The sequence below is a fragment of the Sedimentibacter sp. genome (assembly GCF_032080165.1).
Classification (GTDB): Bacteria; Bacillota; Clostridia; order Tissierellales; family Sedimentibacteraceae; genus Sedimentibacter.
Genome location: NZ_DAMASY010000014.1, coordinates 1 through 57671, shown reverse-complemented (window position 1 = coordinate 57671; position 57671 = coordinate 1). Strand labels below are relative to the sequence as shown.

The 57671-nt window shown below is 33.9% G+C and carries 58 protein-coding genes (1 of these 58 running past the window's edge); 13 read left to right on the top strand and 45 right to left on the bottom strand.

The window, feature by feature from the left end:
• The 5 genes from recJ to RT412_RS15785 form a co-directional block, all read right to left on the bottom strand.
• A protein-coding gene (gene recJ, locus RT412_RS15805; protein WP_313413323.1) for a single-stranded-DNA-specific exonuclease RecJ crosses the window boundary here: on the bottom strand, positions 1-702 show its 5' end (the start). 1197 nt of this gene lie to the left of the window's left edge; only the first 702 of its 1899 coding nucleotides appear in the window; the start codon lies at positions 700-702; the stop codon falls past the left edge of the window.
• Complete coding sequence (locus RT412_RS15800; protein ID WP_313340796.1) at positions 695-1174, bottom strand: lipopolysaccharide assembly protein LapA domain-containing protein; 480 nt, start codon at positions 1172-1174, stop codon at positions 695-697. Before RT412_RS15800 ends, recJ begins: the two co-directional genes overlap by 8 nt.
• A 118-nt stretch (positions 1175-1292) precedes the next feature.
• Complete coding sequence (gene scfB, locus RT412_RS15795) at positions 1293-2627, bottom strand: thioether cross-link-forming SCIFF peptide maturase (protein WP_313340798.1); 1335 nt, start codon at positions 2625-2627, stop codon at positions 1293-1295.
• Between the two features lie 65 nt (positions 2628-2692).
• Positions 2693-2833 (bottom strand): six-cysteine ranthipeptide SCIFF, encoded by a 141-nt coding sequence (gene scfA, locus RT412_RS15790; RefSeq protein ID WP_313340800.1) that lies wholly within the window; start codon positions 2831-2833, stop codon positions 2693-2695.
• Between the two features lie 92 nt (positions 2834-2925).
• Entirely contained in the window at positions 2926-3291 is a 366-nt protein-coding gene (locus RT412_RS15785) for a TIGR04086 family membrane protein (protein ID WP_313340802.1), read from the bottom strand.
• Between the two features lie 374 nt (positions 3292-3665).
• Here RT412_RS15785 and RT412_RS15780 point away from each other — a divergent pair, with 374 nt between their 5' ends.
• Positions 3666-6347 (top strand): cation-translocating P-type ATPase, encoded by a 2682-nt coding sequence (locus RT412_RS15780; protein WP_313340804.1) that lies wholly within the window; start codon positions 3666-3668, stop codon positions 6345-6347.
• A 200-nt stretch (positions 6348-6547) separates the two neighbouring features.
• On the opposite strand, the gene yajC is transcribed toward RT412_RS15780, so the two are convergent.
• From yajC to ruvC, 7 genes are read right to left on the bottom strand one after another with little or no spacing between them, the layout of a single operon-like run.
• Complete coding sequence (gene yajC, locus RT412_RS15775; RefSeq protein ID WP_313340806.1) at positions 6548-6889, bottom strand: preprotein translocase subunit YajC; 342 nt, start codon at positions 6887-6889, stop codon at positions 6548-6550.
• A 20-nt stretch (positions 6890-6909) separates the two neighbouring features.
• Positions 6910-8019: a tRNA guanosine(34) transglycosylase Tgt gene (gene tgt, locus RT412_RS15770; RefSeq protein ID WP_313340807.1), complete on the bottom strand. Its 1110-nt coding sequence runs from the start codon at positions 8017-8019 to the stop codon at positions 6910-6912.
• Positions 8020-8045: 26 nt separating this feature from the next.
• A complete protein-coding gene (gene queA / locus RT412_RS15765; protein ID WP_313340809.1) occupies positions 8046-9086 on the bottom strand; it encodes a tRNA preQ1(34) S-adenosylmethionine ribosyltransferase-isomerase QueA in 1041 nt (346 codons plus the stop codon).
• Entirely contained in the window at positions 9083-10729 is a 1647-nt protein-coding gene (locus RT412_RS15760) for a SpoIID/LytB domain-containing protein (protein ID WP_313370447.1), read from the bottom strand. Before RT412_RS15760 ends, queA begins: the two co-directional genes overlap by 4 nt.
• Complete coding sequence (gene ruvB / locus RT412_RS15755; protein ID WP_313340811.1) at positions 10729-11772, bottom strand: Holliday junction branch migration DNA helicase RuvB; 1044 nt, start codon at positions 11770-11772, stop codon at positions 10729-10731. Before ruvB ends, RT412_RS15760 begins: the two co-directional genes overlap by 1 nt.
• A gap of 1 nt (position 11773) precedes the next feature.
• Complete coding sequence (gene ruvA, locus RT412_RS15750; protein ID WP_313340814.1) at positions 11774-12373, bottom strand: Holliday junction branch migration protein RuvA; 600 nt, start codon at positions 12371-12373, stop codon at positions 11774-11776.
• A gap of 20 nt (positions 12374-12393) precedes the next feature.
• Positions 12394-12894, bottom strand: coding sequence for a crossover junction endodeoxyribonuclease RuvC (gene ruvC / locus RT412_RS15745; protein WP_313340817.1), 501 nt, complete (start codon positions 12892-12894; stop codon positions 12394-12396).
• A 256-nt stretch (positions 12895-13150) separates the two neighbouring features.
• Here ruvC and rodA point away from each other — a divergent pair, with 256 nt between their 5' ends.
• On the top strand, positions 13151-14302 hold the full coding sequence (gene rodA, locus RT412_RS15740) for a rod shape-determining protein RodA (RefSeq protein ID WP_313340819.1): 1152 nt from the start codon (positions 13151-13153) through the stop codon (positions 14300-14302).
• A gap of 7 nt (positions 14303-14309) precedes the next feature.
• Here the strand turns inward: rodA and RT412_RS15735 are convergent, their stop codons facing one another.
• The gene (locus tag RT412_RS15735; protein ID WP_313340822.1) at positions 14310-15962 is read right to left on the bottom strand and encodes a nucleoside kinase; all 1653 of its coding nucleotides are present in this window, start codon (positions 15960-15962) and stop codon (positions 14310-14312) included.
• Positions 15963-15973: 11 nt separating this feature from the next.
• Positions 15974-16882, bottom strand: a complete 909-nt coding sequence (locus RT412_RS15730) for an RluA family pseudouridine synthase (protein ID WP_313340825.1) — start codon at positions 16880-16882, stop codon at positions 15974-15976.
• 278 nt (positions 16883-17160) lie between these two features.
• On the opposite strand from RT412_RS15730, the gene RT412_RS15725 reads away from it, so the two are divergent.
• A complete protein-coding gene (locus RT412_RS15725) occupies positions 17161-17667 on the top strand; it encodes a hypothetical protein (RefSeq protein WP_313340827.1) in 507 nt (168 codons plus the stop codon).
• 145 nt (positions 17668-17812) lie between these two features.
• On the opposite strand, the gene RT412_RS15720 is transcribed toward RT412_RS15725, so the two are convergent.
• The 3 genes from RT412_RS15720 to RT412_RS15710 form a co-directional block, all read right to left on the bottom strand.
• Positions 17813-18367 (bottom strand): DUF6648 family protein, encoded by a 555-nt coding sequence (locus tag RT412_RS15720; protein WP_313340829.1) that lies wholly within the window; start codon positions 18365-18367, stop codon positions 17813-17815.
• A 253-nt stretch (positions 18368-18620) separates the two neighbouring features.
• On the bottom strand, positions 18621-19049 hold the full coding sequence (locus RT412_RS15715) for a hypothetical protein (protein ID WP_313340831.1): 429 nt from the start codon (positions 19047-19049) through the stop codon (positions 18621-18623).
• A 105-nt stretch (positions 19050-19154) separates the two neighbouring features.
• Positions 19155-20084 carry a TIGR01212 family radical SAM protein gene (locus RT412_RS15710; RefSeq protein WP_313340834.1) on the bottom strand — a complete coding sequence of 310 codons (930 nt, stop codon included), beginning with the start codon at positions 20082-20084 and terminating at the stop codon, positions 19155-19157.
• A gap of 232 nt (positions 20085-20316) precedes the next feature.
• On the opposite strand from RT412_RS15710, the gene RT412_RS15705 reads away from it, so the two are divergent.
• A complete protein-coding gene (locus RT412_RS15705; protein ID WP_313340836.1) occupies positions 20317-20523 on the top strand; it encodes an asparagine synthase in 207 nt (68 codons plus the stop codon).
• A gap of 138 nt (positions 20524-20661) precedes the next feature.
• On the opposite strand, the gene RT412_RS15700 is transcribed toward RT412_RS15705, so the two are convergent.
• The 16 genes from RT412_RS15700 to RT412_RS15625 all read right to left on the bottom strand — a co-directional run bounded on the left by RT412_RS15700 (position 20662) and on the right by RT412_RS15625 (position 35831).
• Positions 20662-20853 (bottom strand): DUF378 domain-containing protein, encoded by a 192-nt coding sequence (locus tag RT412_RS15700; protein WP_313340839.1) that lies wholly within the window; start codon positions 20851-20853, stop codon positions 20662-20664.
• Between the two features lie 75 nt (positions 20854-20928).
• Entirely contained in the window at positions 20929-21759 is an 831-nt protein-coding gene (locus RT412_RS15695) for an HAD family hydrolase (RefSeq protein ID WP_313340841.1), read from the bottom strand.
• Between the two features lie 59 nt (positions 21760-21818).
• On the bottom strand, positions 21819-23642 hold the full coding sequence (locus RT412_RS15690) for a peptide ABC transporter substrate-binding protein (protein WP_313340844.1): 1824 nt from the start codon (positions 23640-23642) through the stop codon (positions 21819-21821).
• 180 nt (positions 23643-23822) lie between these two features.
• Positions 23823-24794 carry an oligopeptide/dipeptide ABC transporter ATP-binding protein gene (locus RT412_RS15685; RefSeq protein ID WP_313340846.1) on the bottom strand — a complete coding sequence of 324 codons (972 nt, stop codon included), beginning with the start codon at positions 24792-24794 and terminating at the stop codon, positions 23823-23825.
• Positions 24787-25806, bottom strand: a complete 1020-nt coding sequence (locus RT412_RS15680; RefSeq protein WP_313340848.1) for an ABC transporter ATP-binding protein — start codon at positions 25804-25806, stop codon at positions 24787-24789. Before RT412_RS15680 ends, RT412_RS15685 begins: the two co-directional genes overlap by 8 nt.
• Positions 25807-25818: 12 nt before the next feature.
• A complete protein-coding gene (locus RT412_RS15675) occupies positions 25819-26898 on the bottom strand; it encodes an ABC transporter permease (RefSeq protein ID WP_313340850.1) in 1080 nt (359 codons plus the stop codon).
• A 19-nt stretch (positions 26899-26917) separates the two neighbouring features.
• Complete coding sequence (locus RT412_RS15670; RefSeq protein WP_313340958.1) at positions 26918-27832, bottom strand: ABC transporter permease; 915 nt, start codon at positions 27830-27832, stop codon at positions 26918-26920.
• A gap of 368 nt (positions 27833-28200) precedes the next feature.
• Positions 28201-29637, bottom strand: coding sequence for an aminoacyl-histidine dipeptidase (locus RT412_RS15665; protein WP_313340852.1), 1437 nt, complete (start codon positions 29635-29637; stop codon positions 28201-28203).
• A 10-nt stretch (positions 29638-29647) separates the two neighbouring features.
• On the bottom strand, positions 29648-30157 hold the full coding sequence (lepB, locus tag RT412_RS15660; RefSeq protein WP_313340854.1) for a signal peptidase I: 510 nt from the start codon (positions 30155-30157) through the stop codon (positions 29648-29650).
• Between the two features lie 22 nt (positions 30158-30179).
• Complete coding sequence (locus RT412_RS15655) at positions 30180-31208, bottom strand: membrane dipeptidase (RefSeq protein ID WP_313340856.1); 1029 nt, start codon at positions 31206-31208, stop codon at positions 30180-30182.
• A 136-nt stretch (positions 31209-31344) separates the two neighbouring features.
• Entirely contained in the window at positions 31345-32442 is a 1098-nt protein-coding gene (locus tag RT412_RS15650; RefSeq protein ID WP_313340859.1) for a Xaa-Pro peptidase family protein, read from the bottom strand.
• Positions 32443-32523: 81 nt separating this feature from the next.
• Positions 32524-33672, bottom strand: a complete 1149-nt coding sequence (locus RT412_RS15645) for an FAD-binding oxidoreductase (protein ID WP_313340861.1) — start codon at positions 33670-33672, stop codon at positions 32524-32526.
• Positions 33662-33943 (bottom strand): (2Fe-2S)-binding protein, encoded by a 282-nt coding sequence (locus RT412_RS15640; protein WP_313340864.1) that lies wholly within the window; start codon positions 33941-33943, stop codon positions 33662-33664. Before RT412_RS15640 ends, RT412_RS15645 begins: the two co-directional genes overlap by 11 nt.
• The gene (locus tag RT412_RS15635) at positions 33943-34434 is read right to left on the bottom strand and encodes a 4Fe-4S ferredoxin (RefSeq protein WP_313340867.1); all 492 of its coding nucleotides are present in this window, start codon (positions 34432-34434) and stop codon (positions 33943-33945) included. Before RT412_RS15635 ends, RT412_RS15640 begins: the two co-directional genes overlap by 1 nt.
• Before the next feature lie 12 nt (positions 34435-34446).
• Complete coding sequence (locus RT412_RS15630) at positions 34447-35529, bottom strand: NAD(P)/FAD-dependent oxidoreductase (RefSeq protein WP_313340870.1); 1083 nt, start codon at positions 35527-35529, stop codon at positions 34447-34449.
• The gene (locus RT412_RS15625; RefSeq protein WP_313340872.1) at positions 35526-35831 is read right to left on the bottom strand and encodes a (2Fe-2S)-binding protein; all 306 of its coding nucleotides are present in this window, start codon (positions 35829-35831) and stop codon (positions 35526-35528) included. The genes RT412_RS15630 and RT412_RS15625 overlap by 4 nt, the downstream gene beginning before the upstream one ends.
• Before the next feature lie 328 nt (positions 35832-36159).
• On the opposite strand from RT412_RS15625, the gene trkA reads away from it, so the two are divergent.
• On the top strand, positions 36160-37527 hold the full coding sequence (trkA, locus tag RT412_RS15620; RefSeq protein ID WP_313340874.1) for a Trk system potassium transporter TrkA: 1368 nt from the start codon (positions 36160-36162) through the stop codon (positions 37525-37527).
• Between the two features lie 37 nt (positions 37528-37564).
• A complete protein-coding gene (locus RT412_RS15615; RefSeq protein WP_313340877.1) occupies positions 37565-39010 on the top strand; it encodes a TrkH family potassium uptake protein in 1446 nt (481 codons plus the stop codon).
• A gap of 45 nt (positions 39011-39055) precedes the next feature.
• Here RT412_RS15615 and RT412_RS15610 read toward each other — a convergent pair whose 3' ends face one another.
• From RT412_RS15610 to cbiB, 4 genes are all read right to left on the bottom strand, one after another.
• On the bottom strand, positions 39056-40537 hold the full coding sequence (locus RT412_RS15610; RefSeq protein WP_313340879.1) for a cobyric acid synthase: 1482 nt from the start codon (positions 40535-40537) through the stop codon (positions 39056-39058).
• Positions 40500-41582 (bottom strand): phosphoglycerate mutase, encoded by a 1083-nt coding sequence (locus RT412_RS15605; RefSeq protein WP_313340885.1) that lies wholly within the window; start codon positions 41580-41582, stop codon positions 40500-40502. The genes RT412_RS15610 and RT412_RS15605 overlap by 38 nt, the downstream gene beginning before the upstream one ends.
• Positions 41579-42652 (bottom strand): threonine-phosphate decarboxylase CobD, encoded by a 1074-nt coding sequence (gene cobD, locus RT412_RS15600; RefSeq protein WP_313340888.1) that lies wholly within the window; start codon positions 42650-42652, stop codon positions 41579-41581. Before cobD ends, RT412_RS15605 begins: the two co-directional genes overlap by 4 nt.
• 90 nt (positions 42653-42742) lie before the next feature.
• Positions 42743-43678, bottom strand: a complete 936-nt coding sequence (gene cbiB / locus RT412_RS15595; protein ID WP_313340898.1) for an adenosylcobinamide-phosphate synthase CbiB — start codon at positions 43676-43678, stop codon at positions 42743-42745.
• Positions 43679-43816: 138 nt separating this feature from the next.
• Between cbiB and RT412_RS15590 the strand changes: the two genes are divergently transcribed.
• From RT412_RS15590 to RT412_RS15575, 4 genes are all read left to right on the top strand, one after another.
• Positions 43817-44536 (top strand): N-acetylmuramoyl-L-alanine amidase, encoded by a 720-nt coding sequence (locus tag RT412_RS15590; RefSeq protein ID WP_313340908.1) that lies wholly within the window; start codon positions 43817-43819, stop codon positions 44534-44536.
• Positions 44537-44759: 223 nt separating this feature from the next.
• Positions 44760-45383, top strand: coding sequence for a hypothetical protein (locus RT412_RS15585; RefSeq protein WP_313340910.1), 624 nt, complete (start codon positions 44760-44762; stop codon positions 45381-45383).
• Positions 45384-45611: 228 nt separating this feature from the next.
• The gene (locus RT412_RS15580) at positions 45612-46901 is read left to right on the top strand and encodes an HD-GYP domain-containing protein (protein ID WP_313340913.1); all 1290 of its coding nucleotides are present in this window, start codon (positions 45612-45614) and stop codon (positions 46899-46901) included.
• Between the two features lie 7 nt (positions 46902-46908).
• Complete coding sequence (locus tag RT412_RS15575) at positions 46909-47472, top strand: DUF5317 family protein (protein ID WP_313340916.1); 564 nt, start codon at positions 46909-46911, stop codon at positions 47470-47472.
• 13 nt (positions 47473-47485) lie between these two features.
• On the opposite strand, the gene RT412_RS15570 is transcribed toward RT412_RS15575, so the two are convergent.
• From RT412_RS15570 to RT412_RS15560, 3 genes are all read right to left on the bottom strand, one after another.
• Positions 47486-48001 carry a nucleoside recognition domain-containing protein gene (locus RT412_RS15570; protein ID WP_313340919.1) on the bottom strand — a complete coding sequence of 172 codons (516 nt, stop codon included), beginning with the start codon at positions 47999-48001 and terminating at the stop codon, positions 47486-47488.
• A complete protein-coding gene (locus RT412_RS15565; protein ID WP_313340924.1) occupies positions 47998-48576 on the bottom strand; it encodes a nucleoside recognition domain-containing protein in 579 nt (192 codons plus the stop codon). Before RT412_RS15565 ends, RT412_RS15570 begins: the two co-directional genes overlap by 4 nt.
• Before the next feature lie 71 nt (positions 48577-48647).
• On the bottom strand, positions 48648-49895 hold the full coding sequence (locus RT412_RS15560) for a hemolysin family protein (RefSeq protein ID WP_313340929.1): 1248 nt from the start codon (positions 49893-49895) through the stop codon (positions 48648-48650).
• 286 nt (positions 49896-50181) lie between these two features.
• Here RT412_RS15560 and RT412_RS15555 point away from each other — a divergent pair, with 286 nt between their 5' ends.
• On the top strand, positions 50182-51438 hold the full coding sequence (locus RT412_RS15555) for a glycosyltransferase family 2 protein (protein ID WP_313340932.1): 1257 nt from the start codon (positions 50182-50184) through the stop codon (positions 51436-51438).
• A 139-nt stretch (positions 51439-51577) separates the two neighbouring features.
• Here RT412_RS15555 and RT412_RS15550 read toward each other — a convergent pair whose 3' ends face one another.
• Positions 51578-51868 (bottom strand): hypothetical protein, encoded by a 291-nt coding sequence (locus RT412_RS15550; RefSeq protein WP_313340935.1) that lies wholly within the window; start codon positions 51866-51868, stop codon positions 51578-51580.
• Between the two features lie 105 nt (positions 51869-51973).
• Here RT412_RS15550 and RT412_RS15545 point away from each other — a divergent pair, with 105 nt between their 5' ends.
• Positions 51974-52204, top strand: coding sequence for a hypothetical protein (locus tag RT412_RS15545; protein WP_313340937.1), 231 nt, complete (start codon positions 51974-51976; stop codon positions 52202-52204).
• A gap of 4 nt (positions 52205-52208) precedes the next feature.
• Positions 52209-52421, top strand: a complete 213-nt coding sequence (locus tag RT412_RS15540) for a hypothetical protein (RefSeq protein ID WP_313340940.1) — start codon at positions 52209-52211, stop codon at positions 52419-52421.
• A gap of 146 nt (positions 52422-52567) precedes the next feature.
• On the opposite strand, the gene orr is transcribed toward RT412_RS15540, so the two are convergent.
• Genes orr through RT412_RS15520 form a run of 4 tightly spaced genes read right to left on the bottom strand, consistent with a single transcriptional unit; the run spans position 52568 to position 57555 of the window.
• Positions 52568-53635: an ornithine racemase Orr gene (orr, locus tag RT412_RS15535; RefSeq protein ID WP_313340942.1), complete on the bottom strand. Its 1068-nt coding sequence runs from the start codon at positions 53633-53635 to the stop codon at positions 52568-52570.
• Position 53636: 1 nt separating this feature from the next.
• On the bottom strand, positions 53637-54995 hold the full coding sequence (locus tag RT412_RS15530; protein WP_313340945.1) for a GlmL-related ornithine degradation protein: 1359 nt from the start codon (positions 54993-54995) through the stop codon (positions 53637-53639).
• A complete protein-coding gene (oraE, locus tag RT412_RS15525) occupies positions 54995-57190 on the bottom strand; it encodes a D-ornithine 4,5-aminomutase subunit OraE (protein ID WP_313340947.1) in 2196 nt (731 codons plus the stop codon). Before oraE ends, RT412_RS15530 begins: the two co-directional genes overlap by 1 nt.
• 14 nt (positions 57191-57204) lie before the next feature.
• Positions 57205-57555 carry an ornithine aminomutase subunit alpha gene (locus RT412_RS15520; protein WP_313340949.1) on the bottom strand — a complete coding sequence of 117 codons (351 nt, stop codon included), beginning with the start codon at positions 57553-57555 and terminating at the stop codon, positions 57205-57207.
• Positions 57556-57671 lie beyond the last annotated feature (116 nt).

The following is a 57671-nucleotide window of genomic DNA, read 5'->3' as shown; positions in this document are numbered from 1 at the left end:
GTCGCCTATTAAGTCAACAATATCTGCAATTGTTCCTAAGCAGGCAAGCTCCAATAAAACATCTTCTATATTTTGTACCTTTAAATGTTTATTTAAAGCAGTCAAAAATTTAAAAGATAGTCCGGAAGCACATAGGTGCTTATTTTTTGACGGACAATCTTTTTGTTTTGGATTGATTATAGCATATGCTTCAGGCAACTCTTCCTTGCATTGATGGTGATCTAAAATGATAACATCCTTATTTAAACTGCTTATTTCACGCATCTTCTCTATTTCAGCTATACCGCAATCAACTGTTATAATTAAATCTGCTTTTATAGAATCATTTTTTAACAGCTCTATGAAATCGGAGCTTATGCCATAGCCTTCTGTTTCTCTTTCAGGAACATAATATTCTATGCTTGCACCTGCTTTTTTAAGCAAAATTATGAATTGGCAAATGGAAGTAACTCCATCAACATCATAATCTCCATAAACTACCATATGTTCGCTGTTTTTGACGGCTTCTAAAATTCTATCCGCGCCTTTTTGCAGGTCTTTATAATTTTCTGCGCTTTCAAAGTATTTATAATCCGGATCAAGAAATTCTTCTATCTCATCAAATGTTCTTAAATTTCTGTTTAACAGTATCCTTGAGGATATGTCGGAAAGATTGAATTTTTTACTTATATCATCAATATCTTTCTGATTATATTCATTCACTTTCAACTTCACTTTTTTCATCGCTTAATTCAGTACCGACGCTTTCGTTTATAGTATTAGAATCATTTTTTAATTCTAATTCATTATTTAATGATTCTATTGTTTCTTTTTGTATTTTACTGTTTTCCTCAAGCTCAGAAATTTTTAATAAAAGTTCATTGTTTTTTTCTGTTATACCCTGTATTTCCTGCTGTAAATCCTTAACGGTTTTGTCGGCAAGCATCTTGTCGCCTTCAAGAGTTTTGAGTTTATTTTTCATTTCTTTTGATTCGGATCTTTTCTTAAATTGTCTTGTTGTGCCTAATGCCAACACTAAAACAGCTCCAATAATGATACATACCATTATTATTACGGCCAAAGGCATGTCGACTCTTGCTAAAAATAAATCCAAGCTGACAATATCTCCGTTCTGAATAGAAAAGATCGCAACAAATATTGCTATTATTAATACTACTATAAAACCAATTTGCATACTTACACTCCTCTCTTGTTGTTTAAATAAATTTTCATTGAATTATGATATTTACATTATACTATATAATAGTATATATTTACCACATTTTTTTATTATCAAACGGCATTTAGAGCTATTATGCTAATTTAGCCTTAATATATATTGAACATTCTATACGTTTTTTCTCTAATTCACATCCCACACTGTATGGTATGTTAAAGTCCTTGTTGAAATTATATGCATTGGCATGACATCCGCCGCTGCAATAATACTTAGCCCAGCAATCCTTACACACAGGTTTTTCATTGACAGATACATTTTTGAATTTATCTGTTATTTCTTCATTGAAAATACCTTCATCAACATTTCCTATAACAAACTCGTCTTGTCCTACAAACTGATGACATGGATATATATCTCCGTTTGGAGTTATAGCAACATATTCTGTTCCTGCTCCGCAACCAATTGATCTTTTATAGATGCACGGACCTCCGTCAAGCTCAATATTGAAATGAAAGAAGTTGAATTTTTTATTTTCTTCTTTATTACTTTCAAGATAAAGCTCCGCCAGCTTTTCATATTCTTCCTTGAGAATTTCCAAATGCTCTTCCTTCAAAGCATATTTTTCTTCAGGATTTGCTACAACCGGCTCAACGGATATTTTATCGAACCCTAAACCACGAATATGTTTAACATCCTCTGAAAAATCTAAATTGTATGCAGTAAATGTTCCTCTTGCAAAGTAATCCTTATCCATTCTTTTAGAAACAAAATTTTGAAAATTCTTTACGATTGTCTCATAGCTGCCTTTTTCATTGATTGTTTTGCGCATACGGTCATTTGTAGATTTTCTGCCGTCAATGCTTAAAACAACATTATCCATATTTTCATTTATATAATCAATTTTTTCATCATCTAAAAGAACACCGTTTGTAGTAATGGTAAATCTAAAATGCTTATTATGTTTTTCCTCTAATGACCTGCCGTAATCCACAAGTTTTTTGATAGTTTCGAAATTCATCAATGGTTCACCGCCAAAGAAATCTACTTCTAAATTTCTTCTGAATCCCGAATTATTAACTAAAAAATCAAAGGCCTTTTTACCGGTTTCATAGCTTAAAAATTCTCTTTCACCCTTGTAGCTTCCTTGTGAAGCGAAGCAATATTCACATCTTAAGTTGCAGTCATGAGTCATATTTAAGCACATTGCTTTAATGGCAGGTTTGATTTTATTTACTGCATTTGTTTCCTCGGTATAAAGCATGTTATTAACTATGAGATAATTTATTTCCGATATTGCTTCACTGATCATATCTCTTCCATGCTTTTTTTCTAATTCTTTAACTTTATGATCACATTTGAAACTGTCATTGTTTAATAAATCGTAAATTATTTCATCAACAACATGTACCAAGCCGCTGTTTGTATCAATTGCAAAATACATGTCGTTCATTTTAAATAAATGTATCATTTTTCCTCCAAAATTTCTCATGCTGTAGGTGCAAAAAAATTAGTAGTGGCTCAGCCACTACAGATTTATTTATTCTCGCACTTTTGATTTCCTACCGTACAAGAAGTTTTACATGCAGATTGACATGAAGTCTGGCATTCTCCGCATCCTTTTACACTCATATTATCTGTAAGCTTTTTTTGGTTAAGTGTTTTAATATGTACCATAATAACCCTCCTAATGAACTTCCTAAATTATAGCACTTATTTATAGTATTTAAAAGTATTTTTTTAATATTTGCAAATAGTTTTAATTATATTTATCTTCTGGGGATTTTCAACTTAGTATTAACACCTAAAATTCCCCCCAAGACAGATACGGGAAGATATAACAATTGTCTTACAATACTGATTTGGCCGGGATAACTGAAAATTACCTTCATTAAAAGAACTAATGCAAAATAAACAATCCAAAGTTCAATTCCTCTTATTAAACCTCTTTCATGTACACTTTTAGCATACAGTAATGAAACAATAAATATACAAATGGGTACTGATATGCTGTAACTGATTTCTGCCGCCGGCTGTTTTGAAAAAAAGTACATATATATTGTTATAACAAAGAATACCGCAAGTATCATTATAAACAGATACAGTGAATATTTAAGCAATTTAACTATATTCATAATTATCCTCCATTTTTTGTTTTCATTAAATCTTATTCAAAATCAAGTAAAAAAGAACTTTTAAAGACAAAACTTCCGATTTAGTTATAAAATTTCTTGACATTTCAATTTAGGTTTGCTAAAGTAAAAATACTAAGAGGGAGTAGTTTTAAATTTTCAGTCAACAACACGGGATCATTGATTCTGGCTGAAAATCTGATCGTGAAATTTAGGTAACAAGACTTTTAGTGTATCTTTATTTTTTTATAAAAAGAGATATACAAAAGTCTTTTTTTTATAAAAATTTGGCATACTAAGCAGACGACCCAAATTTTAATTTGGTGTCGGCCGCTTATACTGTAAGTGCAATTAAAACTATAAAAAAGGAGAGAATTATGTATTATCAAAAAAGCTCTGAAGATACATTGTTGAGTTTAAATGTTCAAAGCAGCAATGGTCTGACTCAGGAGGAAGTGAAAAAACGGTTAGGGGAAAATGGGCCGAATACTTTAGTTGAGAAGCAAAGAAAGACAATCTTGCAGATGTTTTTGGCTCAGCTTAAGGATACAATGATTTATATACTTTTTGCGGCAGCAGCTATATCAGCTATTCTGCATGAGGTAACTGATGCTGTCATAATTTTAATAGTTGTTTTGATTAATGCAGTAATAGGAGTTGTCCAGGAGTCAAAAGCTGAAGCTGCTTTAGAAGCTTTAAAAAATCTATCCAGCCCCACGGCTATGGTTCGACGGAACGGTAAAGTTGTAGAAATACCCGCAAGTGAATTGGTAGCAGGCGATATAGTTATACTTGAAGCCGGTCGTATAATTCCTGCAGACTTAAGATTATTACAATCAGTAAATTTAAAGATAGAAGAATCTGCACTTACAGGTGAATCTGTTCCCGTATATAAAGATGCAAACTTCATAGCTACCGGAGAAATGAGTATCGGGGACAGAATAAATATGGTCTATTCTTCAACAAGTGTAGCGTATGGAAGAGGAGAAGGTGTAGTTGTATATACAGGCATGGATACGGAAATAGGTAAAATTGCATCCATGCTTAATGAAAGTGTAGAAGAATTAACTCCGCTACAGAGACGATTAAATGATTTAGGCAAGCTTCTTGGAATTGTAGCAATAGTTATAGTAGCTGCTATGTTCGGTATGGCATTATTGCAGGGAAGAGATATAATTGAAATGCTTATTACCGCAATTGCCTTGGCTGTTGCAGCAATACCGGAGGGCTTAACCGCAGTCGTAACAATTGTCTTGGCTCTTGGAGTTCAAAGAATGGTTAAGGTTAACACTATAGTTCGAAAGCTTCCGGCAGTTGAAACCCTTGGTGCGGTCAGCGTTGTCTGTTCAGATAAAACAGGTACTCTTACACAAAACAAAATGACTGTCACAAAGATTTATTTAGATAATCAAATAAAGGATGTTACAGAGCTTTCATATGATAAAAATACTATTTTTACTAAAGGGTTCGTACTTTGTAACGATGCTTCAACGGCTAATAATGAAAGAATCGGTGACCCTACAGAGCTTGCTTTATTAGATATGGGTAAATTGGTCAATGTTACGAGAGAAGGTCTCGAACAAACTAATCCGAGAATTAATGAACAGTCATTTGACTCGGCTCGTAAGTTAATGACGACAGTTCATAAGGAAGACAATAAAGTAATGAGTTATACAAAGGGAGCTATGGACATACTCCTTGAAAGATGCACAAAAATATACTTAAACGGTGAAGTTGCCGAAATTACGGAACAGCATAAAACAGATATAAATACGGCAGCTTCTGAAATGGCAAGAGGAGCACTCAGAGTTTTAGCTTTAGGATATAAAGAAGATGATGACACAGCAAATGAAGAAAATCTTACATTTGTTGGCCTAATAGGTATGATTGACCCTCCAAGACCGGAGGCGAAAGATTCTGTACAGGTATTAAAGCAAGCGGGAATCACAACCATAATGATTACCGGGGACCATAAGGATACTGCTTTAGCCATAGCTAAGGACTTAGGAATTGCCGAAAATGAAAATCAATGTATAACAGGCAGTGATTTAAATGAATTAACGCAAGAGCAATTAAATAACAAGGTAAGAGATTTGCGGGTATTCGCAAGAGTTTCTCCCGAACACAAGGTTATGATTGTTAAGGCATTTAAATCTAACGGCAGCATAGTTTCTATGACAGGAGACGGTGTAAACGACGCTCCTTCTCTAAAATCAGCAGATATAGGAGTAGCAATGGGTATAACAGGTACAGACGTTGCTAAGGGTGCTGCTGACATGGTGCTTACAGACGATAACTTTGCTACCATTGAAAAAGCAGTTGCTGAGGGAAGAGGAATTTACCAGAATATTAAAAAAACAGTTTTGTTCCTTCTTTCATCCAACTTTGGAGAAGTTATTTCAATGTTCTCCGCTATAGCAGCAGGGCTTGCATCTCCGCTTCAATCAATACACATTCTTTGGATTAACTTGATAACAGACTCATTGCCGGGATTAGCCTTGGGAGTTGACCCTAAAGACAACGACATAATGAAGGCTAAGCCAAGAGATCCAAATGAAAGCCTGTTTGCTCACGGTGGATTGATATTTACAGTATATAATGGTTTCATGATAGCCGGCTTAACATTGGGAGCATTCCTGTGGTCACCTGTTATGCACTTAAATGCGGAAGGTATGGCAATAACTCTCGAAAATATAAAATGGATGCTTGGTCAAACCCTTATAGTTAACGGAGCGGATTACAGCATCATAGAACATGCTCAGACATATGCATTTACTACATTGGGAGTATCACAGTTATTCCATGCCATAGGTATGAGAAACTACGATAAATCTTTGTTTAAAATGAAGATGTTTGACAATAAGTCAATGATTGCAGCATTTATAATAGGATTGGCGCTTCAGATAGCGGTTACGGAAATTCCAATTCTTACAGAAGTATTTGAAACAAGCCGATTAACCTTAAAAGAATGGGGTAATTTAATTCTGATATCTATGATTCCGTTATTGTCACATGAGATCATTGTTGCCGGTAAAAATCTGTTTGGAAAAAATGCATAATCAGGCGAATATATCAAATGGGTTAGGTCATAAGCAGGTTAAGTCATAAGCAGGGGAATGCATCAAATTTATTTGTTCGCTTCACTCACATAAATTTGGCATTCTGTGCATTTGACCTACCAGCCATTTTTCAGAAAAAAGACTCTGAAAAATGGGGTTAGGTCATAAAAAAAACAAGGAGCGAAAGCTCCTTTAATTTTCTAATTGTCTTTATCTTCATCTGCTGATGTTTCTTCTTCAACATCTATAATTTCTGCCTTTTCTTTTCCTTTTTTAGCAACCGATCCGATTGCCCATTTAGAAAACTCTACTCTTTGTTTTGCATGAGACATTTCCAACGTTACTATTTCATCGTTAACTTTAACAATTTTGCCGTGAATTCCGCCTATTGTTATAACTTCATCACCAAGGGTTAAACTGTCTCTCATTTCTTTAATTTGTTTGTCTTTTTTCTTCTGTGGTCTTATCATCATGAAATACATTAATCCAAACAATGCGACCATCATTATAAGTCCGCTAAATTGTGAACCTTGCTCGAGCATATTTCCTCCTATGTAATCAATTAATATCCATAATTCTCATAAAATTCTTTTTTGAAATTCATGAAATTATCTTCCATTATACTTATTCTAATACTTTTCATTAAATTAATCAAGAAAAATAAATTATGTATTGAAGCTAACCTTGCTCCAAGTATTTCATTTTCGCCAAATAAATGTCTCACATAAGCTCTTGAATAATTTCTGCATGTATAACAGCCGCAGTTTTCATCAATTGGCTTAAAATCACGTTTGTACTTTGCATTCTTAATCGCAAGCTGACCCTTGCTCGTCATAAAAGCGCCGTGTCTCGCCATCCTCGTAGGTAAGACACAGTCAGCCATGTCTATACCCCTCTCCACAGCTTCAAAGAGATAATCGGGACTTCCCACACCCATCAAGTATCTTGGCTTATCCTTCGGTAAATAATCAACCGTGTAATCCATTATCTCACACATCAAATCTCTTGGTTCACCGACACTTAATCCTCCAATAGCATAACCGGGAAAATCAATATCAGTAATTTGCTTGGCACTTTCTATTCGTAAGTCCTTGTACATACCCCCTTGAACTATTCCAAACAGTGCCTGATTATCTGTATTCTTATGAAATTCCTTGCATCTTTTAGCCCATCTTGTTGTACGCTGCATTGATTTTTCTACATAATCATGAGAGGAGGGATATGGGGCACATTCATCAAATGCCATCATTATATCAGAACCTAAATAATTTTGTATCTCCATGGATTTTTCAGGACTTATAAAGTGTTTGGAGCCATCTATGTGAGAACGGAACTCAACACCTTCTTCAGTTATTTTTCTTAAGGGTCCCAAGCTGAAAACCTGAAATCCACCACTGTCTGTTAAAATCGGTCCGTCCCAGTTCATAAATTTATGCAGTCCTCCTGCTTCCTTTATAAGGTCGTGACCGGGTCTTAAATATAGATGATATGTGTTTCCTAAAATTATTTGTGCCTCTAAATCTTTTAATTCCTCCGGGGTCATTGATTTCACCGTCGCCTTTGTTCCAACCGGCATAAATATCGGAGTTTCTATAGCTCCATGATTAGTATAAATTTTGCCTAAACGTGCCTTACATTTCTTCGATTCTTTTATTAACTCATATTTAAACATTTTTCACCCTACTTAATTTATTTGAATTATTTTATGAACATTGCATCACCAAAGCTGAAGAATCTGTATTTATTATCTACTGCCGTTTTATATGCTCTCATAATGTTATTTTTACCGGCCAATGCACTTATTAGCATGATTAACGTGGATTCAGGCAAATGGAAATTAGTTATCAATGCATCCACCACTCTGTATTTGTAGCCGGGGAATATAAAAATATCGGTCCAACCCTTTTCCGGCTTTACCAAACCATTTTCGTCTCCTATGGTTTCCAATGTCCTTGTGCTTGTAGTTCCGACAGAAATCACTCTCTTACCATTTTGTTTTGCATTGTTTATTTTGTTTGCCTCGCATTCGGATAATTCATAATATTCCGAGTGCATCTTATGCTCAGATATAAATTCGGCCTTTACCGGTCTAAATGTTCCGAGACCTACATGGAGTGTTAACCTTGCTATATCGACACCTTTGTTTTCTAAGCTTTTTAATACCTCATCGTTGAAATGAAGACCTGCGGTCGGAGCCGCTGCGGAACCGGGATTTTTAGCATAAATTGTTTGATACCTGTTTTTATCCTCCAATTTTTCATGTATATACGGCGGCAAGGGCATTTCACCAAGCTGATCTAATATTTCTTCAAATATACCCTTGTAATCAAATTCGATTATTCTGTTTCCATCCTCTAATACTTCAACTATTTTTCCTGATAACAGATTCTCTTTAAAAGTTATTTCTGTTCCCGTTCTTGCTTTTTTCCCCGGCTTTACTAAGGTTTCCCATCTTTTGTCACCGGTTCTTTTAAGTAAAAGGATTTCAATTAAGCTTCCCGTATCCTTTTTAGTACCGAACAATCTTGCAGGCAATACCTTTGTATCATTAATTACGAGGCAATCTCCTTCATTAAAGTAATCAACAATGTCATAAAAATGCTTATGCTCAATTTCTCCTGTTTTTTTATCAAGAATTAACAACCTTGAATGGTCTCTTTCCTTTATAGGTGTTTGCGCTATTAATTCTTCCGGCAACTCATAATAAAAATCGCTGGTTTTAAAATTTATTTCTGTCATCTGATAGTTACTCCGGTAAAGTAGTGTTTTAATATTTCTTCGTAGCTAAAGCCCTCTTCTGCCATTTGCTTAGCACCATACTGGCTCATACCAATTCCATGTCCCCATCCTCTGCCTTCAAAATTATATGAGGATGAGTCTGTTTTAAGAGTGGAGATTCCGTTTGAGGATATAACAGAAAGTGTGTCTTTAGTTATTTTGCTCGTTCCGTCACTTGATATTACATTCTTACCTATAATGCCTCCCGAGTTTAAGCTTTTAAAGCTTTCATTTGCTTCCTCTTCGTCTTCTGCATCCACAATATTGTCTAATATGCCCCCTCCTCTTGAAGGAACTGTCTTATTTTCATTTAAATATGTAAATTCGTTAGTAAAATAATATACGTTGCCGTTTATTATATCAAACCAAGAACTCATAAGTCCTAATAACAACCTTGCATTTTCTTTCTTATATGAAATTTCTCCAATATCAGTGGAAAATATACATTCCACAACTCTGTTGTTTTCAGTTACTTTGGTTATTTCCACTGAATAAAGCTCTCTGACATTATTGCCGTCATCTCTTAACTTTTTGATTATTTCTTCCTTACTGTAGCTTTTCTGCCATTCATTATATGGTGAGCCGGATCTGTCACTGTATGCATCATCTACCCCTACAGCATAGGGTAAGTTCTCAAACCACACATTTTCAGTACTTTCGGTGCTTCCGCCGCTGGTTGAATGATAAAATGCCTGAATCAGCTTATCATCATAATAAATTGCTTCACCCCTTGTTTCATCAACTGCTTTATCCGTTGATTCTTTTTCCGAATTGTATCCTCTGTACACCTGAGAATTCTGATTATCATCCATATCGTACAGGGCTCTTGGATTTTTATTATAGATAGCATATGTTCTCGCCGCCACGGCTTGTGCTTTCAAGCTTTCCATTCCCCATGAAGCCGATATTTCATTAGGTACAACACCGTATAAATAGCTTTCCAAATCAACATAGTTAATTGATATAAGCTTTGAATCTTCAATTATTTTAAAGCCCATATATCCCCGGTACGGTCTGTTTTCAATCATTATCATATCAATGGACTCTTTATCATAATAGGATGTAAAATACAGATTAGAGTTATTATCATACATTAAAACCGGCTTATTCTTTTCATTATATACAACTATACTTCTGAATTCCGTGTTTACAGCTTCACCGTCATATCCGTTGTTGCTTAATTTATTTAAAAGAGATTTTGCATCGTTTTTGCTTGAATAAAATCCGGCGTATATTTTGAAACCATCACTATCAAAATAAGGATAAAAATCATCACCAAAATTATTTTCGAACTCTTTTGCATAGCTTAACGCCTCTTCATACGAGTCATAAGTATCATCTAATTCAATATGATAGGATTTATTAGAATCCAAATGTACACTTATATGATTACTGTCAAGATTAAAAATCTCATTTGGATTTTCATTTATTTCATAAACAGTTATATCTTCATACCCCTTTAAAGAAGCTTGTTCATTATAAACCCTTGGGAATCTTATTCTGACTTTCACATATTCTGTACCAGTTGCAGCATAGCATACAGCTGTGAACAAAAATATTATTAAAATTGAAAATACGATTATTCTATTGCGTAATTTTGCCATTAAAATTCCTCCCCTAAATCAAAAGAAAGTTGTCCGTCATTTTGTCTGATTTTATTAACGTGCCTATATCCTAATTCAGTAACTACCCTGCCTCTCGGTGTTCTGTTCAAATAGCCGATTTGCAGCAAATAAGGTTCATAAACATCCTCTATGGTTCCCTTTTCTTCACCTATGGAAGCTGATAATGTATCGAGTCCGACAGGTCCGCCCTTATAAAAATCAATAATTGTATTCAATATCCTTCTGTCGAGCTTATCCAGACCCATTTGGTCTATTTCAAGCATCCTGAGAGCCAAATCCGCAGTTTCGGTATCAATTATACCGTCACTTTTCACTATGGCATAATCTCTCACACGTTTCAGCAATCTGTTTGCTATTCTTGGAGTTCCTCTTGAACGCCTTGCAATTTCTTCCGCACCCTTATCATCAATTTCGATATTAATAATGCCTGCAGACCTTATAACTATTTCTTTTAAATCTTTCGCATCGTAAAAATCCAAATTGCACAATACACCAAATCTGTCCCGCAAAGGCGATGCTAACATTCCCGACCTTGTTGTTGCTCCAATTAAAGTAAATTTCGGTAAATCTAACCTTATAGACCTTGCAGAAGGACCCTTACCGATAATAATGTCAAGAGCAAAATCCTCCAATGCGGGATACAAAACTTCCTCCACATTTTTGTTTAATCTATGTATTTCATCAATGAAAAGAACATCATTTTCATTTAAATTAGTCAATATGGCTGCCAAATCACCGGGTCTTTCAATAGCAGGTCCTGAGGTTACTCTTATATTTACATTCATTTCATTAGAAATAATATTGGCAAGAGTAGTTTTTCCAAGTCCCGGAGGTCCTGATAAAAGCACATGGTCAAGAGGTTGATTTCTAAGCTTTGCTGATTCAATAAATATATTCAGAACTTCCTTTACTTTTTTTTGACCGATATATTGAGATAATCTTTGAGGTCTTAAGCTAAGCTCCAATTCCTCTTCGCCGTTATTAACAGTACCGGCTACAATTTCATTTTCTCTGTCAAACATATCATACCTGCCTATTTATATTTTTTAACGCCTCTTTGATAATTTCGTTTTCACTTTTTCCTTCAACATCTATTTTATCTAATACCTTTTTAGCTTCATAAGAATTAAATCCTAAGCTGATTAAAGCACTTAATATATCAGATGATTCACATTCAGTCCGGAAAATCCCTGTTCCCTCTATATCACCGGCTACTCCTTCTATAACTCCAATCTTGTCTCTTAATTCAAGAATAACTTTACTTGCAGTTTTTTTGCCTATACCGGGAACCTTGGACATTCGATTTACATCTTCTTTTAATATGATTTCTTTAACCATATTTGATTCGTATGTAGACAGTACAGAAAGTCCTGCCTTTGGACCGATTCCGTTAACAGATATTAATTTTTTAAACAATTCAATTTCATCTGATGTTAAAAATCCGTAAAGAGCTATAATATCTTCTCTTATGTGCATATATGTAAGAATGGTCGCTTTTTCTCCTTCACAAAGCTTGTTTAAGCTTGAAAGTGAAGTGTTAACGAAATAACCCATATTATTGTTATCTATCACTATGTAATCTAATCCCTTTTTTACAACCGTGCCTTTGATATAGCTGATCATTTTTCCTCCAAATTTAATCGTTAATATTTAATGATTTTAAAGCTGTCTGCAAATTTTAATGAATGAGCATGACATATTGCTAATGCCAAGCCGTCAGCCACATCATCCGGCTTAGGTATCTTGTCCAACTTTAATATAACCTTTACCATTTCCTGAATTTGCTTTTTTTCTGCCCTGCCGTATCCTACTATACCCTGTTTAATTTGAAGGGGAGTATACTCATAAAGAGGTATATTTTTATTTTCTGCAGCTAACAGGTGTACTCCTCTCGCTTCTGCTATTGCGATTGCAGTCTTAGAATTTTTGTTATAAAACAGCTCCTCTATTGCCACGGCCTGAGGCTTGTATACATCGAATATATTCATATAGCTGTCATAAATCTTCTTAAGACGTTTTGGAAATTCCTCGGAGCTTTCAGTAGTAACAGCACCATAATCTATAACCTCAAATTTATTGCCTGAATAATTTATTATTCCATATCCTGAAATTGCAAGCCCCGGATCTATGCCTAATATTATCATATATCTACCAACCTTAATATAATGTATTAATTATATCATAAGTGTCATACTATGTAAATCTTTGGCTTTTGCAAAAATTTGTTTTGCAAATGTTTAAAATATGTTATAATTAGCTGATTTATACTGTTCTTATTTTAGATGCGGACAAATATTTGTCTGCAACACAGGAAAACAGTATATACTAATTCGCTTCAAGGGAACTAATTTAATGCGAATCAGTATTATAGACAAATAGATTTTAAAAGGAATGTACAATATGTTTAAGAAAGATAACAAGCTTAAAAGGTTTGATTTTATTTTACTGTTCACCACAATAATTTTGTGTATTTATGGATTTATAGTTATTAACAGCGCTACTTTAAGTAAAACTTTTGGAAGTCAGCCGTTTTTAAAAACTCAAATAACGGCATTTGCTTTAGGTATGGTTGCTGTGTTTATATTGTTATTCATTGATTATGATATATATGGAGGATTTTATCTTCCCATTTACGGCATTACAATAGCATTTTTAATTTATGTATTAATAAATCCTGTAAAAGCTCCCGAATGGGGTGATGTCAGGAGCTGGATGAGCATAGGTTCTATAGTTTTTCAGCCGTCAGAATTAGCTAAATTTGGTGTCATTATTTCTGTATCAAAATTTATTGACATCCATAAGGACAATATAAATAATCCTGCAATTCTTATTAAAGTCTTAGTATTTGCATTTTTCCCTATAGCACTTATTTTAATGCAACCGGACTTAGGAACAGCATTGGTTTTTGTATTTTTCATTGCTGTAATGCTTTTTGTTGCAGGAATTGACAGAAAGTATATAATAGCAGTTCTTATAATTGCCTTAATACTTATAGTTATAGGTTTAGTGGTATTGTACAATATTATGCAGGATTATGTACCCACTGAGGATTATCGTGTAGACCGAATCGTCACATTTTTCTATCCTGAATTAGATCCCGAGGATACAGGATACCATGTTATTCAATCAAAGATTGCTATTGGTTCGGGAATGATTTATGGAAGAGGCTTGTATGAGGGTGTTCAAAATCAATTGAATTATCTTCCCACCAAGGAAACAGACTTCATATTTGCGGTAATAGGAGAAGAATTGGGGCTTATAGGCGGTTTGCTTTTATTAAGCTTATACGGTATATTGTTTTACCGACTCATAAGAATAGCAAGGAATGCGGCTAATTTATTCGGTTCACTGATAGTTACCGGAATTGCCGCAATGCAATTTTTCCACATATTCGAAAATATAGGTATGACTATGGGGCTTTTACCCGTTACGGGAATTCCTCTTCCTTTTATAAGCTACGGCGGTACATTTATGCTCGTCAATACGGTAAGTATCGGCTTGGTACTAAGCGTAGGCATGAAAAAAGGAAAAATAAGTATGAACGACTTTTAGGAAGCTGTTATTCGAAGCAGCTTCCCCCAATAAACTCTCTTACGATAGACGTATTAACAATAGCGTCTTCATTTTCAATAGTTCTAAAATAGCTTAAGAACCTCAGCAGCCTTTGTCTTTCAGCATAAAATTCACTGTCTTTTTCTATTTCCATTAGAACAGGTTCTACATATTTTTTCAAAACACAAAGCTCATAAACAAGTGCTGAATTAAAAATTGCATCTGCATTTTCCTGATATGGGAATATATATTTTTCAGTTCCCCTAACCACATTACTCCAGAGCTGCATGGTTTTAAGCGCATTATTTCCTCTGTGTGTATTGTCTCTCACGATTCGTCTTATCAATCTTAAATCTGATGTTGAAATACGATTGTGATTATCAATGTTTAATTGAGTTAATGCACTTATATATATTTTAAATTTGTTCATCTGAGGTATTTGCTTGGTTAATTCATCATTCAAGCCATGTATGCCCTCAATTATTATTATGTGATCCTGTGTCAGTGTAATCGGCTCTCTTGTATATTCCCTAATTCCTTTTACAAAATTAAAAACCGGAATATTTACTGTTTCGCCTGACATTAAGCTTATTAAGTGTTCATTGAATAAATCTAAATCTAAAGCGTCTATTGTTTCAAAATCAAAATCTCCATTTTCATCTTTAGGAGTCAGGCGCCTATCCACAAAATAATCATCAAGTGAAATAGCATATGTTTTTTTACCGTTAACTCTCAGCTGTATAGACAACCTTTGGGCAAATGTAGTTTTACCTGATGAAGAAGGTCCGGCTATTAATACAATTTTTATGTTCTTATCTGAAGTTATAGCATCTGCAATATAAGCTATTTTCTTTTCATGGAGCGCTTCGTTGATACGAATCATATCATCAATAATGTCGTTTTCAATTTTCTTGTTTAAGGCACCCACATGCCCTACATTCATTATTTCTCCCCAATCCTCTGCTTCCTTGAATACCTTAAAAAGCTTCTTTTGCTCAATATGTTCAGGCAGCTCGAAATCACTTTCAGCTGTAGGAAAATTTAATATTATTCCCGGATAAAACAACCTTAAATCAAAACTATTTATTACTTCCGTGCTTGGCGCTATATGTCCGTAAAAGGTATCATAATATCCATCTAATTCATATATTTTCACGTAATCTTCCTTGCGGTAATTCAAAAGCTCTACCTTGTCTGTCATACCTTGCTTCAGGAAAATTTCCTGCGCTTCATTTATACTGATGCAAATTCTATTAATAGGTCTTCTGTCTTCAATAATTTCATTCATTCTATTTTTAATATTAATGAGTTGATTTTTAGAAATTAAATGCTTATTCTTTAACTCTGTATACAAACCCTTATTTAAAGAATGCTTTATTTCTACCTCTATATCATTAAAAATGTCCTTGCACGCCTTTATATAAATAAGTGATAATGTTCTGACATAAATTCTGTGTCCGTCACTATCTTTAATATCCAAAAATCGAACTTTATCATTTTCATTTAATTTATCATATTCCAATGATTGAACCTTATTATTTACCTTGGCACCTAAATAGCTGATATAGTCATCCTTGTATTCTCTTTTTAATATCGAATAAAGTGATTCGTTACTCTCAACATCTATTATTTCATTTTTATTTAACAATTCAATTTTCATCAATTTCCTCCTCATATTGTGAATCTGTCCTTTATTTCTGATTTCACCTCCATTTTATTTAAATAAGCCAAATTATCTACATAGCCATCTAATATAAGCTTGTATGCATGAAGAACCTGATGCTTTTCGCTGTCCTTTCTGCCATATTTTTTATCTCCTGCAACAGGATGACCTACGGATGAAAGATGTGCTCTTATTTGATGGGCTCTGCCTGTTTCTATTTCTATTTCAAGCCATGTAAAATTATTTTCTGTCTTTATCGGATGTGCATATGTAACAACCTTTTTTGAATTTTCTGTTGTTTTCTTAACTATTTTTACCATGTTTTTTTCATCATTTTTAATTAAATAATCCCTTAGCTCTAAATCCTCTTTTATTATACCGTGAACCTTGGCAACATAAAATTTTCTTATGCTTCTTTCTCTGATTGCTCTGTTGGTTTGTTTTAATGCGTCATAATTTTTTGCGGCAATAACAAGTCCCGATGTATTTTTGTCCAATCTGTTGCAGACTGCCGGTTTAAATGTAAAGCTTATATTTTCTTCCTTTGCATCCAGATACATTTTTATTTCGTCAATTAAATTTCTGCTGCTCGTTACATCCGGCTGCGTGCTTAACCCGACAGGTTTATTTACTACGAGAATATTATCATCCTCATAAACCACTTTAAAATGAATGTCCGTCTGCTTTAAAGTTTTCTTTTCTCTGAATTTATTTATTGTGTCATCAGATAAATAAAGCTGCACCAAGTTATCCTTTTTCAAAATGGTTTCCGGCTCTGCCTTTAAGTCATTAATCTTTATATTTTTCTTTCTTATCATTTTATAAATAAACGACTGATTTGCTTTATTTAAATATTTTTTTAAAAATCTGTCTAATCTTTGACCTTCTTCATTGTTTGTTATTCTGATTTCTTTCATAATTTCTCCGATATTTACTATGTATATTACTTTATTATACCAAAATTACTCGATATGTATATAATGAATTGAAATATTTGATAAAATTAACAAGTTTTTATTGCATGTACTTATTGTATAAAAAACATTTTTGTGCTAATATATTTTAAGGGGAATAATACTAATTCGCATTAAATATGTTCCCTTAGAGCGAATTAGTATATACTGTTTTCCTATGTTGCGGACAAATATTTGTCCGCGTATTAAAATTAAAACAGTATAAGTCAAGGAGTTACCAAATGAAAAAAATTATAAACGCTATAAGAGATTTTTTATATAATATTACAGACTACGGATTAATAGTGACGGTAATATTGGTAATGGTTGTAATTTTGGGCTGGAGATTTAATATACTGATGAATAAGGGTATAGAAAAAGAGGTAATAAAGGATAATTTACCTGAGATAATAGCCGACAATGAAGATAAGGACCCAGTAAGCCCAGAAAACCCGGGACAAGTTGAAGAAGATCCGGAAGGTGAACCGGATGACGAAGAGCCCTCTCAAGAACCTACAAAACCGGTTGAAAACAGCGGATTAATTGCAACAATTAATATCCCCGAAGGTTCATTTCCTTCTAAAATAGGAGATATTCTCTTAAATTCAAATTTAATTGAAAACAAGGAAGATTTCTTGGACAGATCAGTTGAACTTGGCTTAGATACAAGATTAAGAAGCGGTACTTTCGATATAGAAGTAGGAACATCCTTAGACAACATAATAAAAATAATAGCTAATGCTCAATAATAGAAACAATGGAATGGCAATAGGCCGGCGATTGATTGGCTATAGATAAGTATTTGATAAAGAATCGAGAGTACATTTCACTCTCGATTTCTATTGTTATTCAATTGATAGTCAACTGCAAATCCATTACCTGTCCATTGATTTTTTAGTATTTAGAATTTACATAATAATCAATTACAGATTTTTTTCTTTTATCTGAAAATACATTTTCTTTCCTTAAAACCTCTAAAAGCCATATGCTTTTTGAATGCAGTACTGCATACTCATAATCTCCAAGGACTATTTCATATAATTTTCCTTCAAGAACAGATGATTCCATTTTAATAAAATATGCTTCAATATTTTCAAAATGTAAAAACCTTAATAATCGAAAAGTGGTTTTATCCTTTTCGTTGTAATAATAATCCGCTTCTCCCAAATATTTTTGGTAATAGCTTATATGCTTTCCCTTGTCCTTAATTCCCTGAGCAATCATTTTGTGGTACTTTGCCATCATATTATAGTACTGATAGTTATACATACCCTTTTCAAAGCTGTCTATGCGCTGGAAGGGCTTAATGCTTTTATCTATCATATACCTATAGTTTAACTCCAAATATTCCTTCTTGTTTATGTCGCCATTCATATGTTGAATTATCAAAGAATCCCTATGTTCAAAAAAATCATCAAAGATAGTTTTGTTTGGCTTGAAATAATTCATAAAATCACTCTTTCTAAATTGTCATACTATAAAGCACCTTAATTTTATCAGAAAACATACAATTTAGCAATAAGCAGATGATCTAAACTTTTAAGCAGATGACCCAAATTTTTAATTTGGTGTCAGTCGCTTATACTGTAAGGGCAAGCAATCGCAGAGGAACGAATCAAATTTGTTCTGCGCTGTCGCTTGTACAAATGGCGGTAGGGCATAAAAAATGCGAATGATTTTCAAACCATCCACATTATATTAATTATGACATTACTGCCTCTAATATTATTTTATTTTTCAACCCTTCCGGAATATCTTCATAGTCATGATTTACACTCATAATAAAATTAACATTGAATTTTTCAGATAAATATTCTAATCTGTTAACTACTTCATCTAAACGTTCTAAACCTGCCTGCGCTATCTTATACAGTCCGTCTATGTACACATATTCTACATCATAATCAGTTGCGATTAAGCCACATACAAACCCATGAAACTGCTCCGCGTTTGTTAGTCCAAATTCCTTTGTGTTAATATATCTGATTCTATAATCCAAATCAAATATATGTCTGTTGTTCGCTTCTAAGAAAACCATCTTTCCCTGTATACTATCGATCGCTTTGTTTGCCATATCAATCATTTTTCTTGTTTTGCCAGTGCCATTGTGTCCACAAATTAATTGAACCATAATAATCACACTCCTACGCTTTAATTTTATAAAAGTTAATTACATTTATATTGTACCACAAACAAAAAATGTTTACACTACTTATTTTTATTTTTTACAGTTTATTTACATTTCCATTTGTGTCTTAACTTTAGACCCTTGATAACGCCCGCTTTCTTTCATTTTATCTATTATCTCATCCTTAATTTTCCACCAGCTTATACCCCAGTTTACAAATAAAGAATTTTCCTCAGGAGCTCTGCCAACTAATCTTTGAACTGCTATATCCTTGTGTAAGTACTCCAAAAAAGTAATAACCCGTTCCACATATTCATCCTTTGTTATTACAGTTATTTCCTTATTTTTATATAATATTCCCATTACAGTATTTTCCATTATGTAAAGTGAATGAATTTTTACCTGATCAACCTTTAATACTGTCAGTATTTTAGCAGCTTCAATCGTATCGACTATGTTATCTCCCGGTAAATTTAAAATAACATGGGAGCAAATTTCAAAATCATATTTTTTTATTCTTAACACTGCATCAATAAACTCTGAGAGAGTGTGTCCTCTGTTTATTGAAATAAGAGTATGGTAATTTACTGTTTGAAGCCCCAGTTCTATTGAGATATTGATATTATATTCTTTCTTAACAGAATCAAGAAATATAAGATAATCTTCAGAAATACAATCCGGACGAGTAGAAATTGATATTTCAACGATATCATCAACTATGGATTCCCTAATATAGTTTTTAAATGCCTCTAATTCAAGATATGTATTTGTATAATTTTGAAAATAAGCTATGAATTTTTTCGGCTTATACTTTTTTTTAATATAATCCATATTTATTTTTATTTGTTCCTTAACATTTAATGAGCTGTCTAAGCTCTCAAAGCCTGTTCCGACGTCAGCGCAAAAAGTACAACCTCCATAGCCTATTGAACCATCCCTGTTTGGACAGGTGCATGGTATATTGATCGGAAGTTTATAAACCTTTTCACCATATTTTTCTTTTAAATAATTTGAATATTCATTGTATAATTCAGCCATATTATTCCTACAAAATAGTATTATTAGCTTATTATAAACAATTTTCAGCTAATAATCAATAACAGACGAAGATCCTTATTGAAATTTTATCTTTTATTACCAATAAATTAATCATATTATTTAAAACATTTTACAGATAATATAAGTAGATGACCCAAATCTTTGATTTGGTGTTAGTAGCTTATGCTGTAAGTGAACTAACAGATAATATTAATAAAACACGGAGGTATAAATGAGAAACGGAATGATTCCAACAGTTATAGGTACAGTTGTAACAGCAACAGGATTTGCATTAAGAAATTCAAATATTCCCGATTCATATAAAAATGGATTAATAGGATTTGGATTGGCACAAATTGCTATGGGCTCAGCAGAAATGTTAACTGAAAGCATACAAAAAAACAATATGATGGGCAGAGTAACAAGTGTATTTAAGTGAGCAGATGACCCAAATCTACGATTTGATGTCAGTCGCTCATCCTGAACATAAGCGAAGAATCTCATGTACAATCAATGAGATTCTTCACACGTTCAGGACGACACAATAATTATGTTAAGAACAAACAAATACTGACGTTTACGCAAATATTACATAAAGTAACGAATAAAGTCCGGCAATTCCTATCAATAAGTAAACTATTCTTCCAAATTTGTTTTTCCAACCGCCAAATAAACATTCTACTATATCAATTTTTGATATTCCATAAAGACCCCAGTTTAATGCACCGATAATAATAAGTATTGAAGCTATTGCAGTTATTATTTTCATATTTCCTCCTCGATAAACATAATATTAATACATTATATTTATGACAGATAGAAATATGTACAAAGCTTTTATATTTTATTTCAATTTAAATAATTCCTTCAGCTCGTGATACACTCCTGAATTGTTATTGTCAAATTTCGAAATTCTTTTTGCTGCCTTTTTAATTTCTTCGGTTCCATTGACCATGGCAATGCCCATACCCACATTTTTTAACATTTCTATATCATTATTATCATCACCTAAGGCAATAATATCTTCTGGTCGCATATTTCTTTGTTCTGCGTATTTCCTTAAAGAGTACCATTTGCAGCCCTCAAGATGCAAAAATTCTAATAATGCGTAATTTCCTAAATTTCTGTTAAAAATTGTATTGTAATATTTTTGGTTAGTCATTTCGATACCAAAATCACTGAGTTTATTATATTCATCAAAGTAACAAACCGATAAAATCTTATTGGTACTTACGGGATCAAATTTTATCAGTCTGGCTCTGTTATAGTCTTTTTTAATATAGCCTGAATATTCTGTTTCAAATTCTTCTTTTTCATATATTATATCATAGCCGTTGTCGTATTCATCTACATGTATAAAAGGATTTAAATTTCTTTTTAAACCCTCGTTATATATTTTTTCGAAAAATAATGGTTCGAGATAATTATAATTTAAAACCTTATCATTATGAGACTGTCTCACCACTGATCCGTTATTTGATAATATTACGGGATTTAATTTATTGATTGGTTCAATCAGTTTTTTAGCCATATAATAATTTCTGCCTGTGGCTATTACTATTTCGATACCTTTTTTATGTAATTCATTCAATATATATATATTCTTATCATTTATTTGTTTTTCATCATCAAGAAGTGTTCCGTCTAAATCCGAAACAATCATTTTGTATTTCATAAAACACACCTCAATACAATAACAAAAAGGGGCAATGCCCCTTTCTTGTATAAAATTAATTATTTTGCTGTATAAGCATACATGAAATATTTAAATCCTAATGGACTTGCAAATGCACCTTCAAGCTCCGGACTCATCATGAATATATCTGTGTAGTAATAAATCGGGCAAGCAGTGCCTGTTGTCATAAGAACATTTTCAGCTTCATGCATTAAAGCAAAACGTTCTTCAGGATCTTTAGTTGTTTTTACTTCATTGATTAGCTTATCATATGATTCTGCCCATGTTTTGCCTGATTCACCCTTGTAAGAGTAACCAGCATAAGTCGCATGTTCTCCTCTGCCAAGTTGTGAGTCGTTGTTTCCACTGTTTGTAATCCACATATCCAAGAATGATATAGGATCATTGTAGTCACCTAACCAGCCGTTTCTTGCAACTGAATAGTTACCATCTTTTCTTGTGTTAAGGAATGTGCTCCATTCTTGTTTATCAATAGTCATATTGATTCCGTATTGTGCAAATGTAGCCTGTAGGTTAACAGCTATAGCTTCATGGCCTGTTCCTTCATTTGTTAAATATGCAAGTGTTGGGAATCCTCCTGAAACCTTGCCATCATCACCAACCGTAAATTTACCTGAAGATTCAGCAACCTCTCTCAATAAAGCAACCGCTTCTTCTGTATTTGCTTCATAATCATCAGGATCTACACTGTAATATCCTGCTCCGTCTCCGTTAGGGCCGTTTTTTGCTACAAATTCTGTTTTTCCGTCAGGTTCTGTTAATCCGATAGGAACATAACTATTAGCCGGTTGCTGTCCTGCCTGACCAATTTCTTCAACTATATAATTTCTGTCAATCATAAGTGAAAGAGCTTTTCTTATTTGTGCTTTGTCTGCTTCATCAAAAGCTGCAAATGCTTTATCATTTACGTTAAACGCAACATAGTAAGTTCCCAATTGACCTGCTATAAAGAATTCATCCGGATAATTTGCTTGTAACGCTTTAATTTCATCATTCGGAACTTGGTCAATAAATAAGTATGATCCGTTCTGATAATTAGCTAATGTTGAACCATCATCATCATTAAAAGCAAATCTGATTTCATTAGTTTTTACAGCATCTGCATTGTGATAAAATTCATTCTTCTGCATTACCAATTCACTTTGTGAGAATTCAACAACCTTGTAAGGACCGTTTCCTATGTAAGTTCCAGCTACTGTAGCCCATGCTTCATTACCTTCAACTACAGATTCTTTAACAGGCATATAGGCCGGGAAGGCGCATAATTCATGGAAATATGGTGCATCAACAGGTAATACAACTGTCAATGATTTGCCGTCTTCAGATGCTGTTACATTTAATTTAGCCCCTTCAACTCCGTCAGCAACGTCAGCATAGCCATCGATAACATCAAACATATATCCATAGTCAGCAGCTGTTTCCGGATCAGCCGCTCTGTTCCAAGCATATACGAGATCATGAGCTGTTAAGTCTGAGCCGTCATTCCATTTAAGACCGTCTTTCAATTCAAAAGTGTATGAAACCATGCCGTCTGCAGTTTCTTCAGGTGCAGGTAATTCTTTAGCTAAATCTGCATAAAGCTCTAATCCTCCATCGGCTTTTTGTCTGAAACCTACTAATCCTGCAAAGTTATGGATTATATAAGTCGCACCATCAACTGCACTGTTAAGAGCCGGGTCAATAGTATCCGGATATGCACCAACATGTAGTGTCATGCTTTCAGCAATTTCTGCCGGTTGTTCACCTGGTTCATTTGGTTCATTTGGTTCATTTGGTTCTGCCGGTGGTGTAGTGTTATTTCCACATGCTGCTAAAGAAAATACCATCAATAGCACCAACAGAATAGATACGATTTTTTTCATTATTAAAATCCCTCCAAATTTTAAATTTATATTAATTATAAAAATTAATATCACATTGAGTAAAGCTTTGAATCTCTTTAAGCTTTTAATTACTGAATCTCGTCTATCAAATATGTAAAATTCACTCCGGTATTCCGACAATAACGGAAATACCGGGTAAATTGAATTGTCATCTGTTTCTTATACGTTTATACATGCTACATGATGACCAGGTGCAATTTCTCTTAATTCCGGCTTAACTTCCTTACACTCGGAAGTAGCTTTTTTACACCTTGTTCTGAACGGACATCCGGAAGGCATGTTAAGCGGACTCGGAACATCTCCTTCAAGAAGAATTCTCCTGTGATTCCTTGCATATTCAGGGTCAGGAACAGGAACTGCAGACAATAAGGAAATAGTATACGGATGCAGAGGATGATCGTATAATTCATCAGCCGGTGCCAATTCCATCATTCTTCCCAAATACATTACGGCTATTCTGTCTGAAATATGCTTTACAACCAACAGGTCGTGCGCTATGAATAAATAGGTTAAATCTAATTTGTTTTGTAAATCCTCAAAAGTATTAATTATCTGTGCCTGGATAGAAACGTCAAGAGCTGAAACGGGCTCGTCACAAACAATGAATTCGGGTTCAACAGCTAATGCTCTCGCAATACCGATTCTTTGTCTTTGTCCGCCTGAAAACTCATGTGCATAACGAGTTGAATGCTCACTGTTGAGTCCGACTATACTCATTAATTCATTAATTCTATCCTCTCTTTCGGCTTTTGTTTTGAAAAGCTTCAATACATCTAACGGTTCTCCTACTATGTCACCGATAGTCATCCTCGGATTAAGTGATGAATACGGATCCTGAAATACCATTTGTGCATTTCTTCTTAAATAATTTATAGATTTCGGACTCTCAATCTTTTGTCCGTTAAATATTATTTCTCCGCCTGTAGGCTTATACAATTGTAATATGGATCTTCCTACGGTAGTCTTTCCGCAGCCGGATTCGCCAACAAGACCTAAGGTTTCACCCCTTTTAATATTGAATGATATATCATCAACTGCTTTAAGCGGTTTGCTCTTTAATAAACCTGTCGGAATATCGAAATATTGCTTTAAATTTTTGACCTCAAGAAGATTGTTTTTTTCTTTATTCATGATCATACATCTCCTCTACTTCTTTTATATTTAATGTCTGGTTCTCAATTCCATCCTTAATATTCATCCAACAGCTTGAAAAATGAGTTTCGCTGATTTCGATTTCGCCGGGATTTTTGTAAAGACATACTTTCATTGCATTTTCACATCTCGGTGTAAACGGACATCCGTCAGGCATATTTAACAGGTCTACCGGATTTCCTCCAATCGGATGAAGGCGTTCCTTGCTTTGAGCATTAGGAATTGATTTTAGCAGTCCCTTTGTATATTCATGCTTAGGATTGTAGAATATGTCATCAGATGTACCTCTTTCAGAAATTCCACCCGCATACATTACTATTATTTCATCACACATGTCCGCTACTACTCCTAAATCATGTGTAATAAGAATTATAGCCATTCCTAACTGTTTCTGCAAGTCTTTCATTAAATCAAGTATTTGCGCCTGAATAGTAACATCCAAAGCTGTAGTAGGCTCGTCTGCTATTAATATATCCGGCTCACAGGCCAAAGCCATGGCAATCATAACCCTTTGTCTCATACCGCCTGAAAATTCATAGGGATACTGACTGATTCTTTTTTCTGGCTCGTTTACACCCACAAGCTTAAGCATTTCAATTGCTCTTGCTTTAGCTTGTTCTTTATTTCTTTTTGTATGAAGCATAATAGCTTCCATCAGCTGATCTCCAATAGTGAAAACAGGGTTTAAGCTTGTCATAGGATCCTGAAAAATAATACTTATTTTATTACCTCTGACGCTCTGCATAGCTTCTTTGCTTGAACCGACTAATTCCTGTCCTTTGAGTTTTATGCTTCCGCTTACAATTCTGCCTGGATTAGTTAGAATCTGAAGTATGGAGTATGCTGTTACGCTCTTTCCCGAACCTGATTCTCCAACTATTCCCAGTACCTTTCCTTCTTCTAAATCGAATGACACTCCATTAACTGCTTTAACCTCTCCTGAAGAGGTAAAAAATGAAGTATGCAAATCCTTTACTGATAATAAACTCATTCTATTCCTCCTCTACTTCTTTAATTTAGGGTCAAAGGCATCTCTTAAACCATCACCCAACAGGTTAAAAGAAAGTACTATTAACCATATACTGATTGCCGGTATTACAAGTCTATAAGAATAACTGTAAATACCTGAAAGTGCATCTGAAGCTAAAGAACCCAAGCTTGGCATCGGTATGGATACACCAAGACCAAGGAAGCTTAAAAAGCTTTCTGTGAATATAGCCGTAGGTATCTGTAAAGCGGTTGATATAATTATTACACTCATAGTATTGGGCAATAAATGCTTCTTAATTATTCTTGATGGCTTAGCTCCGATTGATTTTGCTGCCAATATATATTCCTGCTGCTTTATTGATAATATCTGTCCGCGTACAAGCCTCGCCATGCTTACCCAGTATAATATGGCAAATACTATGAAAATACTTATCATATCGGTACCTATCTTAGCCAATGCAGTACCTTCTATAGAAGGAGCTAATGTCTGCTTCAGTACTACAGAGAATAAAATTATCATAAGCATGTCCGGTAATGAGTAAATAATATCTACGATTCTCATCATAAAAAGGTCGACGCGCCCGCCGAAGTAGCCGGCTATGGAGCCGTAAACAATACCTATCATCAGTACTATTATAGCAGCAAAAAATCCAACTAACAAGGAAATTCTTCCGCCGTATATAACTCTGATTGCATAATCTCTTCCTGATGAGTCTGTTCCGAAAATATGCGGGAACACTTTTTCGCCGTTTGCAATTCTTTCAAGCTCTGTTTCACCATATTCAAACGGCTTTAAATTATTATAGGTTTTATCTATTCTTTTTCCTTGCGTTACCCCTAACTGTTGTTCATATGTGTAGGGATAAACCATAGGTACAAAGGTAACTATCAATGCAATTAATATTATTATAGACAATGAAGCCATTGCAATCTTATTTTTTCTTAATCTCCTCATCCCATCTCTAAAGAATGTGGTGCTTTCACTCATTCTGACCTGCTGCAGCTTTTCCTCATCCGTTGCTTTTTCGAAATCCTTTAAATTAAGCTGAAAGCTGAGTAAATTCTTTTTTGGCATAGTGTCTTGATTATTCATATGTCATTAACCTCCATTTCTACGACAAATCAATTCTTGGGTCAAATACCTTGTAAAGGATGTCTGTTATAAGCATCATTACTATTACAAGTGTCGCCAAAAATATTGTTGTACCCATTATCATTGTGTAGTCACGGTTTATAATGCTTGAAACGAATTCTTTTCCGAGCCCCGGTACCGCCAATATTTTTTCGACTACTAAGCTTCCTGTTACTATATAGGCAATCATAGGACCTGCATACGTGATAACAGGCGTTACCGCATTACGCAGAGCATGCTTGAATAACACCTTAACAGGCTTTACACCCTTGGCTCTGGCTGTTCTTATATAATCCTGACCAAGCACATCAAGCATGCTTGACCTCGTCAAGCGGATGATGTATGACATCGGATATAAACTGAGGGCTATTATAGGCAATACCAAGCCCCCCGGCTCATTACCGTTGGCGGGAAAAATTTTTAAATTCACACAAAATATCAAAAGTAACAACGTCGCTATAATAAACGAGGGCATAGCCACCATTGCCGTAGAAATAAACATGATAACCCTATCCAATAATTTATTATGGAAAACCGCTGCAATTGAACCGAATACTAAACCGAGAACAATAGCCGACGCCGCTGCGGTTCCTCCTAACTTTGCGCTGACCTTAAATCCGTTTAGAATAACCGTAGTTACATCCCTGCCCCTTTGCTTAAGCGATGGACCAAAATCAAACTTAACAACGCCTTTTAAATATGTTGTGTACTGTTCGCTTACCGGCTTGTCTAATCCGTATTTTGCTTCCAATGCTGCCGTAACGGCGGCACTCGGCGATTTTTCACTTAAGAAAGGACCTCCTGGAATACTGTGCATTGTAAAAAATGTAATAGTTATTATTAAGAATATAGTAATAACTGCAAGGGCTAACCTTTTACAAATATATAATGCCAATTTTGAACTCATTATAATACCTCCAAATATAATTACAGAATTACTAAGAAGATTTCCCTTTTTGACAAATCCTTTACCACATTTTGAATATCCTCTTACAATTAATGTGTAAATCATTATAACACAACAAAATTCATATTTCAATATTTTTTATTATTATGCTCTCAATGAATATTCATGTAATAGAAATCGTTTTTTTTAACACTGCAAACGCATTCAGATATTAAGCTTACCATATTTCAGAACACGTTTGCATCTGAAACAATTGTATCTATATACATATTTTCTCATTTTTCACAAAAATGCAAACATTTTTTTGCATTCAAAAAACCTGTTTTGTAAATAATACACGAACATTTTTTTACGACTTATTTAATTGTTTCAAGGATGTTTATCAATAAATTATATACATTTTCTACGGATTTTATGTCTACATGCTCATTTGGCGAATGAGCATCAAAGGCATCAGGTCCTAAGGATATTGCATCTAATCCACTGATTTTCTCCATTAAAAGTCCGCATTCAAGTCCTGCGTGTATTGCCCCTACTTTCGGTTCTTTTCCATATGTTTCTTTATAGCTTTTTACACAAATGTCTCTTATTCCCGATTTTTCTTTAAATTCCCAACCGGGATAGTATCCGGAAATAAAACATTCTATTCCCAGGCTTTCTCCTATTTGCGCCATTACAAAAGCCAAGTTCTCTGTCATCAAAGATTTTACTGAGCTTCTTGCCTGATTATGTAGTGTTATATATTTATCATCCTGAGTAATAACTCCAAGATTATTAGAGCTTATTACAAAGTTAATAACCGTACTTCTTGACAATGGTCCGTTCGGAATCAGATTTATGGCAGAGACAACCTTTTTAAATACATCTCTGTCTAATACTGCCGCTTCTTCATTCATATTTTCAAGAATAACTACAATATCAGAATCAGTCGTTATATATTCATTTTTTAAAATTTCATTCCATAAATTCACTTTATTTTTCACTTTTTCTATATTGTTTGCAGCAATATATGCATTAGCTTCTCTTGGTATTGCATTGCCTTTTGAACCGCCTGTTATATTTATCAAATCTATATAATCATATAAATCATAAAGGATTCTGCCTAATAATTTATTGGCATTTCCTTTTTCTTTATGAATATCCGTACCTGAATGACCTCCCGATAAACCTTTTACACTAAGCTTGCAGCAATTCTTCTTTACTTCCTGATATTTGACCGGAATTTTAAATTCAATTCCACATCCGCCTGCACAGCCGCATGTAAATACTCCTTCTTCCTCGCTGTCTAAATTCAAGAGATACTTAGCTTTAAAAATACTTCCATCCACCTTGTCAGCACCTGTCATACCCTTTTCTTCATCTGAAGTTATTAAAACCTCAAGTGCCGGGTGTGATAAGCCATCTGAATCCAAAATGGATAATGCATAAGCAACAGCAATACCATTATCCGCACCTAAGGTGGTTTCGGCTGCATAAATACATCCATCTTTTATTCTTAATTTTATAGGGTCTTTACTAAAATCATGCTGAACCCCTTCGTTTTTTTCGCATACCATGTCCATATGCCCCTGCAGCATAACAACAGGCGCATTTTCATAGCCTTCTGTTGCAGGTTTTTTAATAATTATATTTAAATAATCATCCTGTATAACTTCCCATCCCTTAGATACGGCTAAGTTATATAAATAGTCCGAAATCTCTTTTTCATAGCCGGAACATCTTGGTATCTTAGAAATTTCTTCAAAATAATAAAATACTTTTTCCGGTTTTAACCCTTCTAATACTCTTTCCATATTTACCCTCCTACTCTACTTTCCCTATTCTGTTAAATGGGAAAAATCTAAAAATTACATTTCCGATTATTTTGCTTTCTTCTATATACGGGTTTTTCCAATAACGGGCATCATAGGAAAGAGGTCTGTTGTCACCAAAAAATAAATAATGATTTTCAGGAATATTAAATATCTTCGATATGCCTTCAGCTTTAATTGCATATGGCTCATCTAACTTCTCTCCGTTTATATAAACACTTCCGTCATTTTTTACTTCCACAGTTTCTCCGGGTAAGCCAATCAATCTTTTAACAAGACGTTTTTCTTCTAATTCATCAGATTTGAAAACTAATATATCTCCTCTTTTAGCATCCTTTATATCAAATAATTCGTTGACATATAATCTATCTCCGGGCACTATTGCTGTTTCCATTGAACCTGTAGGAACTGTTACTAAAATAAAAATAAATTTATTTAATAACAATACAATAACCAAAGCTATAATAACAGGTATGACCCACTCCTTGACAAAATACTTCATTGCTTCACATCCATTCGTTTAATTATTGCAGTACATCATTAAAAACCCGCAAAAAGTTTCCGCCTATAATTAATTTCGCGTCATCTTCTGATATACCTCTTTTTAAAATTTCTTCAGTTAACAACACCGCATCAGCATGAGAGCTTAAGCTGTCACTGTTGAAAGGTTCAAACTTAAATTTCATTTCGCTTTCATAATAATTGTTACATAAATCAAAGCCGTATCCTACGTGAGAAGCTCCAACTAATTTAACCATGTACTCTATGTGATCAGCCAACTTCTTAATAGGATCCTCATCATCACTTACACCGGCAATATTTTTATACGCATTTATTCCTATTACACCATTTCTTCCTGCAATTGCTTTTATTTGTTCGTCCGTAAGATTACGCATTCTTCCATGTAAGGCTCTTGCATTGGAATGAGAAGCAATAAAAGGTTTATTGGTAAATTTAAGTATATCCCAAAATCCTTCATCATTTAAATGGCTTACATCTATAAGCATATTCAATTCTTCCATTCTTTTTACTGCCTTAACTCCAAATCTTGAAAGACCGCCTCTTTGTCCCTCTTCCACAGAATTAAAGCTGCAACCGTCTGCAACATAGTTTCTCCTTGACCATACTAAGCCTGCAGCCCTTACTCCTAATTCGTAAAATATTCTTAAAAGTCCTATATCATTACCTATTGGATCTAAACCTTCAAATGATAATATAATTCCAATTTTATTTTCTCTTATACAATGATTCAGCTGATTTTTTGATTTAATTAAAACAACCTCTCCGTCACATGTTTCTATATCTTCCATCAAAGCTCTGATTTGTCCTAATGCAACTCTTAATCCCATTTCCGGCAAAAATATATCATCCATAAATAAAGATGATACTATGATGTTAAAGCCGCCATTTTTGAAATTTTCAAGGTACCTGTTCTTAATTACTTCTTTTTCTCCGGCTAAATATCTGTTATATATTTCTCCGGCTAAATCTAAATGAGTATCTACAACCACATTGTTTTTATGCAAGCTTATAGCAGCATTTTTAAAGTCCATCTATTTCTCCTTACTAATTAATATATAAATTAATTATAAATAATATATGAAAAATTTACAAGCTTTATTAATTATACTGTTTTAATTATTAAAGGATTTGCAGAAACCACAAATCCTTTAATTCATTAATCATAAATTATACGTTTTTAATTATTTTAATTTCCTTAGATGCCTTATTTAAAATTTCGTTACCGTTTTCTGTTACTGCAACAATGTTTTCTATTCTCATACCAAATTTGCCTGCTATGTAGATACCCGGTTCAATACTGAATACCATTCCTTCTTCAAGATATCTTTGATTGCTTTTCTTTATGTCCGGAGCCTCATGAACTGAATATCCGATACCGTGCCCAAGACGAGTGAAGAAATACTTTTCATATCCGGCATCTTTTATAACGTCTCTTGCCGCTTTATCTACTTCAGGTATGTATGCTCCTTTAACAGCAGCCTTTTCTCCTTCTTCCTGAGATTTAAGTACTATTTCATAAACCTGTCTTTCCTCCTCAGTGATATCTCCTACGAACACAGTTCTTGACATATCCGCGCACATACCATTATACTTGCATCCCCAGTCTAAAATTATTATGTCTTTTTCCTGTATAACTCTTTGGTCCGAGTTGTAATGAGGATAGGATGAATTGGGTCCTGAGCACACCATAGTAAATCCTTCATCGGCACCTTTTTCTTTGAAAATTTCGTTCATCTTTCTTGCTATGTCAGCTTCCTTTATGCCCGGTTTTATAAATTTTAATAATTCTTCATAGGATTCATCAGTTATACGAGCTGCCATTCTTAAATCATTAAGCTCATTTTCATCTTTTATCATACGCATTTCTTCAAGAAGAGGTTTCCCGTTAACAAATTTAACATCTGTTGTCTCCATTATCTGAAGAACAATGAAGGCCCTTTCTGTTGAGTTAACTGCAATTGTTTTTCCAATAAGGTCATTTTCTTCAAAGGCTTTCTTAACCGTATCGGTAAATACATCTCCGTCAAACCAACCGTAGACTTTTATATCCGGTCCTAATACCGCCTGTACTTCATCTACAGTCAGCAAATTACAAATATAAAAATATGTTCCGTCCTTTTTAATTATTAATGCCTGGAATCTTTCACATAAATGTGTGTTATGGTCCATTATAAATTCCATTTCCTCTGATGGTGCTATAAGCATTGCATCAATATTTTTGTCATGCAAAATTTTTACTAACCTGTCAAAATACTTTTTTCTCACTTTAAACCTCCCTTAATCATTAATCATTAATTTGCGATTATTATATCAAATATTTATAAATGCCACAAGGTTAGGGCATCTTTATACCACTGATGGTTCCAAAATCAAATTACCGGTTTTAAATCTGTTTAAATTTAACATACTTACATCTATCGTAGGTTTTTCTCCTAAAATCATTTCAGACATAACAACTCCTGTTACCGGTCCAAACATAAATCCATGACCACTGTAGCCGACAGCAAGATAAAAGCCTTCAACATTTTCCGCTTTATCGTAAATCGGTTGCTTATCAGGAGTCATATTATATAGTCCTGCCCACTGTCTCACCATTCTCAGCTGCATGATAGGCGGCAGAACTTTTTCAATTGTTTTAGCCATTTCTTCGGCAAAATGCCAGCTTGAAGTAATTCTCAAATCCCTTGGTTCGTTTTCATCGCCTCTACCCATTATAAAAGAGCCCTCAGGTGATTGCTGAATATAAAAATTAAGTGCGAAAGACATAACCATTGGACCCTGCATCGGCTCAACAGGCTCTGTAACAAGAATCTGATGCCTCTCTGAATAAACAGGTATATCCAATCCAATCAAATCGCATAGTTTTTTAGAATATCCGTTTGTTGCGTTTACTACGATGTTTGTTGAAATATAACCTTTATTTGTTTCAACACCCACTACTTTATTGTTTTCAACCTTAATATCAGTGGCTTCAGTAAATGTATAAAACTCTACTCCTAATCTTTTAGCTGCTCTGTAGAATGCATCCGTAGTTTTAAAAGGATTTAAAAATCCGTCTTTTTTACAAAAAGCAGCACCCTTTAATACATCCGTATTCAGGTATGGTACAATTTCCTTGGCTTCCTGCAAGGTTAACATTTTAGAAGGAATGTCCAAGCTGTTCTGAAGTTCTATATTCTTTTTAAATTGAATTAATTCCTTTTCAGTATCTGCAACAAGTAAATATCCCTCTTGTTTAAATTCTACATCTCTTTCATATTCTAAAATTTCATTGGCGCGCTCATAGAATTCTATGCTTTTCTTTGCAATTTTGCAGTTCATTTCAGTTCCCCACTGCATTCTGACTCCTGCTCCGCATCTTCCTGTCGAACCGCTGCAAATGTAGCTTTTATCTATAACAACAATATCCTTTACACCCTTTTTAGCCAAATTATAAGCTATTGAGCAACCTGATATGCCGGCTCCTATAATAACAACTTCAGCTTTATTCTTCATGCTTTTTTCCCTCCTGTGCTATTAATCCTAATTTTACTCCCACAACCGGAGGTCTTGTAGTTTGAAATTTTATATCCTTTATATTTTGACCTGTCATATTTGCAATTTCTCTCATCACAAGCTGTCCGCACGTTTTTCCCTGACATGGTCCCATTCCAATACGGGTTATTCTTTTTATTTCATCATATGTTACATAACCGTCGTTAATTAAATCCCTTACTTGCTTTAATGTAACATCAGAGCATCTGCAGATTATTGTATTTTCATTCATCACTTTGCCTCCACTTTAATATTTCTTAAATCATATAAGTAATCTCTGTCAACTTCCACAGTAACAATCGGAGTTCTGTCAAATGATTTAGGATTTAATACACCAACAATCTTCACATCGGTTATGTGTCGCCCTTCTCTGTCTAGTCCCATAACTGTATCTCCAACCTTCGGCAACGGCAAAAATTCATATGGTATTTTTATTATGACAGTAGTTTCAGATTTAGAACCATCAACTATCATAATTGCCAGTCCCGGACATTTTGTCAAACAAATTGCACAGCCGGTACAATTATCTGAAGTAACAGCAGGTATGGTATTTATATCTTCACCTATATTTATTGCATCAAATTTACATGCGGTTTCACATGGGTTACAGGGTATTTCCTTATAGCATTCTATAACCGCAACCGGTCCCTTGTTAATTCTTTCTATAGAAGGGAATTTACCCATTATCATTTCTTTACTTGGTATTCCAGTTTTCTCGAACATCATATCCTCCTGCTATACTACTATTTGTTCAATGCCTGCTAATATATGCTTGCCTACAGGTCCCGAACGAAGCGCATCTAATTGTTTTACGAAGTCATTTTTTCTTTCATCAAAATCTTCTGTCTTATATCCTATTTTTGCAGCTGCACAAAGACCTGCCAGGTATCCTTCTACCATAGCTGCACTTGCTTCCTCAACACCTGTTGTATCTCCTGCCGCAAATACATTTTCAATTGTAGTTTCATAATTCTCATTTCTTACGGGAACAAATCCGCTCAGCTGAGGAACATATTTCATTTGACATCCCCTCATGGCAAGAAGCTCGTTAAGCGGAGTCAATCCTACCGAAATACACATAACATCAACATCGAATTCTTTTTCGGTTCCTTCTATGGGTTGGAATTTATCATCGACTTGGCATATTACCGCTTTTTCAATAAAGTCCTTGCCTATGGCTTCTTTTACCGTATGTGATGTTAAAATCGGTACGCCCATTCTTCTTATTTTTGAGGCATGAACCAGATAACCTCCTATTTTAGGAGCGGCATCTAATATTGCAACTACCTCAACACCTGCCTGCATTAATTGATAGCTTACTATTAAACCTATATTTCCTGCACCAACCATTAAAACCTTGTTCCCCGGTTTAACCCCGTGAACATTCATCAAGGTTTGAACAGCACCTGCTCCGTAAATTCCCGGAAGATCATTGTTTGGAAAAGCCAATGATTTTTCAAAAGCTCCCGTTGCTGCAACTACCGCTTTAGCTGAAATTTTGAAAAAATCATCTTCCTTATGAAGTGCAGTTATAACACCGTCTTCATACATTCCCACCACTGTGGTATCTGTTAATATCTCAACGTTTTCCTTATGCTTATCAAGTTCATTCAATAAAATCTCGGGAATATCGATTCCTCGTGTCGATGCATATTGTTTTTCAGAGCCAAAAAACATATGTGTCTGCTTTACTAATTGACCGCCTAAATATTTATTTCTTTCTATTATTAAGACCTTGGCACCGCTTTTAGCTGCACTGATTGCCGCACATAAACCGGCAGGACCTCCACCTATAATAACTAATTCTGCCTGTTTCATACTATCACTCCCTTGCCTTCTTGAGTTTCAACTATCATTCCTTCTTCAAGATCAGTTACACATGTTTTTACATTTGCGATACCGTTAACAGTCATCAGGCACGATGAACAATTTCCTATGGCACAGTAAAAACCTCTTGGTCTGTGTAAAAACAAGCTCTTGCCAAGTACTTTAACTCCTGCGGCATGAAGTGATGCAGCTATGGTTTCACCTTCATATCCTTCAATTTTTTCACCGTTAAAGGTAAAATTAATTTTCTTATCTTTTTTAAATTCCAATATAGGATGTTCTTCAATTCTCATCATATCACTCCCATTTAAAGATTTCTAAATTATTTAAGCAATTTGCATGCCAAAATAAAAAAACTAATGAAATTCCAAATTTAGCTTCATTTTCTTCATTAAAATTCGCATAATTTAAGAGTTCATTGCAAATGACATATATAAGCTTTGTTTTTGTATTGTCCATTTTTTGACATTACGTCAACAAACCGACATGTCAGTTTGTTGACACGCTTCAAGATGAATCCCGAAATTTCTTGCATTTTGTGTGTTATGTGATATAATACAATATGTTTTAGATAAGAAATATCTCCTAAGATTATTTTATAGTTTAAGAATTGGAGGATATATGAAAATCATAATTGTTGGCGGTGGAAAAGTAGGATATACATTAGCCCAGCATCTTGTAACAGAAGAGCATGATATAGTATTGATTGATGATGATACTGATGTATTAAATCATGCAGATGAAACCTTAGATATTATGTGTATTAAGGGCAACGGAGCAAGCGTTGAAATACTCAAAGAGGCAGGTATCAGTGAAACTGATTTGCTTGTAGCTGTTACTAACGGCGACGAACTTAATATGATTTGCTGCGTTATAGGAAAAAAATTAGGTGCTAAGCACACAGTTGCACGTATCAGAAATACTGATTATTCAAATGAATATAAAATGCTTAAGCAAGAGCTTGAGCTTGATATGGTTATAAATCCTGAAATGGAGGCAGCCGATGAAATAACAAGAATGCTTCAATTTCCTTCAGCTGCAAATGTTGAAACATTTGCTAAGAACATGTTGGAGATGGTAGAATTCAGAGTTTTGGATACAGATATTATACTGGATAAAAAATTGACGTCTCTCAATAAACATCTGCCTTCAAGGGTTCTGTTCTGTGCTGTACGAAGAGATGATGAAATAGTGATTCCAAAAGGGGACTTTTCATTTGAACCGGATGATTTGGTATATGTAATCGGCGAAAGAAAGGATATATCTAATTTTTTTACTTACTTGGGCAGAAGCTCTCACAAAGCTAAAAATGTGACCATAATCGGCGGCAGCAGAATTGCTATTTACTTAGCCTGGGTATTGGACGACCTTGGAATGAATGTGAAAATAATTGAAATTAATAAAGAAAGATGCTTATTGCTCAGCGAAATTTTAGATAATGCATTGATAATTTGCGGTGACGGAACCGATCAGGAAGTTTTAGATAATGAAAATATACAAACCGCTGACGCCACCGTAGCTTTAACAGATATGGATGAAGAGAATCTGATTTCTTCATTATATGCTCATCAGTGCGGTGTTCCAAATGTAATTCTGAAGGTTAATCGTCATAATTATATACCTATAATCAAAAAACTTGGATTAGACAGCATTATAAGTCCAAAGTTTTCAACATCAAACAATATTTTAAGATATGTAAGAGCATTGGTTAATTCTCAGGGAATAGCTGTAGAAAAGCTTTATAAAATTTTGGATAACGAAGCAGAGGTTGCTGAATTTACGGCTAAAAACTCACCTGATTTAATTAATATCAAATTAAAAGATTTAAATTTAAAAAGTGATGTATTAATCGCGGCATTAGTTCGCAACAAAAAAATTATAATCCCTTACGGAGATGATTGCATAAAAGAGGGAGACAAAGTAATAGTTGTAACTAAGACAGGATTTATTACGGATCTCAACGAAATATTAGAAGTACAACTACTATAACATCATAAAAAACAGCAACTTTGAACGGAGATAACTAATGAATTTTAATGTTTTGCTTAAAACAACAGGCACTGTTTTATTTTGGGAATCCATTTTAATGCTTCCCTCATTAATCATTGCAATTTGTGATGAAAGCTATGATATAAATGGATTTCTTATTTCAATTATAATTTCCGGCTCAATCGGTTTAATTTTAAAAAATATTAAAAGTGATGTTAATGATATGAGAAAAAGAGAAGGATATGCAACCGTTGCAATTTGTTGGTTAGTTATGTCAATAATGGGTGCAATGCCTTTTTATATAAGCGGTTCAATTCCATCCTATGTAGATGCACTGTTTGAAACAATATCGGGATTTACGACAACAGGTGCAAGTATATTGCGAAATATAGAAAGCATGCCAAGAGCTTTATTGTTTTGGAGAAGCTTCACTCATTGGATTGGCGGTATGGGTGTATTAGTTTTTACATTAGCGCTTATTCCTTCAATAGGAGGACGTACAGTATTCTTAATGCGTGCTGAAAGCTCAGGTCCTACTCCCGGAAAATTAGTTCCAAAGCTTTCAGAATCTTCAAAAATACTATATATAATTTATTCCGTTATGACTGCAATTCTGGTAATTCTTTTAATTATAGCCGGAATGCCTGTATTTGATTCATTTATACACGCATTTGGTACAGCCGGAACAGGCGGGTTTTCAAACAAGGCTTTAAGTATCGGTTATTATAACAATCCGTATGTAGATTGGATAATAACCATAGGAATGTTTTTGTTCGGTATAAATTTCACACTTTTTTTCTTAATCTTAAGAGGAGACTGGAAAAATATATTTAAAAATGAAGAATTTCGTCTTTATTGCTTTTATTTTTTATTAGGAATTATACTTATATTTCTGAATGTATTACCAAAATTCCAATTTAATTATTCTGAAGCAATAAGGCATTCTGCTTTTACAGTTTCATCTTTAGTGTCTACGACCGGCTATACAACTACAGATTTTAATTTATGGCCAATGTTTTCTAAATCAATTTTAATGACTTTAATGCTTTTCGGTTCATGTGCCGGCTCAACAGCAGGAGGAATGAAATCAATAAGAGTTTTGATATTATTTAAATCAATACTTTACGAAATTAAGCGTACCATTCACCCAAATTCTGTGCAAACAATAAAAATAAACAATAAATCTATAAATGATGATACATTAAAAAGCATTTTAATTTTCTTCTTTTCTTATATCATGATTATTATAATTGCCGTAATTTTAATATCGCTTGATAATTTTGACTTCACGACTACCTTTTCATCCGTATTGGCAATGGTTAGTAATATAGGTCCCGGACTTTCGTTAGTAGGACCTACGGGTAACTTTGCTGATTTTTCAAACTTTAGTAAAATTGTATTATCAGCCTGCATGATATTAGGAAGATTAGAAATAATGCCGGTTCTGATACTATTATCATCGGCAAACTGGAAAAGACACTGAAGTATCATCAGTCTAACTGAACGGCAACGATGCAGGCGGGCGTTTTCAGCAGCCTATAATGTTATATATTTCATCTATATCTATAGCTTTTCTAACACAGCCAGCCAATATATCATATTGGCTTTCTTTATATTTTTGTATATCGAAATTTTTTAATTCTTCTATTTCAACACCCTTGTGCTTGGCTAAAATATTTACCAACGTACTTGCTGCTGAAAAGCTGTCAAAAATACCATGAACATAGCTTCCGGCAACATTATTGTCAACACATCCGTCATTTTTACCATCAATGACAGTAAGCACTTCACCCGCTTTTATAACTGATTGACCCATGTGAATTTCATAACCCTTTATTTCAATACCGGACAGTTCACTGTAAAATCCTTTTATATCATTAAATTTACCTGTGGTTTGAACTGTAGTTTTCTCGGTCGAAAAATCAGTTGCTGTGTTTAAAAGCCCTAAGCCCTTAACTGACCCGCCGCCCTCAACATTTTCAGGATCATTTATTATTTCACCAAGCATCTGATAACCACCGCAAATACCAAAGACCGGATTGCCTGTCTTCGCATATCTTATAATTTTTGTTTCTAAACCGCTCTGCCTGAGCCACTTTAAATCTTCAATAGTATTTTTAGTGCCGGGTATAATTATAATATCGGGATTACCTAAATCTTTTACTCTCGATACGTATCTGACGGACACACCTTCAATCATAGAAAAAATATTGAAATCCGTAAAGTTAGATATACGCGGCAGCTTAACTACGGCTATATCTATTAAATTATAATCAGCGTTGTTTGTTAATCTTTCAGATAAGCTGTCTTCATCGTCTATATCCACATTTAAATAAGGAACAACTCCTAATACTTTTACATCAGTTATGTCCTCTAAGCTTTTCAAGCCGGGAGTCAACAAATCAACATCCCCTCTGAATTTATTTATAATAAAACCCTTTACTCTTTTCTTTTCTTCCTCATTAAACAAAAGCATGGTTCCCGCCAAGGAAGCAAACACTCCTCCCCTGTCTATATCTCCCACAATCACAACAGGGGCATCTGCCATTTCAGCCATACCCATATTTACAATATCCTGTTCTCTTAAGTTTATTTCAGCAGGGCTTCCTGCACCTTCTATAACTATGATATCATACTCTTCTGCTAACGAATCATAGGATTTCATAATATGCGGAATCATATATGCTTTGTAGCTGTAATATTCGCCTGCGGTCATATCCTTAAAAACCTTGCCGTTTAACACAATTTGCGAACCCCTTTCACCTGTCGGTTTAAGCAGTATAGGATTCATCCTTACATCCGGCTCTATGCCTGCCGCTTCCGCCTGCATAACCTGAGCCCTTCCCATTTCAAGCCCGTCCTTAGTTATATAAGAATTTAAAGCCATATTTTGTGACTTAAAGGGTGCAACCTTGTATCCGTCCTGTTTGAATATTCTGCAAAGAGCTGCTGTTATTAAGCTTTTACCTGCATTAGATGTTGTTCCTTGTACCATTATTACTTTTGCCATGATTCCCTCCATCATTTTTTATTACTGTTATTACATCCACTAAGCCACCTTCATGTCTACCGGTTACAGAGCTTGTCTGATGGTCAGATAAAACGGTTATTGCTGTGTTTTTTTCCGCATTCTCATATATCGCACTTAAAAATTCTCTGTCTATTCTTTCTATGAATTTTACTTTACTAAATATATCCTTCCTGTGGGATACTTCATCGGTTCCGTTTATGTGAACTATTACAATATCATGATTTTTAATTTCATTGAGCGCTGCTTCTGCTTTTTCATTCAAATCAGTATCCACATCAGCTGTAGAATGCTTTAATTCAGGTACTATAATGTCCATAAGCTTAGCAATCCCCTTAACAATTTCAGCCCCGCATATACATGAGCATGTCATTTTATGAAGTTCATAAAATGACGGTAGTTTTATCTTTTCAGAAGCTCCCCAAGGATAAAACATATATTCATCATCACCGGTAAAAAATCTGCTGTTCTCTATGAAATTCCTCAAAACATCAATTTTAATTATATCCTCTAAAAGAACATTCATGTTTTCGCCTATGTATTCGTGGGGAGGATAGTTATTAACAGATAATATTTCATCACATTTTTTAGCAACAATAATATTTCTGTAACTGCTTATATGGTGAAATCTGATTTTTTCGCTTATGCTCACTCTTTCAGCCGCATTTTTCATTTCATTATTATTTAAATTTCCTCCGTTAAAGGATTCTAATTTATTATTATTAACTTTAATCAAGTTGCACCTTAAAGCAATCTCATCATCATCTATGTTAATATCTGAAGCTAATGCTTCAATATAAGCTCTGTTTTGGGGAATAAATTCTTCCTTAACTCCAAGTATGGAAAGTATACAACCTAAACTGTCGGGTTTCCTGTCAGGGACACAAAATGATTTTTTCTCATATTTTCCTTGCTGTATAAACTCATCGATAGTTGGTGTGACTGCATATTGGAGTGGTGTCATAAATCCGAGGTCCTTCACCTTTTCTTCACTTAAGCCATCTAAAATAACCAATATTTGCTTCATCTGTTTATCATAATTCCTTTTAAAATTTCAATAAATAATTTATTCTCTTTTTCTGTTTTAACTGCAATTCTGTAATATTTATCGGATAAATTTTTGTAATTAGCGCAGCTTCTTATTAAAATTCCTTTTTTAATAAATTCTTCTTTTAAATCAATATCATCGTTGATTTTAAATAAAATATAATTTGCATATGACTCATAAGACGTTATATTCAGCTTTTTAATTTCATCAATTAAATACTTTCTTTGATTTCTTATAAATTCTATTGATTGTGATAAATAGTCCTTTTCATTAACTGCAGCTAAAGCCGCCTCTTGTGCAGGAACAGAAACATTCCATGGAGGGCCTGCCTTTTTTAAGTTATCTATGATTTTTTCATTTGAAGACATACAGTATCCAATACGTATGCCCGGTACTGCAAATATTTTTGTAAATGCCTTTAAAACTATTAGGTTATCATATTTTTTAAGCAAGTGACATACGCTGAATTTTTCTTTATCTTTAACGAAGTCCATGAAGCATTCATCTATCACAACAATTGTATCAGATAATTTACATTGTGCTATTATTTTTTCAAGCAAATTATTGTCGGTAATTTGACCTGTAGGATTATTTGGATTACATATGAAAACTACGTCAACTGTATTTATTTCATCAAATATACTTCTCGTTATATTAAAATTTTCGCTCTCATTTAAATAGTAATATTTTATGCTGCAATCAACAGTTTTCAATGCGGATTCATATTCACTGAACGTAGGAGCAGTTAATAAAGCGTAAGCAGGTTTTAAGCTTAGAGCAATTCTGAATATTACCTCGGCTGCACCATTAGATGGAAATATGTAACTGACCGGTACATTTTCATATACAGATATACCTTCAATTAACCTCCTGTAATGAATATCCGGATATCTGCTTGAATATTTAATGGAATTTATAATTGCTTTTTCAACACTTAACGGTATGCCAAGCGGATTGATGTTTGAAGAAAAATCTATTATACTGTTTTCATCGATGCCGGATATTTTTGCCGCTGCAAAAATATCGGCTCCATGCTTTTCACTTTTCACCTATCTTACCTCCATACAAATAACTATGGAGATCCATCGCTGCGGCGGATGACATATACTGTCATTCCGAGAGCTACTGCCCGAAGAATCTCATAAAAACATAATAATACCTAAAATCAAGCACAATATTGATGTTACATACATCAAATTATTTGCTCTTTTTATATCTTCTATTTCTACCTCTCTAATGTTATCACCGATGGTGGGTTTATGTACCAACACTCCGCCATAAAAGTTGTCACCACCAAGCATAATATTCAGGCTTCCCGCACAAACTGCTTCCGTTTGTGCCGAATTAGGGCTATTATGATTATATCTGTCTCGTTTGTAGATTTTGTACGCAGATTTATAATCCATTTTCAAAATCATAGAAGCCAATATCATTAAATATGCCGATATTCTTGATGGAATATAGTTAGCCACATCATCAGCTATCGCTGAAAATCTACCCATATTAATATACTTTTCATTTTTGTAGCCCACCATTGAGTCGAGGGTATTTATTGCTTTATACAAAAAGCCTAATGGCGCTCCGCCAAGTATGATAAACAGCATGGGTGCAATTACACCATCCGATGTGTTTTCCGCAACTGTTTCAACCGCAGCTCTTGATATTGAGGAAGTATCCAGATTTCCGGTATCTCTGCCCACTATGTATGACAAATACCTTCTTGCCTCAATTATATTATTGTTCTTCAATTGAATATAAACCTTCATACTTTCAACCTTTAAGCTCTTTGCAGCCAATATAAAGTAGATCATTACGCTTTCAACAATAATACCCAAAATATAACTAAATTTATATACAAAGAAAAGTATTATAAATGGTATCAGAAATGAAATTATCGCTACTGTTAACCAAAGTATAACACCTGCTTTTCTTTCATTATCACTATTCTTGCATTTATCCCTCAAATATCTTTCAACGCCGTAAATTATTTTACCGATTAATCTGATAGGATGAGGGGATCCGTGGGGATCACCGAAAATTAAATCCAGCAGATACCCTATAACTAATGTCAGCATGCAATGTTCACCTTTCGATTTAATCAAACGCAAAAAAATTATATCTTAATTAACAGTTACTTGTCAATTCAGTATATTTTTGTAATATTCAAAACCTGCTATCATAAGCTTTATTAAGAAAACAATTATGGGGGAAATATGGAAAAGATATTTAAAAGAACCAATATAGTATTTTCAATCGCCTTAATTATATCTTTGTTAATGTCGTTATTTACAAATTTATATATAACATCCGAAACCATAGATGCTACCGGAGCAGAACAGGTTGACAGAATAAAAATTCTGATTGATCCGGGGCATGGCGGTGTGGATCAAGGAACCAGCGGAGATACAGGAGTAACTGAAGCTCCCTTAAATTTAGTAATTTCAGAAAAGCTTATGAGTTTTTTAGAAGGATCCGGATTTGAAGTAGATATGACCAGATTCGAGGATGAAGGATTGTATTCTTTAAAATCAAAAACCATAAGAGAAAAGAAAAATGAAGATTTAACAAATCGTGTTAATATGATAAATGACTCTAATGCCGATTTAGTAGTTTCAATTCACTTGAATTCATTTCCCCAAAAACAATATTATGGTGCTCACGTATTCTATCAAAAAAACAGCCAGTTAGGCAAAATGGCTGCGGATATTTTGCAGGACTCTTTAAAAAACATATTAGATCCAAGCAACAATAGAGTTCCCCAGGTTAAAAAAGACATAAAAATTATGGATGATACAAATATTCCGGTTGTTTTAGTAGAATGCGGATTTTTGTCCAACAATGAAGAAGAGAAAAAATTAATCTCAGACGAATATCAGGAAAAAATTGCATGGTCAATATTTACGGGACTCATTAAATATTTTAATGAATTATAATAACGGGAAATAATTTTGTTGAAGTTAATATTATATCATATATAGAATAAATATAAGCGACAGGGAAATAAAAAGCAGGTTTTCTAATAAGGAAAATTCTGCTTTTTTAATACAAATATTGAAAAATGTATTAATAATTCAATTATTTGATAATTTTTGTTGAATAAATAATTATATTGTATTATAATCAAATTATATGTAGTTTAACGTTTGGAGGACTAATATGAATTTTGAAGAAGTTGAGTATTTCTTAGCCAATATTAAATCTGTTCTATCTTGTAAAATAATTACTGATTCAAATAATAATATTACCGAAATACATGTCCTATCTGACAGCAGCAGACATTCAAAACAAATTGTGAGGGATATTAGGACAGCCCTGCTTTCTCATTTTAATTTAGACATTGATTATAAAATTATAAGTGTGGCACAGGTTAACAAAAACATATCAATTAATTCTGATTTCCGCCTGTTGTATGAAGGCTATACCAATGAAACTTATGGTGAAAGAATTAAAATCATGTCTAAACTTACATGGGACGAAAAAGAATTTGTGGGTGAAGCAGAGGGTATAAGATCTGAAAAAAATACTCTTATGGTTGCAGCTTTATCAACATTAAATGCAATTAAAAAAGCTACTGAGCTTGACTGCTTTATTGTGGATGACATTCAAACTGCCAAAATATCGGGAAAAGATGTGTTGCTTTCTTCAATTACTTATTATGATAAGGGCAGAGAAATCCTACTAATAGGTTCTTCAATAATCATCAACAACAAAATTGACTCCACTATTAAAGCTACTCTTAATGCTATAAACAGAAAAATCTGTTTATTTATAAAAGAATGATGGGGCTGACTATAAAAATCATAAAACAAAAGAAAAAAAATTAGCGTAGCGAAACCTTCCTGTTCTTAATAGCGAACCGAGCAGAGACACTCTGTAGGAGGTTTCCAATGAAAAGAATAATGCCTATAATCGCTTCATTAGTAGCATTAGTTTTAGCAGCAGGTGCAAATTATAGCTGGCTATAATAACTAACAGATTGTCAGCCCTTCATTAATAAAGAGGTAAAATATGGTTAAAGTGTCAAGCAAAAAGAAAAGTAATAAAATACTATACTCATATATTTTATTTGTAGCATTACTGGCGATTTTAGTAATGCATTATTTAATTACTAATTTTGCCATAAGAGATTATACACTACTTCTACTTTTTTCAATTTTATCAGCAGTATCAGAAACCTTTTTAATACCATTACCAAAAGTAGGAGCCGTTTCAGTTAGTTTTGCTATCACTTTTTCTGCAATTTTATTAACAGATCCTTTGACCGCTGCTATTATAACTTCATTAGGTATACTATTTAGATGCCCCTATGTAGATGGCAAAGGAAGAGTACATTTATTTAATACACCTATTTATAAAACAGTATTTAATATAAGTCAATACATCATAAATGCAGGCGTTGCAGGTATTATATATGTTAATTTTCATGAAATCTTAAGATTTGGTTTTGAGTTTTATAATCCTATTGGCGGTACAATTGCATTAATGGTATATTTATTATTAAACTCATTTTTCATGGCAGCGTTAATGTCTATAATATTAGAAGAAAAATTAACTGCTGTATGGAGAAATTATTTATTAGGATTTATAAATATAATTTTAGTAAGCTTATTGGGAATTGTTCTTGCATTTTCATACGATAGTTACGATATAGGCGGAATCTTATTATTCTTCATACCATTATTGCTTGCAAGATATACCTTTAAATTGTACTTAGACATGAGGAAAAACTATTTTGAAACTATGAATGTGTTGGTACGAGCTATAGAAGCAAACGACCCGTATACAAGCGGTCATTCCTTGCGTGTAAGTATTTATTCGGAAGCAATTGCCAAGCAGTTAGGATTGCCTCAAAATAAGGTAGATATGATAAAAAGCGCAGCACTTTTACATGACATAGGAAAAATAGGAATAGATAAAAATATACTGAATAAAAACGGGAAATTAGAAAAAGAAGAATTTGATACTATAAAAGCTCATCCTCAGATTGGAGCTACGATTATATCCGATATGAGCTATTTATCAAACCTTTCAGATATAATAAAACATCACCATGAAAGAAATGACGGTAAAGGCTATCCTGACGGGTTGAGTCATAACAGTATACCGTTAGAAACATCCATACTTATAATTGCAGATTCTTTTGATGCAATGACTACGGACAGACCTTACAGGCATGCCTTGAGCTTAGAAGATGCACTTAACGAAGTAAAAGTAAATGCAGGTACGCAGTTTAATCCTGATATAGTTGATGATGCAATTATTGCCTTAAGAAAGGCATTCAATAATTTATCAGAATAGGTGCAGCATGATTCCGGAAATTATATTATTTTCTGTTTTATCAATTATTTTATTAATAATAAAAAACAAAAAAATTAAATTTAATGACTTTGAAATGGAAATTAAAGGTTATACAGTATTGATAATCATGGCAATAATTGAGATTACTGCTCAATTTTTATTTAAACGATATACCGATAATAATTTGCTTAGAATATTATCAATGCATTGGACAATCTACTTTGGATTATTCATTGTTTCAATTATTAACTTTGAAAAACAGTTTATGAAGCTTATGTTTTTGGGAATATTGATGAATTTTACAGCTATCATATTTAATGACTTTAAAATGCCTGTGTACGTTTCTGAAATATTGACAGACGTTGAAGCAAAAAAAATGTATCTTATGTCAGGACAGGATTTAATTCATTCCCTTCTTACCGAAGATACAAAATTTAAAATATTTTCTGACATTATTACTTTGCCGCCTCCTTATCCTTTTCCAAAGACAATCAGTATCGGTGATATATTCTTATTATTAGGGGGATTTGTTTTTTGGCAGAATGCATACCCTTCTATCAAACAGAAATAATACCATGAATTTACTACATAAAAAACCGGCACACCATAAGAGCGGCAAAAATCGATCCTACGTGAGCTATTAAGCCAACCTTGATTGTATGCCTTATATTTTTTATGCCAACTGCTCCGAAGTATACGGCGGTGGTGTAAAATATAGTTTCTGATGAACCCATTAACACAGATGCACTTCTTCCTATGTAAGAATCCGGTCCGTAATTGTCAAGTATTGATTGAAAAACTCCAAGGGACCCTCCCCCTGACAACGGTTTAACTATTGATAAGGATAACAATTCAGGCGGAAAACCTAAAACATTGGTTACAGGTGTTAAAATTCTTACTATAAAAGCTTCGGCTCCGGAATGAATAAACATATTTATAGCAAAAATTACAGCCAATATATAGGGAAATATTTTAAGTGCTGCTTTTGCTCCTTCCATGGCTCCGTCTATGAATGCACCATATATGTCGACCTTTTGAATTATACCGTAAAACAAAATGCCGCCTATAACAACCGGCAGTATCAAATCAGATAAACTCATTTAATTTCTTTCCTTTCATAATATTTTGCAAAAATAATCGCTACAGCAGTAGAAAATGTAGTAGCAATTAAGGTTGGAACCAAAATGTCTCCGGGTGAGCCTGCTCCCGCATCTGCTCTTAATTTTATTACGTTTAAAGGAATGAGCTGAATTGAAGATACATTAATTATTAAAAACATACACATGGCATTATTGGCTGTGGATTTATCCTTGTTTGTAAGCTGCATTTCATTCATTGCCTTTAATCCAAACGCAGTTGCCGAATTGCCTATCCCTAAAATATTGGCAGCTATAGTCATAATAATTGCATTTACAGCCTTTGTATTATTCTCTACTTCTTTAAACAAAAATTTAATTGCAGGCTTTATCACTGTGGCTAACTTATTCAATATTCCCGATTTTTCAACTATCGACATTAAACCGGTCCAAAAAGCCATGACCGGTATTAATTTAATTATTAATTCAACTGATTGCTGCAAATCGAAAAAAAGGACATTTGCAACAGTTTCCGGTTTACCGTTAGCAAACGAAAATATAAAACCGAGACCTATAAGAAATATCCATACATTTTTCATAAAATCCCCCCCAATACAAAAAAACATATTATTAAATAATATGTCTTTAATATCATAAATATATCTTTTAATTACTTTGTTAAATTTACCTCGTTATTTATTCTTTCAACCTGAATTTCCAATACTCTCTTTGCTTCGGCTTTAGTTACGGTAATATCCAGGTTCTTGTATACTATCCTGCCTCCTGCCTCCGGTATTTCTTCAAACAGCATTGTTATCCAACCGTTAACGGTTGTAACGTCAAGCTCCTCATCCGGTTCAATACCAAACAGCTCGAACATGTCATCAATATCCGCATTGCATGAAATAAGGAATTTATCTTCTCCTATTTTCTTAAACCATTCAAATACTTCGTCATGTTCATCCCAGATTTCGCCGACTAATTCTTCTATTATATCTTCCATCGTTACAAGACCTTCGGTTCCGCCATATTCGTCTATTACAACGGCCATATGCGCCTTTGACAGCTGAAGATCTTTTAACAGCTCGGAAATTTTCTTGTTAGGTGTAACGTATAGTATCTTTGAAATCAACTTTTTAATATCTTTTTCTTTCCTGTTTAATGCCTGATAGAAATCCTTTTCGTGCAGCACTCCGATTATGTTGTCCATATCTCCCTTGAATACAGGCAATCTCGAATATCCGCTTATCAGGAATTTTTCTCTTATTTCCTCTAAACTTTCATCCTCATCTATACCTACGATATCAATTCTTGGTGTATAGATATCTTCAACAACTGTTTCACTGAATTCTATTGCAGACCTTATTAAATCGCTTTCGTTTTTATTGATAACACCTTCATTTTCAACTTCATCAATCATTGTTATAAGTTCATCCTCAGTCATGGATGGCTGAACTTCGGTTTTAAAAAATTTATAAAAAACCGACTTTAATGAAGTGAGTATAAAGTTACCCGGCGTACATAAAAATACTAAAAGCTTTAAAAGAGGTGCCAAAAATACAGCATGCTTTTCCGGTGAAAATTTAGCTAATCCTTTAGCAGGAATTTCCACAAAAAATAAAATCGTTAAAACAGCTATTGCAGTTGCTAAAAAAACACTTAAATAATTTGACAGAATATATATTTCCAATGATGCAGCAGTAATTTTTAATATAGTTCCTACAATCAGAATTGTTGACATTAAATTCTCATAATTATCATCTAATTCCAAAACTAAATTTTTATTGCCATTACTGGATATATTCTTCAATCTTGTCTTGTTAAAATTAACAAATGCAGCCTCAGAAGCTGAAAGTACCGCAGAAAATAAAATCAATAAAATTAATATCGTGACTTGACTTATGACGTCATCGTCCATTTTTGTATTTCACTCCCAATTAATTATAGTATATAAACAGTATATCCTATGAAATATCAAGTGTCAACAACATTTAACACGATGACTTGTCTTTAAGATCACATATCGTGCATAAGAATAAAAATATTTTATTAAGCAATAATAATCATACCTTCTTATAAAGACAGAATGTAGAAAATCGCTTTATTACTTGAAAATTAAACGAATGTTAAGAATTTATTAATTGTTTTCTTGTATAAAAATGGTATACTGACTAATTGTAGAGTACAAAATTGGAGGTATTGATTTGTTATCGTTTATTAGTATATTTAACTTAATCATATTTATATTATTTACAGGATTTTATTTTTATCAATTTTATTATATTATAGTAGGTTTATTCAGAAAAAGTAAGGTATTAACTGCTAAGGTAAATCATAGATACGCAGTTGTCATTGCTGCAAGAAATGAAAGTGCTGTAATCAGTCAATTAATCAACAGTATAAAAAAACAAAAATATCCGTCGGAATTAATAGATATTTATGTTGTAGCAGACAATTGCACCGACAATACGGCCCAAGTGGCAAAAGATTCCGGAGCCTATGTGTTTGAAAGATTTAACAGACAATATGTAGGAAAGGGTTATGCTTTAGATTATGCTTTTAAAACTATAATTAACAGCAATGAAAAATATGAAGGATACTTTATATTTGATGCTGATAATTTATTGGACGAAAACTATATAGCTGAAATGAACAAGGTATTTGATAATGGATATAAAGTAGTTACAAGCTACAGAAATTCAAAAAATTATGATACGAATTGGCTTTCGGCAGGTTATTCATTATGGTTTTTAAGAGAAGCCAAATATTTAAACAATTCAAGAATGATATTGAATACAGGATGTGCGATATCAGGAACCGGATTTATGGTAAGTGATGAAATTATAAGAAAAAATAACGGCTGGAAACATCACTTATTAACAGAAGACATAGAATTTTCAGTTGATAATGCAATACATGGTGAAAAAATCGGTTATTGCGGTTCAGCAGTATTATATGACGAACAGCCCTACCTGTTTGAACAATCATGGCATCAAAGACTGCGCTGGGCAAAGGGATTTTATCAGGTATTTGCCAAATACGGCAAAGATTTGTTCAAATGTGCATTTTTTAAGAAAAGCTTCTATTGCTACGATATGTTGGTTACAATATCACCGGCATTATTTTTATCACTGTTGAGTGTAAGTATCAATACGGTATTTTTAACAATAGGTATAATTAACATTGAGATATATCCTGAAATTATCAGAGAAACATCATTCTCAATTTTGATGTCCTTTGTTAATTCATATTCGGTATTATTTGCAATCGGTCTGATAACAACAATTTCAGAATGGAAACAAATTAATTCAACTACGTGGAAAAGAATAAAATACATGTTTACATTCCCGATATTTATTTTTACTTATATTCCTATTTCAATTGTTGCATTGTTTAGAAAAATTGAGTGGAAGCCGATTACTCACAGCATCGTTAAATCAATAGAAGAAGTAAGACAGTAAATAACATAAGTTTTAGTTTTATACAAATTATATATTGATTCTATCCAAAATTAAAAATAAGCGCAAAGTTATCGAGTTAAGGAAGGTCACAAGTTCCTTAACTCCCTTTATATTACATAAGCTCAATTCAAGATAACATTTAGTCTTGTATTTTACTTTTCTCTATTTCCATGATATATTCTTTAAAATACAATCCAATTTCAATTAACCGTTCATCACTTAATTCGATAACTTTTTCATTATACTGAATAGAATCAGGATTAATATATTCAGGAGTAAGCTCTGCAGCCTCAGCATAGTTTGGTGCCGGTGTAAACTCTTTTTCGATAATTTTATTTGTATCAAGGTCCATTTTAAAACGAACATCAGGACCAGTAATAGATCCGGTAGCAGGAACAAGCCCTGTATGTGTAGTTATATAAAAATCCAAAATATTTTCATTCGTGCTTTCATTTGATATTATACTTACACCACCTTCATTGCGATATCCAAATTCTTCTATACCGAAAATTGATAATATGTATGGAGGATAAATATGTTAATTGCAAAGAAAAAGAAAATATCAATCCTATTTTTAGTTGTGGCAGTATGTATAACAATTTTTTCATTGACTGCCTATGCTGCAGAAAGCAGTATTGTCTATCCACAGGCAAGCGAATATATTCGTTCCACAAGTGTCGTTTTGAAATCGGAAGGCTCAAACGGCAAGCTTCTGTCTGAAAATAAAATCGGAGCAACTGGGATAGTTGACAAGCTTAGGGATTAAAACATTGGAAATACAGACTAAGGTTAACGGATATTGGATAAAATATGAAACCATAATAAATAATTCCTACAAATATGATGCAGCCACATTTATATACGATTTTTATTACTATGGTAACCCCGGAACAGAATACCGCACATATGTTGAATTTTATGTAGAGGATGATGGTGGCTCCGAAACTAAAATTGTTACCTCATTACCTGTGACTGCAAAATAATATTTCAGATACATATTCTCCGTTCTTTTTCTCCATGCATTATAAACACGAGTATAATAATTATGAGTATACTACTATGGGGACAGACTTTGCAGTGAAGATAATCATATCACTGCAAGGTCTGTCCCCATAATGCCTTTATTTATTTAAACGTATTCTTTTTCTACATAGGCGCTTGTTGTGGCTCTCAGAAGTGATGAGTAAGCTAATTTAAACTTCACAATATCGCCAACCTTGTAATCGTACTCCGTGTTGTTCACATTTAAAATTAAATGATCAGAGCTTGCGCCTAAAATTAATATGTCAGGGTCTACAGGATGCAGGTTGTCAGGATCTACATCCTGTCTTCCTACTGCTATTATGGCTCTTTTTATTACGCCTAAATCCTCATAAACCGGTTTATTGCCGAAGGCATCTACCCCTGTCTCTCCAACCGGCACAGATTGTTTTTCTTTTAATTCTATTATTTCTGCTTCCAATGTAAATGCATCATCATAAAAGCCGTCAAGCATTTGACTGTATGCGGTTTCATCGCCCAGTAAAAATGCTTCCCCAACTCTAAGGTTGTTAATTTCTTTCGGAAGTTCATTTTTGCCTATTAAATAAACAGAGCTTGAATTTCCGCCTGAAATCATTTGTAACCTTATATTGAACTTCTTCTCAATTTTATTCGCAATATCAACAAGTATCGAAAGATTTTCTTTTTTAGGTATTACCGCCCCGTAACAAGTGAGGTTAACACCTAATCCGAATAGCTCAATATTATTCAGCTTAAGTATTTCTTCAACCGCATGATGAATTTCATCTTCATTTTTAAAGAAAATACCTTCTCTTAAATCGCCTAAATCGATCATAAGAAGTATTTTATGCTTCTTATTTAATCTGCCTGCTGCATCGTCTAACTTTTTGATTGTTTCTGTTTCAGAGTTTAAGGATATATCTGAATAACGGATTACATCTTCAGCTTCTGAAATCATAGGCAGACGCAAAAGAACTCTTTCCTTTGTTGTTCCTTCATACTTCTTAAGGTTTTGTATTCTTGAGTCAGCAAGATAATCAATGTCTGATTCTTCAAGCAGATTATATATTTCCATGTCGGCACAATAACCCTTGGTAACTATCATTAAGGAGCATCCTGAACCTTTTACCATTTCAATTGTTTTATTAAGATTATTTTTTACTTTGTTTAAATCAATCACTAATTTAGGATACATTTTATTCTCCTATTCTTAAGCTTTTTTTCATTAATAATAAAGCGTCATCGTGATAGCTTTTCGATAAAACCCCCAATGAAGACAATATATAATCTTCATCTATCAGGACCATGGCCGTTTCGGACGGATATAATTCCTGTTCCTTGCCGTGGTTTTTAACCTTTTCCAAGATTTTCATTTTGTTTGGTAATCTTGTTAAAGCTCCGCCTGTACCGATGATGTATTTGACAGCGGTTAAATCCTTTCCTTCCGCTACGGTTTTTTTACCTGAAGCAGTATAGAAATATCTCAAATGACCTGCATGCCTTTCTAAGGATGTTAAAACAGCTTCTGTTGTAATTCGTTCTACAAATTCTTTTTCTCTTTCTGTAACGGGAATAGGTTTGTAATCGGATAAAATTTCATCTGTGTCAGGAAATTCCTTTCTGAGATTATCAATTCCGATTTTTTCAACAACGTGATTTACATTGACATAGACACCGAGATCCCCTTCCACAGTTCTTTTGGCTTCCGGTTCCGGACTTAAAAGAATTAAATTTATTTCTTCCGAACCATTAGTCACCGAATGAACATCAGTTGTTGCTCCGCCCACATCAAATACAATTAAATCTCCCAACTCTTCCTTTAATACCTTGGCTGCCTCCATTACCGCCCCCGGTGTGGGAATTATGGGTCCCTTTACAAGCTCTCTTACCTTAGACATACCTGCAGCATGAATTATATGCTCCTCGAAAGCATCCTGAATAATCTTACGGGTTGGCTCGACAACCAAGGTGTCTATTTTCGGATATACATTTTCTACTATATAAACCTGATTGCCGGCTTCCTCGCACATCAATCGTACTTCTTCCTGGTTTTCAATATTGCCTGCATAAATTATAGGGATATTTAAACCCATGGAAAGAATCATTTCTAAATTATGAAGTGCGGTATCTCTTTCACCGTAATCGACACCACCTGCAACAAGGATTATATTAGGCATAATTTCCTGGACTTTTTTTAAATCTGTTCTTCTCATTTTGCCTGAGGTTATCATTTTAATAATTCCTCCGGCTCCTAAAGCAGCTTCCTTAGCTGCTCTTACGGTCATATCATAAACAAGACCATGAACGGTCATTTTCAAACCGCCTGCAGCACTACTTGTAGCCAACATATCATCCCATGTTAATTCATCTGCATGCAAATTATTCTTCAAGTCATCTATGGCTCCCTTGAGTCCAACAGTAACATCGCCTTGAAGCACAGACGTAGCAGCTTGCCCCTGCCCTACAAACGCAGGACAGGAGGTGCCAATGCCATTAAAGGCATTTACTACTGTAGTGGTGCTGCCTATTTCAGCTACCAATACATTAATTTTCATTATTTATTTAATTCCCTTCTTCTTTTTACTAAGAAACTTGCCGCATCAATACCGTGGCTTCCTCTTCCGAAACCTGCATCAAGACCTGCCTCGATTGCTATTTCATTAGATACCTGAGTACCTCCGCAAATTATCATAATCTTATCTCTGATACCCTTTTCTACACATAAATCATGAATTTTCTTCATGTTTTTAACATGGACATCATCATGAGTTATAATTGTACTGACTAAAATTGCATCTGCATTAGTTTCAATAGCCGCATCAACTAACTTTTCAACAGGGCATGAAGTTCCAAGATATTCGTATTTAATACCAAAACCTTCAATACCACCATGTTTGATATCCAAGGTTTCTTTTAAACCAACCGAGTGTTCGTCTTCTCCGACAGTTGCTGCAACAACAAACATAGGTTTATTTTGTATGTCTTCTCTTATTTCTGCTTCAGACAATACTTCGATTTTTTCAGGAATTACTAATTCATTAACATCTATATCAAAGTTAACTCTTCCCTTAATTTCGCAGTAAGTACCTTCTGACGGATGCATGCATTGCTTATGAACAACAGTTACATCCTCAAGACCCATTTTTTCACCGCATTTGATAGCGGCAAATTCTGCAGTTCTTTCATCTAACGGTAAGAAGATTGATAACAATACTGTTCCGTCTGCTCTCCATTCAACCTCAGGTTTAACAAGATTAGTGTCATAGTATTTTTTAGTTTCTTCCAATCTTACGTTAACATTATCATTTTCGTCTAATTCATCAATATATTGAATCTTTGAACGATCTTCAAATGTGTCTCCGCCTATTGCATCACTTGCTTTTTCAAATTCTGCAGGAATGTTGTTGTATCCATAGTGAACTGAAACAGGAGCAAAGTAATCTTCGTCTCTTTCATATATGAATCCGTATCCGATACCGCCTTCGATTTCTCTTGCAATACCGTCTCCGTTTCTTTCAGGATATTTACCGCTGTCTACAAAGAAACCCTGTTCAACAGCTTTGAAAAAGCCGCCTACTTCAAGCATTTCTTCCATAAACAATATTGCTCTTTCCTTAAGCTCTCTGACTTCCTTACCTAAAGAACCTTCTCTGTCAAGCTTAACCATTTCTCTTAAGCCGTCCATACCTGTAAGAGATTGTTTAGCAGTCATAATACCTGCTATGTTGTTATAATGCCAAGGCACGTTTCTTCCTTCGTCAGGAGTGATTGTTGACTGAATATCGGCACTTGTCAATCTCGAAATCATCATGTTAAGCGTATGAGTAACAGCTGCTTCACGAGTATCTGATTCCATATACTTAGTATTTTGTTGTGCTCTCATTTTATACTCTCTGAACAAATCGCGAAGAGCAACTGCATAAGGTAAGTCTAACCTCATACATGGCGCCGGCGGAGCTGTAGGCGGAACCGTTGAAAGTGCTATATTTTCAGGTTTGATACCTACTTTTCTTGAGAATATGGAGTTAATGGCATGCTGAACCATTAATTCAGGCATAACCTTCCAAGCTTTCATTGCTGTAGCATTGGCATTGTGAGCTCCGTCTATCTGAAGCATTCCGGACCATGCCATTATTTTCTTTGCCTCACATGCATCAACAAAGCTTCTGACCATATTAACGTTTCTGTACAATACATTGTATTGCGGGTCTTGGTGAGCGCCGTTAACGCCCTCTTCAGCAAACATAACAGCTATATCAGGACCTGCAACTCCGGAAATATATGAGTGGAAATTAATCGGACGACCAACTTCATCTTCTATCATATCACAGGCTTTTCTGGAAGCTCTTACTTGTTTTCTTGTAACCATGATACCGCCGATACCTTGGTTTGTACCTTCTAACAGCGAGTCAATATGTGATTGACCTGCCGTTCTTATAACCATTATGTGATCTGCGCCGTGCCATGCAGCCATACGCATTCTTCTTATATCATCTTCAAATCTGCCTGAAGCAATTTCTGTTGTAATTACACAGTCAGGTTGAGGGTCTATATATCCGAATCCTCTGCTGCCCGGTAACGGAACAGAATTTGCTAATGGCTTTGATGCTTCATGATATTCGAAATCACCGACTGTTCTGTCCTCATTTCTTTCATCTCTCCAATGCCATCCGCGTCTTCTTGGTTCATATTTATCTAAATCTTTTAATAACTCTTTTATATCTATCTTCTTGTTTGGATCAAGCTTCATCTTTCATACCCTCCTTAAAATAATGTGTCAACGTCTTCCCAATGTCTTCCGTTTGCAAGTTCAAGTCCTGCTTCGCGTACTGAGCATCCTAATTTCTCAGATAATCTCCATACAACATTTCCCGCACCCTTGCCCATTAAACCTTTATTCATTACACCTTCGATGATTGGTTTAACTTCTAAACTTGAGAATCCCATTCTTAAAAGAATACTTCTTTCAACTGATGGAGTTGTATTCTTTTTACCTAATTCTAATAGGGGGTCAACTATTTGCTCTGCTAAATTCCAAAATCTATCATATAATTCTTCATCTGAAAGATTTGCCAAGTGAGCTCTTCTTTGCTCAAAATCATCAGCTCTTTTCATTTTTATGCTCCTCCTGAAATATCAAATTTGCAAATAGGCGTATTTAAATACGCCTTTTGCAATATGGTTTTAATTGTTTATTTTAAAGATTTCAATACATTTTTTACAAATTCAAT

Coding starts and splice junctions, on each gene's coding strand:
- RT412_RS15800 (WP_313340796.1), bottom strand. CDS start 1,174: ATGCAAATTGGTTTTATAGTAGTATTAATAATAGCAATATTTGTTGCG.
- scfB (WP_313340798.1), bottom strand. CDS start 2,627: ATGATACATTTATTTAAAATGAACGACATGTATTTTGCAATTGATACA.
- scfA (WP_313340800.1), bottom strand. CDS start 2,833: ATGGTACATATTAAAACACTTAACCAAAAAAAGCTTACAGATAATATG.
- RT412_RS15785 (WP_313340802.1), bottom strand. CDS start 3,291: ATGAATATAGTTAAATTGCTTAAATATTCACTGTATCTGTTTATAATG.
- RT412_RS15780 (WP_313340804.1), top strand. CDS start 3,666: ATGTATTATCAAAAAAGCTCTGAAGATACATTGTTGAGTTTAAATGTT.
- yajC (WP_313340806.1), bottom strand. CDS start 6,889: ATGCTCGAGCAAGGTTCACAATTTAGCGGACTTATAATGATGGTCGCA.
- tgt (WP_313340807.1), bottom strand. CDS start 8,019: ATGTTTAAATATGAGTTAATAAAAGAATCGAAGAAATGTAAGGCACGT.
- queA (WP_313340809.1), bottom strand. CDS start 9,086: ATGACAGAAATAAATTTTAAAACCAGCGATTTTTATTATGAGTTGCCG.
- RT412_RS15760 (WP_313370447.1), bottom strand. CDS start 10,729: ATGGCAAAATTACGCAATAGAATAATCGTATTTTCAATTTTAATAATA.
- ruvB (WP_313340811.1), bottom strand. CDS start 11,772: ATGTTTGACAGAGAAAATGAAATTGTAGCCGGTACTGTTAATAACGGC.
- ruvA (WP_313340814.1), bottom strand. CDS start 12,373: ATGATCAGCTATATCAAAGGCACGGTTGTAAAAAAGGGATTAGATTAC.
- ruvC (WP_313340817.1), bottom strand. CDS start 12,894: ATGATAATATTAGGCATAGATCCGGGGCTTGCAATTTCAGGATATGGA.
- rodA (WP_313340819.1), top strand. CDS start 13,151: ATGTTTAAGAAAGATAACAAGCTTAAAAGGTTTGATTTTATTTTACTG.
- RT412_RS15735 (WP_313340822.1), bottom strand. CDS start 15,962: ATGAAAATTGAATTGTTAAATAAAAATGAAATAATAGATGTTGAGAGT.
- RT412_RS15730 (WP_313340825.1), bottom strand. CDS start 16,882: ATGAAAGAAATCAGAATAACAAACAATGAAGAAGGTCAAAGATTAGAC.
- RT412_RS15725 (WP_313340827.1), top strand. CDS start 17,161: ATGAAAAAAATTATAAACGCTATAAGAGATTTTTTATATAATATTACA.
- RT412_RS15720 (WP_313340829.1), bottom strand. CDS start 18,367: ATGAATTATTTCAAGCCAAACAAAACTATCTTTGATGATTTTTTTGAA.
- RT412_RS15715 (WP_313340831.1), bottom strand. CDS start 19,049: ATGGTTCAATTAATTTGTGGACACAATGGCACTGGCAAAACAAGAAAA.
- RT412_RS15710 (WP_313340834.1), bottom strand. CDS start 20,084: ATGGCTGAATTATACAATGAATATTCAAATTATTTAAAAGAAAAATAT.
- RT412_RS15705 (WP_313340836.1), top strand. CDS start 20,317: ATGAGAAACGGAATGATTCCAACAGTTATAGGTACAGTTGTAACAGCA.
- RT412_RS15700 (WP_313340839.1), bottom strand. CDS start 20,853: ATGAAAATAATAACTGCAATAGCTTCAATACTTATTATTATCGGTGCA.
- RT412_RS15695 (WP_313340841.1), bottom strand. CDS start 21,759: ATGAAATACAAAATGATTGTTTCGGATTTAGACGGAACACTTCTTGAT.
- RT412_RS15690 (WP_313340844.1), bottom strand. CDS start 23,642: ATGAAAAAAATCGTATCTATTCTGTTGGTGCTATTGATGGTATTTTCT.
- RT412_RS15685 (WP_313340846.1), bottom strand. CDS start 24,794: ATGAATAAAGAAAAAAACAATCTTCTTGAGGTCAAAAATTTAAAGCAA.
- RT412_RS15680 (WP_313340848.1), bottom strand. CDS start 25,806: ATGAGTTTATTATCAGTAAAGGATTTGCATACTTCATTTTTTACCTCT.
- RT412_RS15675 (WP_313340850.1), bottom strand. CDS start 26,898: ATGAATAATCAAGACACTATGCCAAAAAAGAATTTACTCAGCTTTCAG.
- RT412_RS15665 (WP_313340852.1), bottom strand. CDS start 29,637: ATGGAAAGAGTATTAGAAGGGTTAAAACCGGAAAAAGTATTTTATTAT.
- lepB (WP_313340854.1), bottom strand. CDS start 30,157: ATGAAGTATTTTGTCAAGGAGTGGGTCATACCTGTTATTATAGCTTTG.
- RT412_RS15655 (WP_313340856.1), bottom strand. CDS start 31,208: ATGGACTTTAAAAATGCTGCTATAAGCTTGCATAAAAACAATGTGGTT.
- RT412_RS15645 (WP_313340861.1), bottom strand. CDS start 33,672: ATGAAGAATAAAGCTGAAGTTGTTATTATAGGAGCCGGCATATCAGGT.
- RT412_RS15640 (WP_313340864.1), bottom strand. CDS start 33,943: ATGAATGAAAATACAATAATCTGCAGATGCTCTGATGTTACATTAAAG.
- RT412_RS15635 (WP_313340867.1), bottom strand. CDS start 34,434: ATGTTCGAGAAAACTGGAATACCAAGTAAAGAAATGATAATGGGTAAA.
- RT412_RS15630 (WP_313340870.1), bottom strand. CDS start 35,529: ATGAAACAGGCAGAATTAGTTATTATAGGTGGAGGTCCTGCCGGTTTA.
- RT412_RS15625 (WP_313340872.1), bottom strand. CDS start 35,831: ATGAGAATTGAAGAACATCCTATATTGGAATTTAAAAAAGATAAGAAA.
- trkA (WP_313340874.1), top strand. CDS start 36,160: ATGAAAATCATAATTGTTGGCGGTGGAAAAGTAGGATATACATTAGCC.
- RT412_RS15615 (WP_313340877.1), top strand. CDS start 37,565: ATGAATTTTAATGTTTTGCTTAAAACAACAGGCACTGTTTTATTTTGG.
- RT412_RS15610 (WP_313340879.1), bottom strand. CDS start 40,537: ATGGCAAAAGTAATAATGGTACAAGGAACAACATCTAATGCAGGTAAA.
- RT412_RS15605 (WP_313340885.1), bottom strand. CDS start 41,582: ATGAAGCAAATATTGGTTATTTTAGATGGCTTAAGTGAAGAAAAGGTG.
- cbiB (WP_313340898.1), bottom strand. CDS start 43,678: ATGCTGACATTAGTTATAGGGTATCTGCTGGATTTAATTTTCGGTGAT.
- RT412_RS15590 (WP_313340908.1), top strand. CDS start 43,817: ATGGAAAAGATATTTAAAAGAACCAATATAGTATTTTCAATCGCCTTA.
- RT412_RS15585 (WP_313340910.1), top strand. CDS start 44,760: ATGAATTTTGAAGAAGTTGAGTATTTCTTAGCCAATATTAAATCTGTT.
- RT412_RS15580 (WP_313340913.1), top strand. CDS start 45,612: ATGGTTAAAGTGTCAAGCAAAAAGAAAAGTAATAAAATACTATACTCA.
- RT412_RS15575 (WP_313340916.1), top strand. CDS start 46,909: ATGATTCCGGAAATTATATTATTTTCTGTTTTATCAATTATTTTATTA.
- RT412_RS15570 (WP_313340919.1), bottom strand. CDS start 48,001: ATGAGTTTATCTGATTTGATACTGCCGGTTGTTATAGGCGGCATTTTG.
- RT412_RS15565 (WP_313340924.1), bottom strand. CDS start 48,576: ATGAAAAATGTATGGATATTTCTTATAGGTCTCGGTTTTATATTTTCG.
- RT412_RS15560 (WP_313340929.1), bottom strand. CDS start 49,895: ATGGACGATGACGTCATAAGTCAAGTCACGATATTAATTTTATTGATT.
- RT412_RS15545 (WP_313340937.1), top strand. CDS start 51,974: ATGTTAATTGCAAAGAAAAAGAAAATATCAATCCTATTTTTAGTTGTG.
- orr (WP_313340942.1), bottom strand. CDS start 53,635: ATGTATCCTAAATTAGTGATTGATTTAAACAAAGTAAAAAATAATCTT.
- RT412_RS15530 (WP_313340945.1), bottom strand. CDS start 54,995: ATGAAAATTAATGTATTGGTAGCTGAAATAGGCAGCACCACTACAGTA.
- oraE (WP_313340947.1), bottom strand. CDS start 57,190: ATGAAGCTTGATCCAAACAAGAAGATAGATATAAAAGAGTTATTAAAA.
- RT412_RS15520 (WP_313340949.1), bottom strand. CDS start 57,555: ATGAAAAGAGCTGATGATTTTGAGCAAAGAAGAGCTCACTTGGCAAAT.